Source organism: Tatumella sp. JGM94, from assembly GCF_018257595.1.
Taxonomy (GTDB): domain Bacteria; phylum Pseudomonadota; class Gammaproteobacteria; order Enterobacterales; family Enterobacteriaceae; genus Tatumella; species Tatumella punctata.
Genome location: NZ_JAERJN010000018.1, coordinates 1 through 57,671 on the forward strand (window position 1 = coordinate 1; position 57,671 = coordinate 57,671).

Annotated in this window: 55 protein-coding genes and 1 pseudogene; 9 read left to right on the plus strand and 47 right to left on the minus strand. The window is 51.3% G+C overall.

Going from position 1 to position 57,671, the window contains the following annotated elements:
- Positions 1-262: 262 nt before the first annotated feature.
- Both JK216_RS13045 and JK216_RS13050 read right to left on the minus strand, forming a co-directional pair.
- The gene (locus JK216_RS13045) at positions 263-1,384 is read right to left on the minus strand and encodes an MFS transporter (RefSeq protein ID WP_212711942.1); all 1,122 of its coding nucleotides are present in this window, start codon (positions 1,382-1,384) and stop codon (positions 263-265) included.
- A gap of 42 nt (positions 1,385-1,426) precedes the next feature.
- Entirely contained in the window at positions 1,427-2,407 is a 981-nt protein-coding gene (locus JK216_RS13050) for an aldo/keto reductase (RefSeq protein WP_212711943.1), read from the minus strand.
- Between the two features lie 95 nt (positions 2,408-2,502).
- Between JK216_RS13050 and JK216_RS13055 the strand changes: the two genes are divergently transcribed.
- Positions 2,503-3,384: a LysR family transcriptional regulator gene (locus JK216_RS13055; protein ID WP_212710726.1), complete on the plus strand. Its 882-nt coding sequence runs from the start codon at positions 2,503-2,505 to the stop codon at positions 3,382-3,384.
- Positions 3,385-3,429: 45 nt separating this feature from the next.
- Here JK216_RS13055 and JK216_RS13060 read toward each other — a convergent pair.
- From JK216_RS13060 to guaB, 3 genes and pseudogenes are all read right to left on the minus strand, one after another.
- Positions 3,430-4,000, minus strand: a pseudogene (locus JK216_RS13060) (IS3 family transposase); the annotation flags it as partial.
- Positions 4,001-4,190: 190 nt separating this feature from the next.
- Positions 4,191-5,771, minus strand: a complete 1,581-nt coding sequence (gene guaA, locus JK216_RS13065; protein WP_212708062.1) for a glutamine-hydrolyzing GMP synthase — start codon at positions 5,769-5,771, stop codon at positions 4,191-4,193.
- 66 nt (positions 5,772-5,837) lie between these two features.
- Positions 5,838-7,304, minus strand: a complete 1,467-nt coding sequence (guaB, locus tag JK216_RS13070; protein ID WP_212708063.1) for an IMP dehydrogenase — start codon at positions 7,302-7,304, stop codon at positions 5,838-5,840.
- Between the two features lie 159 nt (positions 7,305-7,463).
- Here guaB and xseA point away from each other — a divergent pair, with 159 nt between their 5' ends.
- Both xseA and JK216_RS13080 read left to right on the plus strand, forming a co-directional pair.
- Entirely contained in the window at positions 7,464-8,861 is a 1,398-nt protein-coding gene (gene xseA, locus JK216_RS13075; RefSeq protein WP_212711944.1) for an exodeoxyribonuclease VII large subunit, read from the plus strand.
- A gap of 76 nt (positions 8,862-8,937) precedes the next feature.
- A complete protein-coding gene (locus tag JK216_RS13080) occupies positions 8,938-9,876 on the plus strand; it encodes an AraC family transcriptional regulator (protein WP_212711945.1) in 939 nt (312 codons plus the stop codon).
- On the opposite strand, the gene JK216_RS13085 is transcribed toward JK216_RS13080, so the two are convergent.
- The 10 genes from JK216_RS13085 to ndk all read right to left on the minus strand — a co-directional run bounded on the left by JK216_RS13085 (position 9,841) and on the right by ndk (position 19,767).
- On the minus strand, positions 9,841-10,056 hold the full coding sequence (locus JK216_RS13085) for a zinc ribbon domain-containing protein (RefSeq protein ID WP_212708066.1): 216 nt from the start codon (positions 10,054-10,056) through the stop codon (positions 9,841-9,843). The two genes, JK216_RS13080 and JK216_RS13085, sit on opposite strands and share 36 nt — an antisense overlap.
- A gap of 51 nt (positions 10,057-10,107) precedes the next feature.
- Positions 10,108-11,595 carry a ribosome biogenesis GTPase Der gene (der, locus tag JK216_RS13090; protein ID WP_212708067.1) on the minus strand — a complete coding sequence of 496 codons (1,488 nt, stop codon included), beginning with the start codon at positions 11,593-11,595 and terminating at the stop codon, positions 10,108-10,110.
- 172 nt (positions 11,596-11,767) lie between these two features.
- Positions 11,768-12,949, minus strand: a complete 1,182-nt coding sequence (gene bamB / locus JK216_RS13095) for an outer membrane protein assembly factor BamB (RefSeq protein WP_212708068.1) — start codon at positions 12,947-12,949, stop codon at positions 11,768-11,770.
- A gap of 19 nt (positions 12,950-12,968) precedes the next feature.
- Positions 12,969-13,586, minus strand: a complete 618-nt coding sequence (locus JK216_RS13100; protein WP_212708069.1) for a YfgM family protein — start codon at positions 13,584-13,586, stop codon at positions 12,969-12,971.
- A 39-nt stretch (positions 13,587-13,625) separates the two neighbouring features.
- Positions 13,626-14,900 (minus strand): histidine--tRNA ligase, encoded by a 1,275-nt coding sequence (gene hisS / locus JK216_RS13105; protein WP_212708070.1) that lies wholly within the window; start codon positions 14,898-14,900, stop codon positions 13,626-13,628.
- Positions 14,901-15,007: 107 nt separating this feature from the next.
- Entirely contained in the window at positions 15,008-16,129 is a 1,122-nt protein-coding gene (gene ispG / locus JK216_RS13110; RefSeq protein WP_212711946.1) for a flavodoxin-dependent (E)-4-hydroxy-3-methylbut-2-enyl-diphosphate synthase, read from the minus strand.
- A gap of 36 nt (positions 16,130-16,165) precedes the next feature.
- Positions 16,166-17,170, minus strand: coding sequence for a cytoskeleton protein RodZ (gene rodZ, locus JK216_RS13115; RefSeq protein ID WP_212711947.1), 1,005 nt, complete (start codon positions 17,168-17,170; stop codon positions 16,166-16,168).
- The gene (pilW, locus tag JK216_RS13120) at positions 17,160-17,894 is read right to left on the minus strand and encodes a type IV pilus biogenesis/stability protein PilW (protein ID WP_249213147.1); all 735 of its coding nucleotides are present in this window, start codon (positions 17,892-17,894) and stop codon (positions 17,160-17,162) included. Before pilW ends, rodZ begins: the two co-directional genes overlap by 11 nt.
- Positions 17,895-17,975: 81 nt before the next feature.
- Complete coding sequence (locus JK216_RS13125) at positions 17,976-19,142, minus strand: bifunctional tRNA (adenosine(37)-C2)-methyltransferase TrmG/ribosomal RNA large subunit methyltransferase RlmN (RefSeq protein ID WP_212708073.1); 1,167 nt, start codon at positions 19,140-19,142, stop codon at positions 17,976-17,978.
- 193 nt (positions 19,143-19,335) lie between these two features.
- Positions 19,336-19,767: a nucleoside-diphosphate kinase gene (ndk, locus tag JK216_RS13130; RefSeq protein WP_038022177.1), complete on the minus strand. Its 432-nt coding sequence runs from the start codon at positions 19,765-19,767 to the stop codon at positions 19,336-19,338.
- A 332-nt stretch (positions 19,768-20,099) separates the two neighbouring features.
- On the opposite strand from ndk, the gene sseA reads away from it, so the two are divergent.
- Positions 20,100-20,945: a 3-mercaptopyruvate sulfurtransferase gene (sseA, locus tag JK216_RS13135; protein WP_212711948.1), complete on the plus strand. Its 846-nt coding sequence runs from the start codon at positions 20,100-20,102 to the stop codon at positions 20,943-20,945.
- A 34-nt stretch (positions 20,946-20,979) separates the two neighbouring features.
- Here the strand turns inward: sseA and sseB are convergent, their stop codons facing one another.
- From sseB to trmJ, 11 genes are all read right to left on the minus strand, one after another.
- The gene (gene sseB / locus JK216_RS13140) at positions 20,980-21,753 is read right to left on the minus strand and encodes an enhanced serine sensitivity protein SseB (protein ID WP_212711949.1); all 774 of its coding nucleotides are present in this window, start codon (positions 21,751-21,753) and stop codon (positions 20,980-20,982) included.
- Positions 21,754-21,813: 60 nt separating this feature from the next.
- Complete coding sequence (gene pepB / locus JK216_RS13145; RefSeq protein WP_212708076.1) at positions 21,814-23,100, minus strand: aminopeptidase PepB; 1,287 nt, start codon at positions 23,098-23,100, stop codon at positions 21,814-21,816.
- Positions 23,101-23,118: 18 nt separating this feature from the next.
- Positions 23,119-23,319, minus strand: a complete 201-nt coding sequence (gene iscX, locus JK216_RS13150; RefSeq protein ID WP_212708077.1) for a Fe-S cluster assembly protein IscX — start codon at positions 23,317-23,319, stop codon at positions 23,119-23,121.
- 61 nt (positions 23,320-23,380) lie between these two features.
- Positions 23,381-23,716, minus strand: a complete 336-nt coding sequence (fdx, locus tag JK216_RS13155; RefSeq protein ID WP_212708078.1) for an ISC system 2Fe-2S type ferredoxin — start codon at positions 23,714-23,716, stop codon at positions 23,381-23,383.
- Between the two features lie 2 nt (positions 23,717-23,718).
- Positions 23,719-25,569 (minus strand): Fe-S protein assembly chaperone HscA, encoded by a 1,851-nt coding sequence (gene hscA, locus JK216_RS13160; RefSeq protein ID WP_212708079.1) that lies wholly within the window; start codon positions 25,567-25,569, stop codon positions 23,719-23,721.
- A gap of 14 nt (positions 25,570-25,583) precedes the next feature.
- Positions 25,584-26,099 (minus strand): co-chaperone HscB, encoded by a 516-nt coding sequence (hscB, locus tag JK216_RS13165; RefSeq protein ID WP_212708080.1) that lies wholly within the window; start codon positions 26,097-26,099, stop codon positions 25,584-25,586.
- Between the two features lie 78 nt (positions 26,100-26,177).
- Positions 26,178-26,501 carry an iron-sulfur cluster assembly protein IscA gene (gene iscA / locus JK216_RS13170; RefSeq protein WP_038022191.1) on the minus strand — a complete coding sequence of 108 codons (324 nt, stop codon included), beginning with the start codon at positions 26,499-26,501 and terminating at the stop codon, positions 26,178-26,180.
- A 12-nt stretch (positions 26,502-26,513) separates the two neighbouring features.
- The gene (gene iscU / locus JK216_RS13175) at positions 26,514-26,900 is read right to left on the minus strand and encodes a Fe-S cluster assembly scaffold IscU (RefSeq protein WP_212708081.1); all 387 of its coding nucleotides are present in this window, start codon (positions 26,898-26,900) and stop codon (positions 26,514-26,516) included.
- A 21-nt stretch (positions 26,901-26,921) separates the two neighbouring features.
- The gene (locus JK216_RS13180) at positions 26,922-28,136 is read right to left on the minus strand and encodes an IscS subfamily cysteine desulfurase (protein WP_212711950.1); all 1,215 of its coding nucleotides are present in this window, start codon (positions 28,134-28,136) and stop codon (positions 26,922-26,924) included.
- A gap of 84 nt (positions 28,137-28,220) precedes the next feature.
- Positions 28,221-28,721, minus strand: a complete 501-nt coding sequence (gene iscR / locus JK216_RS13185) for a Fe-S cluster assembly transcriptional regulator IscR (RefSeq protein ID WP_212708083.1) — start codon at positions 28,719-28,721, stop codon at positions 28,221-28,223.
- 163 nt (positions 28,722-28,884) lie between these two features.
- A complete protein-coding gene (trmJ, locus tag JK216_RS13190; protein WP_212708084.1) occupies positions 28,885-29,613 on the minus strand; it encodes a tRNA (cytosine(32)/uridine(32)-2'-O)-methyltransferase TrmJ in 729 nt (242 codons plus the stop codon).
- Between the two features lie 118 nt (positions 29,614-29,731).
- On the opposite strand from trmJ, the gene suhB reads away from it, so the two are divergent.
- Entirely contained in the window at positions 29,732-30,535 is an 804-nt protein-coding gene (gene suhB, locus JK216_RS13195; protein WP_212711951.1) for an inositol-1-monophosphatase, read from the plus strand.
- A 243-nt stretch (positions 30,536-30,778) separates the two neighbouring features.
- On the opposite strand, the gene glyA is transcribed toward suhB, so the two are convergent.
- Positions 30,779-32,032: a serine hydroxymethyltransferase gene (gene glyA, locus JK216_RS13200; protein WP_212710731.1), complete on the minus strand. Its 1,254-nt coding sequence runs from the start codon at positions 32,030-32,032 to the stop codon at positions 30,779-30,781.
- A gap of 327 nt (positions 32,033-32,359) precedes the next feature.
- Between glyA and hmpA the strand changes: the two genes are divergently transcribed.
- On the plus strand, positions 32,360-33,547 hold the full coding sequence (gene hmpA, locus JK216_RS13205; RefSeq protein ID WP_212711952.1) for an NO-inducible flavohemoprotein: 1,188 nt from the start codon (positions 32,360-32,362) through the stop codon (positions 33,545-33,547).
- A 46-nt stretch (positions 33,548-33,593) separates the two neighbouring features.
- Here the strand turns inward: hmpA and glnB are convergent, their stop codons facing one another.
- The 5 genes from glnB to purL form a co-directional block, all read right to left on the minus strand.
- Positions 33,594-33,932, minus strand: coding sequence for a nitrogen regulatory protein P-II (gene glnB / locus JK216_RS13210; protein WP_212708088.1), 339 nt, complete (start codon positions 33,930-33,932; stop codon positions 33,594-33,596).
- Positions 33,933-34,022: 90 nt separating this feature from the next.
- The gene (glrR, locus tag JK216_RS13215) at positions 34,023-35,357 is read right to left on the minus strand and encodes a two-component system response regulator GlrR (RefSeq protein WP_212708089.1); all 1,335 of its coding nucleotides are present in this window, start codon (positions 35,355-35,357) and stop codon (positions 34,023-34,025) included.
- A gap of 3 nt (positions 35,358-35,360) precedes the next feature.
- Positions 35,361-36,029 (minus strand): hypothetical protein, encoded by a 669-nt coding sequence (locus JK216_RS13220; protein WP_212711953.1) that lies wholly within the window; start codon positions 36,027-36,029, stop codon positions 35,361-35,363.
- On the minus strand, positions 36,026-37,474 hold the full coding sequence (locus JK216_RS13225; protein WP_212708091.1) for a HAMP domain-containing sensor histidine kinase: 1,449 nt from the start codon (positions 37,472-37,474) through the stop codon (positions 36,026-36,028). Before JK216_RS13225 ends, JK216_RS13220 begins: the two co-directional genes overlap by 4 nt.
- 639 nt (positions 37,475-38,113) lie before the next feature.
- Positions 38,114-42,004 carry a phosphoribosylformylglycinamidine synthase gene (gene purL / locus JK216_RS13230; RefSeq protein ID WP_212708092.1) on the minus strand — a complete coding sequence of 1,297 codons (3,891 nt, stop codon included), beginning with the start codon at positions 42,002-42,004 and terminating at the stop codon, positions 38,114-38,116.
- 272 nt (positions 42,005-42,276) lie between these two features.
- Here purL and mltF point away from each other — a divergent pair, with 272 nt between their 5' ends.
- On the plus strand, positions 42,277-43,719 hold the full coding sequence (mltF, locus tag JK216_RS13235; RefSeq protein ID WP_212711954.1) for a membrane-bound lytic murein transglycosylase MltF: 1,443 nt from the start codon (positions 42,277-42,279) through the stop codon (positions 43,717-43,719).
- Here the strand turns inward: mltF and tadA are convergent.
- The 3 genes from tadA to JK216_RS13250 form a co-directional block, all read right to left on the minus strand.
- On the minus strand, positions 43,709-44,218 hold the full coding sequence (tadA, locus tag JK216_RS13240) for a tRNA adenosine(34) deaminase TadA (protein WP_212711964.1): 510 nt from the start codon (positions 44,216-44,218) through the stop codon (positions 43,709-43,711). The two genes, mltF and tadA, sit on opposite strands and share 11 nt — an antisense overlap.
- Before the next feature lie 97 nt (positions 44,219-44,315).
- Positions 44,316-44,957, minus strand: a complete 642-nt coding sequence (yfhb, locus tag JK216_RS13245; RefSeq protein WP_212708094.1) for a phosphatidylglycerophosphatase C — start codon at positions 44,955-44,957, stop codon at positions 44,316-44,318.
- Positions 44,957-45,136, minus strand: a complete 180-nt coding sequence (locus JK216_RS13250) for a hypothetical protein (protein WP_212711955.1) — start codon at positions 45,134-45,136, stop codon at positions 44,957-44,959. Before JK216_RS13250 ends, yfhb begins: the two co-directional genes overlap by 1 nt.
- A gap of 93 nt (positions 45,137-45,229) precedes the next feature.
- On the opposite strand from JK216_RS13250, the gene JK216_RS13255 reads away from it, so the two are divergent.
- Entirely contained in the window at positions 45,230-45,484 is a 255-nt protein-coding gene (locus tag JK216_RS13255) for a YfhL family 4Fe-4S dicluster ferredoxin (protein ID WP_212711965.1), read from the plus strand.
- A gap of 10 nt (positions 45,485-45,494) precedes the next feature.
- On the opposite strand, the gene acpS is transcribed toward JK216_RS13255, so the two are convergent.
- The 12 genes from acpS to JK216_RS13315 form a co-directional block, all read right to left on the minus strand.
- Positions 45,495-45,875: a holo-ACP synthase gene (gene acpS, locus JK216_RS13260; RefSeq protein WP_212708096.1), complete on the minus strand. Its 381-nt coding sequence runs from the start codon at positions 45,873-45,875 to the stop codon at positions 45,495-45,497.
- A complete protein-coding gene (gene pdxJ / locus JK216_RS13265; protein ID WP_212711956.1) occupies positions 45,875-46,606 on the minus strand; it encodes a pyridoxine 5'-phosphate synthase in 732 nt (243 codons plus the stop codon). The genes acpS and pdxJ overlap by 1 nt, the downstream gene beginning before the upstream one ends.
- A gap of 51 nt (positions 46,607-46,657) precedes the next feature.
- On the minus strand, positions 46,658-47,389 hold the full coding sequence (gene recO / locus JK216_RS13270; protein ID WP_212711957.1) for a DNA repair protein RecO: 732 nt from the start codon (positions 47,387-47,389) through the stop codon (positions 46,658-46,660).
- Between the two features lie 3 nt (positions 47,390-47,392).
- Complete coding sequence (era, locus tag JK216_RS13275) at positions 47,393-48,298, minus strand: GTPase Era (RefSeq protein WP_212708099.1); 906 nt, start codon at positions 48,296-48,298, stop codon at positions 47,393-47,395.
- Positions 48,295-48,975 carry a ribonuclease III gene (rnc, locus tag JK216_RS13280; protein WP_212708100.1) on the minus strand — a complete coding sequence of 227 codons (681 nt, stop codon included), beginning with the start codon at positions 48,973-48,975 and terminating at the stop codon, positions 48,295-48,297. The genes era and rnc overlap by 4 nt, the downstream gene beginning before the upstream one ends.
- Positions 48,976-49,110: 135 nt before the next feature.
- Positions 49,111-50,082, minus strand: a complete 972-nt coding sequence (gene lepB / locus JK216_RS13285) for a signal peptidase I (RefSeq protein WP_212708101.1) — start codon at positions 50,080-50,082, stop codon at positions 49,111-49,113.
- A 9-nt stretch (positions 50,083-50,091) separates the two neighbouring features.
- The gene (gene lepA / locus JK216_RS13290; RefSeq protein ID WP_212708102.1) at positions 50,092-51,891 is read right to left on the minus strand and encodes a translation elongation factor 4; all 1,800 of its coding nucleotides are present in this window, start codon (positions 51,889-51,891) and stop codon (positions 50,092-50,094) included.
- Between the two features lie 212 nt (positions 51,892-52,103).
- Entirely contained in the window at positions 52,104-52,574 is a 471-nt protein-coding gene (gene rseC, locus JK216_RS13295; protein ID WP_212708103.1) for a SoxR-reducing system protein RseC, read from the minus strand.
- 2 nt (positions 52,575-52,576) lie between these two features.
- A complete protein-coding gene (gene rseB / locus JK216_RS13300) occupies positions 52,577-53,527 on the minus strand; it encodes a sigma-E factor regulatory protein RseB (protein ID WP_212710734.1) in 951 nt (316 codons plus the stop codon).
- Between the two features lie 5 nt (positions 53,528-53,532).
- On the minus strand, positions 53,533-54,183 hold the full coding sequence (rseA, locus tag JK216_RS13305; protein WP_212708105.1) for an anti-sigma-E factor RseA: 651 nt from the start codon (positions 54,181-54,183) through the stop codon (positions 53,533-53,535).
- Between the two features lie 29 nt (positions 54,184-54,212).
- Positions 54,213-54,788: an RNA polymerase sigma factor RpoE gene (gene rpoE, locus JK216_RS13310; RefSeq protein ID WP_212708106.1), complete on the minus strand. Its 576-nt coding sequence runs from the start codon at positions 54,786-54,788 to the stop codon at positions 54,213-54,215.
- A gap of 444 nt (positions 54,789-55,232) precedes the next feature.
- Positions 55,233-55,997: a methyltransferase gene (locus JK216_RS13315; protein WP_212708107.1), complete on the minus strand. Its 765-nt coding sequence runs from the start codon at positions 55,995-55,997 to the stop codon at positions 55,233-55,235.
- Positions 55,998-56,195: 198 nt separating this feature from the next.
- Here JK216_RS13315 and srmB point away from each other — a divergent pair, with 198 nt between their 5' ends.
- On the plus strand, positions 56,196-57,533 hold the full coding sequence (srmB, locus tag JK216_RS13320) for an ATP-dependent RNA helicase SrmB (RefSeq protein WP_212711958.1): 1,338 nt from the start codon (positions 56,196-56,198) through the stop codon (positions 57,531-57,533).
- Positions 57,534-57,671 lie beyond the last annotated feature (138 nt).

Sequence of the window (57,671 nt, forward strand, 5' to 3'; positions counted from 1 at the left end):
GAAGATGCACAGTGCCAGACGCTTACACGGGGAACCGCTATTCAGAGGTGAAAGGTAATGCCCCGGGCACGGATTGTTAAGGCCCGCGCCCCCGGGCCTTAACCCGTCCGCCGCAGTGCGGCTGCTGAGACTCCGCCACTGATGGCGGAAGGAAGATGCTCAGAGCCGGACGTTTACACGGGGAACCGTCATTCAGAGGTAAAAGGTAATGCCCCGGCACGGATGATTAAGGGCCGCGCCCTGTGATATTTGTTATCCCTGACTAAGGCTTTTTCAGCCGTAAGACCATCAGCATCCCCGTCAGCAACAGGGCTGCAGAGAAAAACGCTGTTCCCTGTACACCTCTGAAGGCCAGTAGCTGCCCGCCAGCCAGTGCTCCGGCACTCTGCAGTACCCATGTCTGTAAGCCGACAAAGATTATGGCAACAGCAGCGCCCCACAGTACCAGCAACAGTGTGACACTAGCCACAGGCAATGGCACAATGAATTTTATCCCCAGCAGTATCAGTGCTGAGGCACAGACCAGTAAACCGCCAGCAATTAGTGTTTTTAGATGACGGTCAATCAGCTTCCCGGCAATAACATTTCCTGTCAGTCCGGCAAGCCCTGAAGCCAGCAGTAACGCTGAAACGGAAGAGTCCGGCACTCCCTGAATACCGGTCAGTAAAAGCTGAATATAGGTGAATGCGGCAAAATGGGCGCTGATAATTACCGCTGTCGCCACGTATAATGCAGGGAGTTGCGGATTTCTAAACAGTCCGCGCCATAGATTGAGTTGCACTGCGGGTGGTGACGATAACGGAGGCAGTGTCCAGACCAGGGCGAAAGCCGTGATCAGTGATAACAGAGAAATAGCGCTGAAAGCATAGCGCCAGCCCTCTGAACTCGCCATTACACTGACCAGCGGCACGCCAAGTACACTGGCGGCTGACACTCCGCCAAAAATCACCGATGTTGCCAGCCCGAGCTGTTCGGTAGTCACCAGTTGGCCGACGATGCTACCTATGACCGCCCAGAACGCGCCGTGTGCAATGGCTCCGGCTATGCGCGCAGAAATAAATTCTCCCATTGTCTGAGAATGTGCTACCAGAAATGAGGACACGGCCAGTATCAGCATCAGGAGAACCAGTAACGGTTTACGGGGAAACCGGGCTGGCATCCAGGCTGAAAACAGAGCTGCCAGCGCCCCCGTCCAGCCATAGGCTGTTACTGCCAGCCCGGCCCCGGCCTCACTCTGATGCAGTCCGGTGGCTAACATTCCCAGCATCCCTACCGGTGCCAGTTCGCTTGTAACAATAGTAAAAGCGCTGATCCCCAAAGCAATAACTGCCAGCCAGCCACGTACCGCTCGCGGGCCGGCAGATAAAACTATTTCATTATTCATAAATTACCTTCAAAAACCTCAGAGAAACGAATCGGTTGCATTTCAGGCATTGATTCCTTTCATCCCTTCTGCGGTATAACGCTCTCCGGCGATCGGAATAGCCTCAAGCGCGGTCGTCAGTCCGGTTAATTCGGCAACCGTCAGTTGTATATCAAGCGCAGTGATGTTTTCACTCAGATGTTGCGGATTACAGGTACCCGGAATAGGTACAATGTTCTCCCCCTGATGCAGTAACCAGGCCAGAGCTATCTGTGAGGGGGTGCATTGTTTGCTTTCCGCAAGCGAGCTGATCAGCGCTACCAGAGAGTGATTCTTCGCCAGGTTCCCGGGCTGGAAACGGGGTAACTGACTGCGAAAATCCTTATCGGGCACCGGCTGATGCTGAAATCTGCCGGTCAGAAAGCCGCGGCCGAGTGGTGAATACGCGACAAAACCAATACCGAGAGCTTTACACAACGGCAATACACTGTGTTCAGCCTCACGGCTCCACAGTGAATATTCGGTCTGTACAGCAGCGACCGGGTGCACGGCATGAGCTCGCCTCAGGGTTTCAGCGCTGACTTCGCATAAGCCAATCTGTCCAATCTTTCCTTCTGCCACCAGTGTCGCCAGCCCCTGCATAGTTTCCTCAATCGGTGTACGGGGATCGATGCGATGCACGTAGTAAAGATCAATGTGATCGACACCGAGACGTTTAAGGGATGCTTCACAACTCTGTCGCGCATACTGCGGGCTATTACACAACCTGCGCCGGTATTCTCCGGGCTGACGAACAATGCCAAATTTAGTCGCCAGTCGGATATCAGGCTTACGGGTACGAATAAACTCACCAATTAGCATTTCGTTATGCCATGGCCCATAAGTATCTGATGTATCCAGAAAGTTAATCCCCTCAGAAACCGCATAATCCAATACCCGCATCGACGCCTGATCATTCCGTGGCCCATAAAATTCACTCATCCCCATGCAGCCGAGTCCCATGGCCGTGACCGTCAGTCCTGAATTTAAATGTCGTAATTTCATTGTGCTCTCCTTATCGGGAGTGCAGTATCATCCTTCCTGAAATGATAAAACAGAGCAGAAACTGGATAGCTGGTTTCCATTAACGGAAAAAGACAATGACTACTTCTTTTCACTGGGACGATATCCGGATCTTTCTGGCCGTCGCCCGGGCTGGCACTCTGAGTGCGGCCGCTGAAACAATGAATATCGGGATTGCCACTATTTCGCGTCGCCTTGAACGACTTGAGAGGTCACTCTCTGTGCCACTTTTCAGCCGTCACCAGAGCGGATATCGCTTAACAGATGACGGGGAAGCGCTGCTTGAACGTGCAGAAGCTCTGGAATATGCGGGCATGGCGCTTGCTGAGCATGCAAAGTTGCAGGAAAATGTTGCCGGAATGGTCAGACTGGCAACTTCAGATAATCTTGCCAGCCATTTCGTGATGCCATCACTGGCAGATTTACTCGGGCGCTACCCCGGCCTGCGGCTGGAAGTGCTCAGTGGTGTACAGTCAGTCAATCTTCACCGGCGGGATGCTGATTTAGCAATCCGTATGGTGAAGCCGGAAGCCGGTCACCTTACATTGAAACGGCTCGGAACAGTGGGTTTCGGTGTTTACGCGGCTGACAGTTACCTGACAGGTGCGGCTAATACGCCGCCGGATGAGACACACTATATTTCATGGGGAGACTCTCACCAGCATCTGCCCGCGGCACAATGGGTAACGCGTAAACTACGCGGTAAACCCTGCCGTGTGGCAGCAAATACCCTGACCTCTCAGGTCTCAGCCGTCAGCGCAGGCCTGGGTTTCGGAGTACTGCCGCATTTTATGGCACGGCAGCACAATTTGCGTTGTGTTGACCCGGATATCGGTGTTGATCAGGTCTTGTGGCTGGTGATGCATTCAGATCTTGCCGGTTCCCGGCGGGTAAGAGTGGTAGCTGATCATCTGATTGCACTGTTTGATGAAGTAAAACATCAGTTACTGTTACCCTGACGTAATTTTACTCACTGCTCTGCCAGAAGTGACAGCAAGGCCCCGACTGAACTCCCGGCTGGCTTTTGCCCTCAGTCCCTGACGATGCTGGCTGACGGCGATGGTTTTCACGTTATATTCCGGCTGTTCGGCTGCAAGACGCGGCGCACCATATTGTTGTTTTGCCGCACTGAACGCCCTGCGAACAGCATTATCGCAGTTAAGGCGGAACGGCTGACGCAGGCTGACCTGGTAACGGCGTTTGAACCAGGCATACCCGCCGCTGCAGGCGATACCTGGACCCGGCACATAGCCTTGATGCTGAACTCAGACTGATATTTTTCAATAAAAGACAGCCTTCATTTCAGGCGCTTCGCGAAGTCTGTCGCGGTCTTTTGGAGAATAGCCAGTTCCTCATCCCGTTCTGTCCGTTGCCGCTTTAACCGGGCATTTTTTGCGGCCAGTTCATTTTCACCTTCTGAAGAAGTGATTTGTTGCTGTTACTTACTGCGCCGGGTACAGAACTGCGATTCGTAAAGACTGAGCTGGCGGGCAGCAGCCACGCCGGGCTGCATCGAGGAATTCAGGTGTGTGTTTGTTTACGGGGCTTCTTGCTGGTTGATGTCGCTTTTGCCATGAGTCACCTCTGGCTGAAAGTTTACTCACTTAATCGTATGCCCACTATTGCGTGTAAGGTCAGACAACGACCTTGAAACTTACCGATCACTTCCCGTTACTAATCGCTGCCAGACACAAAAAAGCCCGCAGTGACGCGGGCTTAGAGGTACTTTACTGCTTTTACGTGCAGGCTGTTGCCAGACGCGAAATCATTCCCACTCAATGGTGGCCGGTGGTTTACCGCTGATATCGTATACGACACGCGAAATACCATCGACTTCATTGATGATGCGGTTAGATACACGGCCGAGGAAATCATACGGCAGGTGTGCCCAGTGAGCTGTCATAAAGTCGATAGTTTCGACAGCACGCAGAGATACCACCCAGTCGTACTTACGGCCATCACCCATCACACCGACCGAACGTACCGGCAGGAATACAGTAAAGGCCTGGCTGACTTTGTTATACAGATCAGCTTTGTGCAGTTCTTCAATAAAGATAGCATCGGCACGGCGCAGCAGATCACAGTACTCTTTTTTCACTTCACCCAGTACACGGACACCCAGACCAGGTCCCGGGAACGGATGACGGTACAGCATATCGTACGGCAGACCCAGTTCGAGACCGATTTTGCGCACTTCATCTTTAAACAGCTCTTTCAGTGGCTCAACCAGACCCATCTTCATTTCTTTCGGCAAGCCGCCCACATTGTGGTGTGACTTAATCACATGCGCTTTACCGGTAGCAGAGGCCGCTGATTCAATAACATCCGGGTAGATAGTCCCCTGAGCCAGCCATTTCACGTTATTCAGTTTCAGCGCTTCTTCGTCGAAAACTTCAACAAATACGCGGCCGATAGTTTTACGTTTCGCTTCAGGCTCATCAATACCTGCCAGTGCATCCAGGAAACGGTTTTCGGCATTGACATGTACAATGTTCAGCCCGAACTGGTCACCGAACATTTCCATCACCTGCTCAGCTTCGTTCAGACGTAACAGACCATTATCGACAAATACACAGGTCAGACGTGAGCCGATAGCACGGTGCAGTAACAGGGCAGTCACAGAAGAATCAACACCGCCTGACAGACCAAGGATCACATGGTCATCCCCTACCTGTTCACTGAGTCGGGCCACAGCATCATCGATGATTTTAGCCGGCGTCCACAGGGCTTCGCACTGACAAATATCCAGGACAAAGCGTTTCAGCAGTTCCTGGCCCTGACGGGTATGGGTAACTTCCGGGTGAAACTGTACGCCATAAAAACGTTTTTCTTCATTCGCCATAATGGCAAACGGACAGGTTTCGGTACTGGCTACCGTGACAAAGTCATCAGGGATCGCAGTCACTTTATCGCCGTGACTCATCCAGACATCCAGCAGCGGCGCACCCGCCTGGTTCAGGCTATCCTGAATCCCCTTCACCAGCGCACTGTCTGAGGTAATTTCAACCTGAGCAAAACCAAATTCACGCTCAGACGAGCCCTGAACCTGCCCCCCCAACTGCATTGCCATGGTTTGCATACCATAACAAACACCCAGAACCGGAACACCGGCAGTAAATACATACTCAGGAGCACGCGGGCTGTTTTGTTCGGTGGTACTTTCCGGCCCCCCGGAAAGGATAATGCCGTTAGGGTTAAACTGGCGGATTTGTTCTTCGGTGACATCCCAGGCCCACAGCTCACAGTATACGCCCAGCTCACGCACACGACGTGCCACCAGCTGAGTGTACTGAGATCCGAAATCAAGGATCAGGATACGATGTTTATGAATATTTTCCGTCGTCATTACAGTGTTCCAGGCAAAAATTACAGAGCGCCCGGCGATCAGCCAGGCGCGGGAAACAGAAAGAAATTAAGATCCGGTACGGTAGTTCGGTGCTTCTTTGGTAATAGTCACATCATGTACGTGACTTTCAGAAATCCCGGCACCACTGATACGTACAAATTCAGCCCTGGTACGCAGTTCATCAATTGTCTGACAACCGGTCAGGCCCATACATGACCGCAGGCCACCCATCTGCTGATGAATGATCGCTTTCAGATGGCCTTTATAAGCCACACGGCCTTCAATGCCTTCAGGAACCAGTTTATCCGCCGCATTATCCGACTGGAAGTAACGATCAGAAGAACCTTTAGACATCGCACCCAGTGAACCCATACCACGGTAAGACTTGAACGAACGGCCCTGATACAGTTCAATTTCTCCCGGAGACTCGTCGGTCCCTGCCAGCATTGAACCGACCATCACACAGGATGCACCGGCAGCAATCGCTTTGGCGATATCACCAGAGAAACGGATCCCGCCGTCAGCAATCACAGGAATACCGGTACCTTCCAGTGCATCCACCGCATCCGATACCGCACTGATCTGCGGAACACCGACGCCGGTCACAATACGGGTAGTACAGATAGAGCCAGGACCAATACCGACTTTAACCGCGCTGACACCGGCATCGGCCAGAGCTTTAGCCCCTGCTGCCGTAGCCACGTTACCGCCAATGATTTCCAGGTCAGGGTATTTTTCGCGGGTATTACGAATACGCTGTAATACACCTTCAGAATGGCCGTGGGAAGAGTCAATCAGCAGCACATCAACACCGGCAGCTACCAGCGCATCAACGCGTTCTTCATTACCGGCACCGGCACCCACCGCAGCACCGACCCGCAGGCGGCCATGACTGTCTTTACAGGCATTAGGCTTACGTTCGGCTTTCTGGAAGTCTTTCACCGTGATCATGCCCTGCAGATGGAACGCATCATCAACCACCAGCGCTTTTTCGATACGCTTTTCGTGCATCTTTTGCAGAACCACTTCACGGGAGTCGTTTTCTTTAACAGTAACCAGACGCTCTTTCGGAGTCATAACCGCAGAAACCGGCTGATTCAGATCGGTCACAAAACGCACATCACGACCGGTAATGATGCCGACCAGTTGCTTATCGACATTGACGACTGGATAACCGGCAAAACCATTCGCTTCAGTCAGACGTTTAACTTCAAGCAGCGTGGTGGAAGGCAGTACAGTTTGCGGATCAACGACCACGCCACTTTCATACTTCTTCACCTTACGAACTTCTTCAGCCTGACGTTCAATGGTCATATTCTTATGAATAAAGCCCAGACCACCTTCCTGTGCCAGCGCAATCGCCAGACGGGCTTCGGTCACGGTATCCATAGCAGCGGAAACCATCGGGATATTCAGACGGATATTTTTTGTCAGTCGGGTACCAAGTTCTGCGGTGTTCGGCAGGACGGTAGAGTGTGCAGGAACGAGTAAAACATCGTCAAACGTGAGGGCTTCTTTAATGATTCTTAGCATAGCAATATCTCGGCCTGGGAGTGATAAAATATTGCAGCGGAATTATACAGGGGCAGGACGCTTGCCTCCAGCTTTTTTTATAAAAAAGTCTTGATACTTATTCACGTCACTGTAGTATCGGTTGATTAACCCGCTGATTTATTATTTGATCTTCATCACATGTTGCACGACGAAAACGCCACAATTTTCTCTGTCAGCCGCCTGAATACAACGGTCCGCAAATTGCTGGAGCATGAAATGGGGCGTATCTGGCTGACAGCCGAGATATCCAACTTTACCCGGCCATCGTCAGGGCACTGGTACTTTACCCTGAAAGATGACAATGCTCAGGTGCGCAGTGCCATGTTCCGCAGCAGTAATCAGCGGGTCTCATTTCGTCCGCAGAACGGACAACAGGTCCTGGTTCGCGCCTCGGTTACCCTGTATGACCCGCGTGGTGATTATCAGCTGATTGTCGAGAGTATGCAGCCAGCGGGTGAAGGTCTGCTGCAACAACAGTTCACCGAGCTGAAAAGCCGTCTGCAGGCGGAGGGCTTGTTTGCCGCGGAGTATAAACAGCCACTGCCCTCACCGGCCCGTCAGGTCGGGGTAATTACGTCGGCGACCGGTGCCGCTCTGCACGATATCCTGCAGGTACTGCGCCGCAGGGATCCCTCATTACCGGTGATTATTTACCCCACTGCTGTTCAGGGTAATGAGGCGGTACCGGCCATAGTCCGGGCGATTGAACTGGCAAACCAGCGTAATGAGTGCGACATATTAATTGTCGGACGCGGTGGCGGTTCCCTTGAAGATTTATGGTGTTTTAATGACGAGCGGGTTGCCAGAGCCATATTCGCCAGCAGATTACCGGTCGTCAGCGCCGTAGGCCACGAAACCGATATCACTATCTGTGATTTTGTCGCTGATCTGCGGGCACCGACGCCGTCAGCCGCCGCAGAGCTGATTAGCCGTAATCAGACAGAACTGCTTCGCCAGTTGCTGTCAGCACAACAGCAGATGGAAATGGCGATGGATTACTACCTGGCCCGTCGTCAGCGTAGTTTCAGTCAGTTACAGCACCGCCTTCATCAGCAACATCCGCAATTACGTCTGACAAGACAACAAAACCTGTTACTGCAACAGCAGCGTCAGCTGCAGGCGGCGTTACAGCAGCAGTTACAGAAACACAACCTGCGCTTTGAACAGTTGTCACAGCGTTTACAACGCCACCAGCCACAGCCACTGCTTTATCAGGCGGCACAGGACCTGAGTCTGGTTCACTACCGGCTGAGGCAAGCGATGGAAAAACAGCTTAATGGCAGCCGGCAGAGATTTGGCACGCTGGCGGTACAGCTGGAAAGTACCAGCCCGCTGGCAACCCTTGCACGGGGGTTCAGTGTTACTACCAGCAGTAACGGTGATGTCATCAAAAATACCCGCCAGTTACAACGCGGTGATACCCTTCGCACCCGTCTGAACGATGGCTGGGTGGAAAGTGAGGTCACCGCAACAATGCCGGTCAGCCCGGCAAAAAAAACGCGTAAGCCTTCCTCCGGTCCGGCCAGTCAGTCATAACTGCGGTTAACTCAGCAAGATCGGTCAGGACAATCCCCTGGCCCCGCGACATACTCCACCGACAGGAGAAAATGCCATGCTGACAGACAAACAACGTTATACCACTGACTACCATAAACGCCTGACCCGGGTGCTGGAATATATCGACAGTCATCTTTGCGAGCCGCTGCTGCTGGAAAACCTCAGCAAAGTGGCCTGTTCTTCGCCTTTCCATTTTCACCGCCAGTTTACAGCCTATGCGGGGATCCCTCCCGGACGCTATATTCAGTTACTGCGCCTGCGTTATGCGTCATACCGGCTGGCATTTAATCCTTACCAGAAAATCACTGATATCGCGCTGGATACGGGGTTTACACATGCTGAATCATTCAGCCGTGCCTTTAAACAGGTGTTCGGAATGACCCCCGGAGAATTTCGTCACCGGCCCGGCTGGCTGCGGTGGTATCAGTGTATGCCCCGCCCCCCGATGATGAGGAGAGAAAACATGTTACAGGTGACGATTGTTAGCGTTGCGGATATACAGACAGCCATGCTGACCCACTGCGGAACACCGGAAGCAATTAACGAAACAGCGACACGGTTTGTTGCCTGGCGGAAAGCGTCCGGTTTATCGCCGGTAAGCCGCAGCCGGACATTTGGTATTGCCCCGGATGATCCGACATGCTGCGACCCGCAGAGATTCCGTTTTAAGATTTGCGGCGAGGTGACGGCCCCCATCCCCGAAGATAATAGTTATGGTGTCCTGAACAGTACCATCCCGGGCGGCCGCTGTGCGGTAGTCCGGCACCGGGGATCCCACGACCAGCTGACCGGGATTGCGCAGTCACTCTATCGCGACTGGCTGCCTGGCAGCGGGGAGACCTTGCGTGATTTCCCGTTATATTTTCACTACCATAATTTTGTACACCAGGTTTCAGAGCATCAGTTGATCACGGATATTTACCTGCCACTCAGTGCTGAGCAGCCACCCGGCCCCGCCTTACGCCTCAGCCAGCCAGAGCACCCGGCTGGATGACAGCAGGCCATGCTGCTGGCAAAAGAAGTCGACCGCGCCGCAGGCTTTCAGTACCTGCAGCGGTGTACGGCATTCAGGACAGTAAGCAACCTTGCGGAAGTCAATACCACAGCGTGGGCAGTGCAGAGCTTCCCCCTGTGTGGTGAGCTCTGACTGACAGTGACAACATAACAAAGCCATATGCATTCTCCTGATCAAAAAAGAGGGCATAACAGCCCTCTTTCCCGATAATTAACGCTTATTCTTTTTCAGATGTGACATCAGACGCTGACGTTTACGCTGCTGGGTCGGCGTCAGTAAATTACGCTTACCTGCATACGGGTTATCCCCTTCCTTAAACTGAATACGGATCGGTGTGCCCATAACATTCAGTGAACGGCGGAAATAGTTCATCAGATAACGTTTATAAGAATCCGGCAGGTCTTTTACCTGATTCCCGTGGATCACCACAATCGGCGGGTTATACCCACCGGCATGAGCATATTTCAGTTTTACACGTCGTCCGCGAACCAGTGGCGGCTGGTGATCGTCTGCAGCCATATTCATCACACGGGTCAGCAGTGAAGTATTTACCCTGCGGGTCGAACTGTCGTAGGCTTCGGTAATTGACTCAAACAGATTACCTACACCACTGCCATGCAGGGCAGAAATAAAGTGAACACGGGCAAAATCAATAAACCCTAACCGGTAGTCGAGGGCTTCTTTAACTTCCTCTTTGATTTCCTGAGAAAGACCATCCCATTTATTGACGACAATAACCAGCGAACGCCCACTGTTAAGGATAAAGCCCAGCAGAGAAAGATCCTGATCTGAAATACCTTCATGAGCATCAATCACCAGCAGGACAACGTTAGCATCTTCAATTGCCTGTAATGTTTTGATGACCGAGAATTTTTCTACCGTATCCGTCACTTTACCGCGTTTACGAACCCCGGCAGTATCAATCAATATATATTCACGATCATCACGTTCCATCGGAATATAAATACTGTCGCGGGTGGTACCCGGCATATCATAAACCACCACCCGATCTTCGCCGAGAATACGGTTAGTCAGGGTTGATTTACCGACGTTCGGACGGCCGACAATTGCCAGTTTGATCGGCAGGGTCGTCGGATCAAAGTCGTCTTCTTCATCTTCCGGAATGGTGTCATTCTCTTCGGCTTCCAGGGCGGCCCAGTATGCCGCATTTTCCTGCTCTTCCGTCAGAGTTTCAATTTCCGGGGTTTCCATCCACGGCTCAAGTACCGCTTCCAGCAGGTTATGCACACCACGACCATGGGTTGCAGCAATCGGATGAATATCGCCCATTCCCAGTGAGTAGAAATCAAGTACGGCATTCTCCGGGTCCATGCCGTCAGTTTTGTTCGCCACCAGGAAGGTAGGTTTTTGACGGGTACGTAAATGCCGGGCAATCTGTTCATCGGCAGGCATCACCCCGGCGCGGGCATCGACCAGGAACAGGACGATATCAGCCTCTTCGATGGCCATCAGTGACTGGGCAGCCATCCGGTTTTCAACGCCTTCTTCCATGCCATCGATACCTCCGGTATCAATAACAATATATTCCTGGCCCTCAACTTCTGCGCGTCCGTACTTACGATCACGTGTCAGACCAGGGAAATCCGCTACAAGCGCATCGCGGGTACGCGTTAACCGGTTAAAAAGAGTGGATTTTCCTACGTTGGGGCGTCCAACAAGCGCGACCACAGGTACCATAATAAAGCCTCATTACAAAAAATTTCGACCGAATCCGGAGATTATAACGATTCCTGATGCAGAGTTCAGACTATTCAGCAGAAAATCTTCAGGTCGAAGAAAAACGAAACGGCCCCTGTATCACAGGAGCCGTCATTAGCAGGTATTTCTATACCGTATTTTTAACCGTTACTCAGCGCTTAAACGCGTAAACCTCACCTTTTTTCGCCTGAATAATCAGCTTATCTCCGGCAACAATAGGGTTGGTCTGGAAACCGGAACTGTCTGCTTTCTGCTGAGCAACAAAGCGGCCATCAGCAGTATTGATCCAGTGCAGATAGCCCTCTGCATCACCGACGACCAGATAACCGTCATACAGTACCGGTGCAGTCAGATTACGGTGCAGTAATTCACTTTGACGCCAGATAGCAACACCACCATCAGTCGCGACGGCATCGACACGATCGTTCTGGTCAACCAGATAAATACGGCCATTATCGACAATAATATTTTTTACGCCACCGGTTTCACGTTTCCACAGTACTTGCCCTGAACGCAAGTCCAGCGCGGATAAGTTACCGTTATACGCCAGCGCGTAAACAACGCCGTTAACAATAACCGGCGTTACATCCACATCACTCAGGCGATCAATTTCGGTTGCACCGCCTGGCTGAGAAATACGCTGCTGCCAAATCATCTGGCCCTGGTTCATAATGACCGCACTGACACGGCCGTTATCACCACCGACAATCGCGCCACCAAAAGCAACCGCTGGCGCGGATTCACCGCGTAACGACAGTGCCGGCACATCCAGATTGACCATCCATTTACTGGCGCCGGTATTCTGGTCAAGGGCCTGCAGGATGCCATTGCTGGTATGGATTAATACCAGCCCGTCGCTGACCACCGGGTGCGACAGAGCTTCACCGGCAACCGGCACTTTCCATGCAACTGAACCGTCACTGCTATTCAGGGCAAAAACTTCACCGTGTTCACTGCCGATGTATAGCAGACCACCCTGAACGGTAATCCCCCCGGACAGCATTGCCGAAATATTCGAAGAGAAGAATCCGGTACGGGTGGAAAGGTCAACCTTCCATTTCTGCTTACCGGTATCGGCATCCAGTGCTTCAACAATACCAAAACGATCGGCAGCATAGACTGTATTGTCCTGCCATGCAGGGTGAAGGTTGGAATAGAAATCACCCACCCCGTCTCCTACCGATTTATCCCACACCTGAACCGGCGTGAACTGATTTTCCACTTTAGGCAGTGGCGACATTTTCACCACATCTTCTTCGCCACTGAATAGCGAACAACCGCTGAGCAAAGTGACCGAAAACAGTCCCGGCAGCAGGTATTTACGTAATTCCATGCGCTCTCTCTTTACCGTCTTAGCTTAAATTATTTAATTTCATCTGCATCATTTGTTTCAGTGCAGGTGAAGCATCAGAATCAATACCTTTGCTCCAGGCTGCCCGGGCCCCGGCTTTATCGCCTTTGCTCAGCAAAGCCTCACCGCGGATATCCGCAGACAGAGCCGTCCAGCTATCCCCTTTAATACTGTCGAGGGTTTTTAGCGCATCATCAGCCTGATTCTGCTGCAACTGCAAACGTGCCAGACGTAAGCGCATTACCGCCTGAAGATTCGCATCATCGCTGTCTTTAATGCCCTGCTGTAACTGCACAGCCGCTTTATCAGGATGACCTGTGTCTGCATAAATCTTCGCCAGGTCCATAGCGGCTAATGCGCCGTAAGAACCCTGAGTCTGATTAACAAAAGCCGCAACGGCTTCCAGTGTTTCCGGTTTATCAGCGTTCATTGCCTCAGACAGTTGCTGGTAACGGGCTGAACTCTCCAGGGCATTACTTTCCTGATGGCTCATCCAATAACGCCAGCCACCCAGGGCTGCGATACCAATTACTAATCCTGCTGCCAGTGCCTTACCATTACTGGTAAAGAAATGTCTGAGAGCATTAGTCTGTTCCTGTTCTGTGCTGTAAACTTCCACGCCATCCTACTCCTGTCAAAGCTTAATAATATCTGCCGGTTACTGTAATACGTTCAGTAATACGCCAGATACGTCATCCCGGTTAACGGTTTGCTGGTCGCCGGAGCTCAGGTCTTTGATCACAACCTGGTTGTTTTTCACTTCCTCTTCACCCAGCACCAGGGCCACCCGGGCTCCCCACTTATCGGCACGGGCAAATTGTTTTTTGAAGTTACCGCCACCAAAATTGGTCATAACTTTCATTTCCGCGCTGGCATCACGCAGATCTTCGGCCAGCTGCATCGCTGCTGACTGCACACCGGCACCTGAAGCGATAACATAGACATCGACTTTACGGGTCGGTTCAAAATCCGGGTTAACTGCCTGAACTAAAAGTACCAGACGTTCCAGTCCCATCGCAAAACCAACGGCCGGCGTTGCTCTGCCACCCAGTTGTTCTACCAGACCATCATAACGTCCACCGGCACATACAGTCCCTTGTGAACCCAGGCTGTTGGTCACCCATTCAAATACAGTGCGGTTATAGTAGTCCAGCCCGCGGACCAGACGCTGATTGACCGTGTAACTGATACCGGCATCATCCAGTAAGGCACACAGACCATCAAAGTGTTCACGTGATTCCGGGTCCAGGTAGTCACCTAACTGAGGTGCATCGTTCAGCAGTTGCTGAATATCCTGGTTTTTACTGTCCAGCACCCGCAGCGGATTGCTGTACATACGGCGTTTACAGTCATCATCCAGAGCCTCTTTATGCTGCTCAAGAAAAGCGACCAGTGCATCACGGTAGTTTGCACGGGCTTCCAGCGAGCCAATAGAGTTCAGTTCCAGACGGACATGTTCAGCGATACCCAGAGCTTTCCACCAGCGGGCTGTCATCATAATCAGCTCAGCATCAATGTCCGGACCCTTCAGGCCGAAAACTTCCGCACCAATCTGATGAAACTGACGGTAGCGCCCTTTCTGCGGACGCTCATAACGGAACATCGGCCCGATGTACCATAACCGCTGTTCCTGGTTATATAACAGACCATGCTCAATACCCGCACGTACACAACCGGCAGTGCCCTCAGGACGCAGCGTCAGACTATCGCCATTACGGTCATCAAAGGTATACATCTCTTTCTCAACGACATCGGTAACTTCACCGATCGCACGTTTGAACAGAGGTGTTTGTTCAACAATCGGCAGACGGATTTCGCTGAAACCATAACCCGCCAGTACCTGCTTAAGGACCTGCTCAATTCGTTGCCAAAGTGCGGTATCTGCTGGCAGATAATCATTCATTCCGCGGATAGCCTGGATATTCTTCGCCACGTCAAAATCTCTTAAAACAAAAAACCTGTCCGGCATCATACCTTATCGGGCTGATACCGCACAGGAGCAATCATCAAACGATACATTCCCTGAGGAATGCATCACCTTTATTTCTCAACCTGGCGGACAGTAATCCGGTGATTTTCGTCAAGCATTGAAGCTTTAGCCCGGATACGCGCTTCAAGTTGTTCAATCATATCGCTGTTATCCAGCCGGTCACGTTGCCGGACACCGTCTTCATAAAACCCGCTTTTTTTGCTGCCGCCGGTAACGCCAAGTGTCGATACAGTGGCTTCACCCGGTCCGTTAACCACGCAGCCAATGATAGAAACATCCATCGGGGTGATAATATCTTCAAGACGTTGTTCCAGTGCATTCACGGTACCGATCACATCAAACTCCTGACGTGAACAGGTCGGGCAGGCAATGAAGTTGATCCCGCGGGCACGGATACGTAATGATTTCAGGATATCAAAGCCGACTTTAATCTCTTCGACCGGATCGGCAGCCAGGGAAATACGCAGTGTGTCACCAATACCTTCAGATAACAGTAACCCCAGACCAATCGCAGATTTAACCGACCCGGCACGTGCGCCACCGGCCTCAGTGATCCCGAGGTGCAGAGGCTGATCAATCTGTTTTGCCAGCAGACGATAAGACTCGACAGCGAGAAACACATCCGAGGCTTTCACACTGACTTTAAACTGATCGAAATTAAGCCGGTCCAGATGATCAACATGGCGCATAGCCGACTCCAGCAATGCCTGAGGCGTCGGCTCGCCATATTTTTCCTGCAGATCTTTTTCCAGTGAGCCGGCATTTACCCCGATACGAATCGGAATATTATGGTCACGGGCACAGTCAACTACCTGACGGATACGTTCATTATTGCCGATATTCCCCGGGTTGATACGTAAACAGTCAACACCATACTCGGCCACTTTCAGGGCAATACGGTAGTCAAAGTGAATATCTGCCACCAGCGGCACACTGACACGTTGTTTAATCAGACGGAAAGCTTCAGCAGCATCCATGGTTGGCACAGACACACGAACAATATCAGCACCTACCCGCTCCAGAGCTTTAATCTGAGCAACGGTAGCTTCGACATCAGTCGTACGGGTATTGGTCATCGACTGGACGGCAATAGGCGCTCCGTCGCCGACTGGCACCTTACCAACATAAATCCGCGTGGATTTACGACGGTTTATTGGAGCCTGGTTATGCATATTTTTTCTCCACAAGTCCTCTGCAATGGCGCGCTATTATGCACCAACTGTCAGGCGGGCGACCTGGTTATTACGAATAAAACGATTTAAATCAACAGGCTGACCACGGAACTGTACAGAAACAGCTGAGGGTGCGCCAATTTTTAAGCGATACGGCGTTTTGCCTTTCAGGTTCAGGCTGCTTCCCTTACGTTGTAAACCACTAAACAGTTTACGGCCGGTTACATCAGTCACTTCCAGCCAGCAGTCTCCGTTAAAGTTCATTACCAGTGCATCTGAACTGGCGGCTGTGGTATCTGCAGCTGCTGTCGCAGGGGCCGAAGCGGTAGTATCCGGCGCCTGAGGAGCCTGAGCAACGGCAGGCGGACTGGCCGGTAAAGAGGTCTGTGACGGAGAAACCGCGACCGGCTGAGCTGGCGTCTGTGGTGGTGCCGGTGTCTCAGCAGCAGGTGCCGGGGTATTTTCAGGCGCAGCAGGTGCTGTGTTCTCTGTATCCAGAGGCACCGGGGTTGAGCCTGTCGCTGAACTGTCGTCGGCCGACAGAGGGATAGATTGTTCATTACCGCCGCCGGATGATACTTCTGACGCGGAATCCGTCATCGCCGCCATATCCGCCTGAGAGGCTTTGTGGTTCTGCCACCACCAGGCAACAGTAAGGCCCACCACGACAAGGATAACCAGCACGGTAAATGTTGTCAGCATGCCATCGCGTTTCTTGCGCCGGCTGCTGCTGCCAAGGGAGATATTGTGCATAGGGGTAATTTTTGCCGAACGCACCGGTGCCTGTTTAGAGAGCATCGGCAAAATATCATCTTCAGGGACATTCACCAGCCGGGCATAAGAGCGTATATAACCGCGTAAGAAAGTCGCGGCTAAATCAGTCGGTGAGTTGTCCTCCTCGATATCACGTACCGTGGACACTTTCAGGCAAAGACGTTCCGCAACATTTTGTTGCGTCAGCCCTTTGGATTCACGGGCTAAACGCAGACGTTCACCTGTGGACGGGACTGCAGATTTTTCTTGGGTGGCTTCAGTATTCATTAGCTAAATAACGCTGGTACTGTATCGAAAGTGGATAAACCCGCGCTAACTGGTCACCGTAACGCTTCACGTCACTGGTGGCATTTTGTCGCGCGGCGTAAAGAATCTTTAACCATAAACTCTCTGCACTGGCAGAGCGTTGCTGGTGATAAATCTCTAACAACAACCGTGTATCCGCAAATTTCTGTTGTTCCAGCCGTCGGCCGGCTTCTTCAAGCAATTTACCGGCTGCAGAATTTTCAGCAACAACCGCCTGCGACAAACTATCAGCCGCCTGGCGGGTATCCCCCGCATCCAGAAAACACCTTCCTGAAAACAGTAGTGCCTGAATCCGGCTGCCGGTTTCATCAGCCTGCATTGCCGCTAAGAAACGGGACTGTGCTTTATCATACTGCCTTAAAGAACACAGAAACGCACCGTAATTATTAAGCACATAGCCATTTTCCGGTGCAATTTCCTCTGCCCGGGTGTACCAGACAGCCGCCTCGTCATTATCGCCCTGAGCCTGATAAAGCCGGGCCAGTCCCAGCACAGGCCGGTAATCTTCTGCCGCTGCCAGTCTGGCTCGTTGCAGGTTCCGTTCGGCGGCAGAATACTCCCCTGCCACCAGATATTGCAGGCCTAACTGTAACCGCACCGGTGAAACTGACGGCGGACGGCTGCAACCGCTAACAACTACCGAAACTGCCAGCAATGCAGTGGTCATCCATGATTTTGTTAACATCCTCTGTCTCCATGCTCATCCTGACGAAGCTATAAGCCATACAGATGACAGAGGATCAATTAAACTAAGAACCGTATAAGCTTAGACTGCCTTCACAGAGATTTCTTCACCGGCTGCTTTTTTGCGTAAAGTCCGCTTTGTACGGTCAATAACATCCCCGGCTAACTGCCCACAGGCAGCATCAATATCGTCACCGCGGGTTTTACGCACAATAGTGGTGAAACCATAATCCATCAGTACTTTCGAAAAACGGTCAACACGGCTATTAGAGCTGCGGCCATAAGGCGCACCCGGGAAGGGGTTCCATGGGATCAGGTTGATCTTACAAGGGGTGTTTTTCAGCACTTCTGCCAGTTGATGAGCGTGATCGGTGCTGTCATTAACATGATCCAGCAAGACATACTCAATAGTTACACGGCCCTGATTGGCGTTAGACTTTTCCATATAGCGTTTGACCGACTGCAGGAAAGTCTCGATATTATATTTTTTGTTAATTGGCACAATTTCATCACGCAATGCATCATTCGGCGCATGCAGGGAAATAGCCAGTGCCACATCAATCATATCACCCAGCTTATCCAGTGCCGGAACCACCCCCGATGTCGACAGGGTTACGCGACGTTTAGATAATCCGAAACCAAAGTCGTCCAGCATGATTTCCATCGCCGGGACAACATTATTCAGGTTCAGTAACGGCTCACCCATGCCCATCATTACCACATTGGTAATCGGACGCTGGCCGGTTACTTTGGCCGCACCAATAATTTTCGCTGCCCGCCACACCTGACCAATAATTTCCGACACGCGCAGGTTACGGTTAAAACCCTGTTGTGCGGTAGAACAGAATTTACATTCCAGTGCACATCCGACCTGTGAGGAAACACAAAGTGTCGCGCGGTCATTTTCAGGAATATAAACCGTTTCTACCAGCTGGTCACCGACGCGGATTGCCCACTTAATGGTACCATCAGACGAGCGCATTTCTTCAGCCACTTCCGGCGCACGAATTTCGGCGACCTGGCTCAGTTTCTGCCTCAGGACTTTGTTGATATCTGTCATCTGCTCAAAGTCATCACTGCAATAGTGATAAATCCATTTCATTACCTGATCGGCACGAAATGGCTTTTCCCCGAGTTCAAGAAAGAATTCACGCATTTGCTGGCGGTTTAAATCCAGCAGGTTGATTTTAGCTTTGGGTGTCGCAGTGACAGGGGTTACGGATACAGGAGTTGCTGCAGGTTCGGACATAATAATCTCTGGCCTCGTTGTTACACGTTATGGCTCGGTTATGGATAGACAGTTTAATAAAGAAACACCCCTGCAGAAATATTCTGCAGGGGTGCTTATTGTACATTATCTGTTGCGGGATGCCATTCAGGGTTGCCCCGTTCACTGACTATTTTGTCACTGTGTGTTTACAGTCATTTCCCGCAGGGACAGATTAACGGGTACGCGGGCAAACTTCACCTTCAGCGAAGAAGTAAGCAATTTCACGTGCTGCAGATTCCTGAGAATCAGAACCGTGAGTTGCGTTCTCGGTGAAGCTGTCAGCGTAATCTGCGCGTAAAGTACCCGCCAGAGCGTTATCCGGGTTAGTTGCACCCATCAGGTCACGGTGACGCTGTACTGCGTTTTCACCTTCCAGTACAGAGACAACAACCGGACCAGAGGTCATGAATTCTACCAGACCGTCAAAGAAAGGACGGCCTTTGTGTTCTGCGTAAAAACCTTCAGCCTGCTCTTTGGTCAGGTGCAGCATTTTTGCAGCAACAATTTTGAAGCCAGCGCTTTCAAAACGGTTATAGATAGCACCAATCACGTTTTTAGCGACAGCGTTTGGCTTGATAATAGAAAACGTACGTTCGATTGTCATTTTGACCTCAGTCTGAACTTTCACAGTATGTCGCACAGAATAATTATTGCGGCCTGAAAACAGAATACGAAATAACCGTTCCGGCGAAGAAACGGCGCAAATTATAGGGGGCTATGCCGCTATTGCCTACGGTAAATCGTGTTTTTTTTAAAAAAATCATCGCCTGATCAGCAGATTGGTGGATAGATGAACAAAATACCTGTCTTTCACCGGCCGGATAAATCCCTGCCCGCGTAAAAGTATGACAGTTGTTGTCTTTTTCCTGCGCCGGAACTTGAGCTGACAGATAAAATCACCGACACTCAGAACACCCTAATTCCACAGGAGAGGCTATGAATCCGGCAATTTTTGTAACTACCGCATGGCTGGCTGAGCATCAGCATGATCAGCATCTGCAAATACTGGATGCCAGAATGCTGCCACCGGGCCAGGAACTGACGCGAGATATTGACCGTGAATACCAGGCCGGACATATCCCCGGAGCACCCTTCTTTAATATTGAAGCATTGTCCGACCACAATAGCCCCTTCCCGCATATGATGCCACGGCCGGAGGCCTTTGCGGTTGCTATGCGTGAACTGGGGGTGGACAGTGATAAACACCTGGTGGTATATGACGATGGCAGCCTGTTTTCAGCGCCGCGTGCATGGTGGATGCTGCGCCACTTTGGGGTCTCTCAGGTCTCGATCCTCGCCGGCGGATTGCAGGCATGGAAAGAGGCCGGGCTACCGACAGAGACCGGGATCCCTCAACTGGCCGAAGGTGTTTTTGATGCCAGGCCACAGCAGGGGCAAATCAGCCGGCTGAATGATGTATTACTGGCCAGCCACGAAGGTAGTGCTCAAATCATTGATGCACGAGCCGCCCCTCGTTTTAACGGCGAGGTGGATGAGCCCCGGCTGGGTCTGAAACGAGGCCATATCCCGGGCAGCCTGAATATTCCCTGGAATAGTCTGGTACAGAACGGACAGTTACTCAATGACGAACAACTGCGCAAGGTGTTCGAGGCCGCGGGTGTGGATATCCGCCGACCGGTGATCGCCAGCTGTGGTTCAGGTGTTACCGCCGTGGTACTGATTGCTGCCTTAACCCGTCTTGGTCAGCAACAGGTCAGCCTCTACGACGGTGCCTGGGGAGAATGGGGCAGCAGAGACGACCTGCCCGGGGTGCAATTGTAATAACCTGTATTTTCCGGGGCACCCGTCCCCGGATTTATAAAATGCGCTGCCCGCCGTTTAACGCCAGTCCGCGCAGAAAACTGCCATGGGGCCGCTGATAGAACGGTATTATATGGGCGCTGAAGAAGTGACTGATACCTTCAGATGACTCCCGGACCTCACAGAAATCGATCACCCCATCATCAGGAAGCGTATCCATAGCCACGTGCCCGGCCGCCTGAATAATATCATCCAGATCGTCGCTGGCTTCGATACCGATCAATAAATTCCCGGGTTGCTCCGGTGTTTCTTTACACCATGCAATAAAGGCCCTGCGAACCGGTTTATATGTACTGAACAGTTTTTTCAGCGAGTCTGTCAACTGTTGCGGAGGCTGCTCAACGGCCGACAGTAATAACGTCTGCCCCTGTTCGCGGACACTGAGCTCAGTTAACGCGTTACCAGCCCCCGATAACAGCGCATCTATTTCTGCTACCGTAAATTCTTTCCCGCTGTCACGCCCCGGATTCAGAAACAGGATTTCGCCACGGGTCATTTCAAACAGTGCCCGGGTACTGAGGCTGAAACCTGCTTTTTTCGCCCCGCCCGCTTCGGTAAAGGCGGCTTCTGAGGTGAAGAACGGTATCACAGGCTGTCCGTCCTCTTTTTCCCAGTATTCAAGATCACAGATCGTACTCTGTTCTGTGCTTCCCGCATTGTTACTGCCGATAACCCAGACATCAGACTGCATCAGCCGCTGAAAAAATTCAGGACGATGGGCCGGTTCTGTTGCCGCTTTAGTTAACAATTCTTCAAGAGATATCTGCATTTTATCTGCCCGAAAATAAGGGCAGACCGGAGTCTGCCCTGCTGAAGAAAACTATCAGGTTTATTTAAGTAACAGGTTAGCCAGTGTCCGGACTCCCAGTCCGGTCGCCCCGGCCGACCACTGATCGACCGCACCTTTCCGGTAAGTCGCCGAACAGTCAATATGCAACCAGCCCTGCTGGTAGTCTTCCACAAAATAAGACAGGAAAGCGGCTGCGCTGCTGGCCCCTGCCGCATGGGAAGGACTGGCAATATTGTTCAGGTCGGCAAAGTTTGACGGCAGATGCTGGCGATGGAACTCTGCCAGCGGTAAACGCCAGAATAACTCACCTTCTGCAGCAGCACTGTCCAGCAGTTGGCTGGCCAGCGATTCATCAAAACTGAACAAGGCATGGTAATCATTACCCAGCGCTGTTTTTGCGGCCCCGGTCAGGGTTGCGGCGTCAATCAGCAGCCGGGGTTTTTGCTGGCTGGCATCGATCAGGCCATCAGCTAAGACCAGTCGCCCTTCAGCATCAGTATTCATCACTTCAACTGATTTACCGTTGCGATAACGGATAATATCCCCGAGGCGCAATGCCCCGCCACTGACCATATTATCAGCACAGCACAGGATCAGCTTCACGCGTTTATTCAGGCCGCGGCTGATTGCCAGCGCCAGCGCGCCAGTCAGAGTAGCAGCACCGCCCATATCGGATTTCATCGAATCCATAAAAGTGCTGCCTTTCAGGCTGTAGCCGCCGGTATCAAAAGTAATCCCTTTCCCGACCAGACAGATATCAACCGGCGTTGCATCATCTGCCGAAGGGTTAAAGTCCAGGGTTAATAATACCGGTGAGCGGGTCGAACCCCTGCCGACAATATGCAGTCCGTTATACCCCTGATCACGCAGGGCTTCACCTTTAGTGATACGGTAAGTGACCGCATCACCGCCGGTTTCACTGAGCAGATCAATCGCGGCGCTGGCTAAATCTTCCGGCCCGAGTTCTTCGGCCGGCAGGTTGATGACATCCCGCACCCAGTCGACAATTTTCAGCCGCTGCTGAAGTTCGGTTTTATCACTGTCATTCAGTTGTGGCCACTGCACCTGGCGATGACCTTTTGGTGAACGAAAACCTTGCCAGAAAGCCCAGCAACGTTCCAGATCCCAGTCATCCCCCGCCAGTGCGACGGAACGTATTCCCTGACCATCGATTTTATGGGCAGCACGCTGAATAACCTGCAGCTCATCCCCGGCACTCAGGTGGATAGTCATCCCCTGGTCAGTGCTGGAAATAATGGCTTTTTCGCCCCAGCGGGCATCTGCAGCTTGCTGGCTGAGTCTGATCTGCATCATTGGTGTGGTCATAAAATCGCTCCTTACGGGTTATTCGTACTCGTCCATCCAGACTAACAGAATTGCTTCGAGGATTTTTTCATTTGAAGCCTCAGGGTTATCATCAAAATCTTCTAATTCACAAACCCACTGATGTAAATCAGTGAAGCGGACGGTTTTCGGATCCGTCTCCGGAAATTGATCATACAGTGCTTCACCGATAAATCGGCTGTCGGTCCATTTGATTGACATAATGACTCCTCTGGCACAAAACGGGCCGGAAAATTTCCGACCCGGGATGTTAACGTTTTAATTAATGCTCACGCGCATGGTTCAGGGTGTAACGCGGGAATTCCACGACCAGGTCTTCGTCGGCAATCCGCGCCTGACAACTCAGACGGCTGTCCGGTTCAAGCCCCCAGGCTTTGTCCAGCATATCATCTTCGTCATCAGTGCTCTCGGGCAGTGAATCAAATCCTTCACGCACCACACAGTGGCAGGTAGTACAGGCACAGGACTTCTCACAGGCGTGCTCAACTTCGATACCATTACGTAATGCAACATCCAGGATAGTCTCACCGGGCGCTGCATCATAGACGCCGCCCTCCGGCAGCAAATCTTTATGGGGCAAAATTACAATCTTAGGCATTCTTAAACCTCATCCACAGAGTGTCCGGTCAGCGCCCGGCGAATTGAATTATCCATCCGGCGTGCGGCAAACTCCTGAGTCACTTGATCCAATAATTTTATTCCGCCAGCAATCTGCGCTTCATCATCACCTTCCAGTGCGTGGCGCAGGTTGTCCTGAGCCTGACGAATTTTCTGCAGTTCATCAGCGGAAAGTAATGTGCTGTCTTCGGCTAACGCACCCTCCAGGCTTTCCAGTACCCGCAGACCATCAACTTTCTGTTCCGCCAGTTTTCGTGCCGCCACATCGTCGCGGGCATAGGTCATTGAGTCGGTGATCATGGTCGCAATTTCATTTTCAGTCAGACCATAGGACGGTTTCACCTGAATAGACGCTTCAACAGCCGTAGACTTTTCCATCGCAGTAACACTTAACAGGCCATCTGCATCCACCTGAAAAGTGACACGAATATGGGCTCCGCCAGCCGGCAGTGGCGGCAGACCACGCAAAGCAAAACGCGCCAGTGAACGGCAATCACTCACCAGTTCACGTTCGCCCTGTACCACATGAATACTCATTGCGGTCTGGGCATCTTTAAACGTGGTAAATTCCTGAGCACGGGCCACAGGGATAGTGGTGTTACGCGGGATCACTTTTTCGGTCAGTCCGCCCATGGTTTCAAGACCCAGTGACAGAGGGATGACATCAAGCAGTAACATATCACTGTCAGGTTTATTCCCCACCAGGATATCCGCCTGAATTGCCGCCCCGAGGGCAACGACTTTGTCCGGATCAATCGAGGTCAGCGGCTGACGGGCAAAAAACTCGCCCACTTTGTCGCGCACTGCCGGTGTACGGGTGGAGCCCCCGACCATCACAACTTCCTGTACCTCATCAACCGCGATTCCGGCATCTTTTAAAGTGCGGCGGCAGGCGATTAACGTCCGCTTAACCAGCGGTGCAATCAGGGCGGTAAACTGTTCACGGCTGATATTGCCCTGCCAGTCACCGACGCTGATAGTCGCCTGTGGTTTGTCACTGAGGGTGATTTTTGCTGCCGTGGCGGCATCCAGAATTTGTCGTTGTAAGCGCCGGTCACTCAGGTCGGTAATCCCCGCCTGTTGACAGATCCAGTCTGCCAGCAACTGGTCGAAGTCATCGCCCCCCAGTGCAGAGTCGCCGCCGGTCGCCAGCACTTCAAACACACCACGACTGAGACGCAGTACCGAAATATCAAAGGTCCCCCCGCCTAAATCATACACCGCAATCACACCTTCCTGTCCGGAATCCAGACCATAGGCGACAGCAGCGGCAGTGGGTTCGTTGAGCAACCGTAATACATTGAGTCCGGCCAGCCGCGCGGCATCTTTGGTTCCCTGGCGCTGGGCATCATCAAAGTAAGCCGGGACTGTGATCACTACGCCATCCAGTTCTCCGCCCAGAGACTCTCGGGCTCTGGCGGCAAGTTCTGCCAGAATATCACCGGAAACCTGAATCGGGTTCACCCGGCCATCGGGCGTCGTCATCATTGGCAGACCATTCTCGCTGGCACTGAACAGATAAGGAAGATGCGGATAACGCTGCTGAATATCAGCCAGCGATCGGCCAATCAGTCGTTTCACCGAACTAAAGGTATAACGGGGATCACTGGCAGCCAGGCGACGGGCTTCCCAGCCAATCATTAACTGGCCAGGCTGGTAATTCACCACCGAAGGCAGTAAATGACGCCCTTGTGTATCCGGCAGAGTTTCAGCCTGACCGCTACGGACAGTAGCGACCAGGGAGTGGGTGGTTCCGAGGTCAATCCCGGCAGCCAGCTTGCGCTGATGAGGAGCAGCACTTAACCCCGGTTCACTGATTTGTAATAACGCCATAACGAGCTTCCCGTTTAAAAATCCAGCAGTTTCTCTTCCAGCTTTTCTGCTTCAACACGCAGTTTAGCGAGAAATCTTAGCTTACGCACCGTATCTGCGGCTTCAGGCCATTGCTGCTGAATAAATAGCTGGCGCATTTGCTGACTACGCTGCTGTTCCATTTCATCCAGCCGGCGAAAACAGTCTGCCAGTGCATCACTGTTTTTCTGCTGTTCGATAGTTTCAAGCTCTTCACGTAATTCCAACTGTTCCATCAGAAAAGCCGTGTCACGCAGGGTATGCTGCTCATTGTTGATATCAAAACCATGCAGAGATAATAAGTATTCTGCCCGGGAGAGCGGCTGACGCAGGGCCTGGTAGCCCTGATTGATGGTTGCAGCGTGTTGTAACGCCTTCAGACGCTCTGCTTCCGGAGAGGTCGCAAACTTGTCAGGATGATACTGACGTTGCAGTGTCTGGAAATGTTCAGCCAGCCGTGCAGTGTCAATATCAAAGGATTCTGGCAAATCAAACAGGGTAAAATAATTCATAACCGGCCCGAACCTGAGATAAAAATAAAAAAAACGCCCCAGCAGGCTGGGGCAGATGTTCAGTGTATGACACAGAGATTATACGTTGAAACTCTCGCCGCAACCGCACTCATCTTTTACATTTGGATTGTTGAATTTAAACCCTTCATTCAGGCCTTCTTTCACAAAATCCAGTTCTGTACCATCCAGATAAACGAGGCTTTTGCCATCGACAACGACTCTGACGCCCTTCTGCTCAAACACCGTATCTTCCGGCTGTGGTTCGTCCACAAACTCGAGGACATAAGCCATACCCGAACAGCCTGACGTTCTTACGCCTAACCGCAGGCCATAGCCTGAGCCACGGTTTGCCAGAAAACTACTGACACGCGCAGCAGCTGAATCGCTCAGGGAAATCGACATCTCTGCCCTCGCTTACTTGTCTGTTTTTTTGCTCTTATAGTCAGCAATTGCTGCTTTAATCGCATCTTCAGCCAGGATAGAACAGTGAATTTTTACCGGCGGTAATTCCAGTTCTTCCGCAATCTGCATATTTGAAATGCCCTGGGCTTCGTCCAGTGATTTACCTTTCACCCATTCGGTGATCAGTGAACTGGAGGCAATTGCAGAACCACAACCGTAAGTTTTGAAACGGGCATCTTCAATAATCCCCGTGTCACTGACTTTAATTTGCAGTTTCATCACGTCGCCGCAGGCAGGTGCACCCACCATACCACTACCAATACTCGGGTCAGCATTGTCAAAAGAGCCCACATTACGTGGGTTTTCGTAGTGATCTATTACTTTTTCGCTGTAAGCCATTTTATATTCTCCTGAAGACTGTTAGTGATGCGACCATTCGATGCTGTTCAAATCCACGCCTGCTTTAAACATTTCCCACAGGGGAGAAAGGTCACGCAGCCGGCCGATAGAATTGCGCACCAGATTAATGGTGTAGTCGATCTCTTCTTCAGTGGTAAAACGTCCTAAAGAGAAACGAATAGAGCTGTGGGCCAGTTCATCGTTCATACCCAGAGCACGCAGTACATAAGATGGCTCAAGGCTCGCAGACGTACAGGCTGAACCGGAAGAGACGGCCAGATCTTTAAGCGCCATAATCAGCGACTCACCTTCAACATAGTTAAAGCTGATGTTGACGATATTCGGTGCGCCATTTTCGAGGTCACCATTCAGATAAACCTCTTCCATGTCTTTGACACCGTTCCACAGACGGTCACGCAGCACACGTAAACGTGCCATTTCGCTGTCCATCTCTTCTTTAGCAATCCGGTAAGCTTCACCCATGCCGACAATCTGGTGCACTGGCAGGGTACCTGAACGCATACCGCGCTCATGGCCACCGCCGTGCATCTGAGCGTCCAGACGAACACGAGGCTTACGGCGAACATAGAGTGCACCAATCCCCTTTGGTCCGTACAGTTTATGGGCAGAGAAAGACATTAAATCGACTTTCAGTTTGCTCAGATCGACAGGCAGTTTGCCCACACTCTGGGTCGCATCAACATGGTAAATAATACCGCGTTCACGGCAAATTTCACCGATGGTGGCAATATCCTGAACCACACCGATTTCATTATTTACATGCATAATGGACACCAGAATAGTGTCTTCACGGATAGCCTCTTTCAGCACGTCAAGATCAATAATACCGTTGGTCTGTGGTGCCAGATAGGTCACTTCGAAACCTTCTCTTTCCAGCTGACGACAGGTATCCAGTACCGCTTTATGTTCAGTTTTACAGGTAATGATGTGCTTACCTTTTTTCTGATAAAACTGTGCTGCACCTTTAATCGCCAGGTTGTCAGCTTCGGTCGCCCCGGAGGTGAATACGATTTCACGCGGATCAGCACCAACCAGATCAGCAATCTGGTTACGGGCAATATCCACTGCCTCTTCCGACTGCCAGCCAAAACGGTGAGAACGTGAAGCAGGGTTACCGAACACCCCGTCCAGCGTCAGATACTGCATCATTTTCTCAGCAACGCGCGGATCTGCAGGCGTAGTCGCAGAGTAATCCAGATAAATTGGTAATTTCATTGCTCTTAAACTCCGTACATCACTTCAATGCTAATAATTTATAGTATGGCGGTGGTATTACGCAGGCAAATAACGCCATAATCTCTAGTTGTAAGCACGCTGTTTGACGTCTATGGCAGACGGCATCCGCGGGTCAAGAAAACGTCGGTTATCATTATTTTGACGATCCGCAACCTCAAGAATATCCTGGTTATTGACCAGTTCAGCTAGAGTAATATTATTCAGAAACTCACTGATTCTGTCACTTAAATCACGCCACAATACGTGAGTGAGACAGCGCTCTCCCCCCTGGCAACCTTCTTTTCCCTGACAGCGGGTAGCATCGACAGACTCATCAACAGCAGTGATAACGGTACCCACGGCTATCTGGCTGGCATCTTTACCAAGCAAGTATCCGCCACCCGGCCCGCGTACGCTGGCGACCAGGCCATTTTTACGCAGGCGCGAAAAAAGCTGCTCAAGGTAGGAAAGTGAAATACCCTGACGTTCAGAAATATCGGCCAAAGGCACCGGGCCTTCATTTGAATGCAGTGCCACATCCAGCATGGCAGTGACGGCATAACGTCCCTTGGATGTCAGTCTCATCGTTACACGACCTCGATCAGTATCCGGTTACCGGAGTGTTAATAAAAGTTAATAACGATAAGTCTGACATTCCCGACCAAAATGGTCAACTATTTAACCGGGTATTTTACTCAGGTATTTAACCTGCTGTGCTGTTCAGTCCTTCTTCAGCCACAGCGAGTCATCAGTGCGATTTTTTCTCAAAGGACGCGAGCATACCGCGCAAAATATTCAGTTCATCACGCTCAGGACGCGCCCTGGTAAACAGACGGCGCAGCTTACTCATCACCTGCCCCGGCTGGTCTTTACGAACAAAACCACTGTCCTGCATCATCTTTTCCAGGTGTCCGTAGAAACGTTCCAGGTCATCAACCAGCGGATAAGGTGACTCTGCATATTGTGCCACACCGGTATCTGCAGACTGCGACTGCAGCCATGCCATGCGCACTTCGTAAGCAATCAGCTGAACAGCCATCGCAAGGTTCAGGGAGCTGTACTCAGGATTTGCCGGAATGGCCACATGGTAGTGACACTTCTGCAGTTCGTCGTTAGTCAGCCCTACCCGCTCACGCCCGAATACCAGAGCTACCGGTGCCTGCTGACCTTCTTCGACGCTTTTAACACCACACTCTCTGGCATCCAGCATCGGCCAGGGCAAAGAACGGGATCGCGCACTGGTACCAACCACCAGGCTACACCCGGAAATGGCCTCATCCAGCGAGTCGACAATACAGGCATTACCAATTAAATCACTGGCACCCGCCGCCAGGGAAATTGCCTGAGAATCCGGTTTAATTAATGGGTTCACCAGATAAAGATTCGACAGCCCCATGGTTTTCATAGCCCGGGCAACGGAGCCCATATTCCCGGTGTGTGAAGTTTCCACCAGGACAATACGAATATTCTGCAACATAATTGAAGGCCGCTCTTAAAATGATGCAGGGATACTAACATAAAAAGAGACATTATCTGAACACGCTGCTATACTTCCCGGCGTTTTTTCGTTCTTTAACATCCAGTGGGAATAACTGATGCATCCGATGCTCAATATCGCCGTGCGCGCTGCGCGCAAGGCCGGCAATTTAATTGCTAAAAATTACGAAACTCCAGACGCTGTTGAGACGAGTCAGAAAGGCAGCAATGACTTTGTTACCAATATCGACCGCGAAGCAGAACGCCTGATTATTGAGGTAATTCGTAAATCTTACCCTAAGCACTCAATCGTCACTGAAGAAAGTGGTGAACTGGCAGGTGAAGATAAGGATGTTCAATGGGTTATTGATCCACTGGATGGCACCACCAACTTTATTAAACGTTTCCCGCACTTTTCTGTTTCTATTGCCGTGCGTATCAAAGGACGTACCGAAGTCGCCGTGGTCTATGACCCGATGCGTAACGAACTGTTTACTGCTGCACGCGGACAGGGTGCCCAGTTAAACGGTTACCGCCTGCGTGGCAGCACTGCCCGCGATTTAGCCGGTACTATCCTCGCTACCGGCTTCCCGTTCAAAGCCAAACAACATTCAGTACCTTTTATGAATGTTGTCACGAAACTGTTCACCCAGTGTGCAGATTTCAGACGTACCGGCTCAGCCGCCCTGGATTTAGCTTACGTTGCCGCTGGACGTACCGATGGTTACTTTGAGATTGGCCTGAAACCATGGGATTTCGCCGCCGGTGAATTACTGGTGCGTGAAGCGGGTGGTCTGGTCACTGACTTTACCGGCGGTCATGGCTACCTGAGCTCAGGTAATATCGTTGCCGGTAACCCGCGCGTAGTACGCGCCGTGCTTGCCTCAATGCGCGACGAATTAAGCGAAGCGCTGAAACGCTAATCATTGCTTTCCGGCAGGCGGTCTGATGACTGTCTGCCCTTCCCCCTCCTGATGTCGCCTTTTCTCCCCCGCTACGCCGCTCTTGCTTTGTGTCGTTATCTCTTTACTGTTCCGCAAATGTCTGCGGCCAGATAAAAAATGCACCCCGACAGCAGATTATCCGCCTTTGAGGTGCAATTAACGTTATCTGATGGCCACCCTGGCCCGCGAGGACCAGAGTACCGGATCACGAGTTATTCATTCTCAGGCGTAAACCGGGAACCGTGCGCAGATTTCGAGGACTTTGCCTTTAACACGTTCGATAGTCGCTTCGTCGTTAATGTTATCCAGCACATCAGCAATCCAGCCTGCCAGTTCACGGACTTCGGCTTCTTTAAAACCACGACGGGTTACTGCTGGCGTACCGATACGGATACCGGAAGTGACAAACGGGCTCTTCGGATCGTTAGGCACGCTGTTTTTGTTTACCGTAATATTGGCGCGTCCCAGTGCGGCATCCGCTTCTTTACCGGTCAGATTTTTGTCTACCAGGTCCAGCAGGAACAGGTGGTTATGCGTCCCCCCGGAAACAATGTTAAACCCGCGGTCCAGCAGAACTTCAACCATTGCTTTAGCGTTAACCGCAACCTGCTGCTGATACGCTTTAAACTCCGGCTCCATCGCTTCTTTCAGCGCAATCGCTTTACCGGCAATCACGTGCATCAGAGGACCGCCCTGGCCGCCAGGGAAAACCGCCGAATTCAGTTTTTTATAAAAATCTTCGTCACCACCTTTCGCCAGGATCAGTCCGCCACGCGGGCCCGCCAGAGTTTTGTGGGTCGTGGTGGTCACGATGTGGGCATAAGGAACGGGGGTCGGATAGACACCGGCTGCGACTAATCCGGCAACGTGAGCCATATCAACGAACAACCATGCGCCGACGCTGTCTGCGATTTCACGCATTTTTTCCCAGTCACACACACCGGAATACGCAGAGAAGCCGCCGATAATCATTTTTGGCTGGTGTTGTTTTGCCAGTTCAGCCAGTTCGTCATAGTCAATTTTGCCGCTTTCATCAATGCCGTAAGGCACCACGTTATACAGTTTACCGGACAGGTTAACCGGAGAACCGTGAGTCAGGTGACCACCGTGTGCCAGGTTCATCCCGAGGATAGTATCGCCCGGTTGCAGTAATGCGGTATACACTGCAAAGTTAGCCTGAGATCCGGAGTGCGGCTGAACGTTGGCATAATCTGCGCCAAACAGTTCTTTGGCGCGATCGATCGCTAACTGTTCAACAATATCCACATATTCACACCCGCCGTAGTAACGCTTACCAGGGTATCCTTCTGCGTATTTGTTGGTCAGCTGTGAACCCTGAGCCTGCATTACGCGTGGGCTGGTATAGTTTTCTGAAGCAATCAGTTCAATGTGCTCTTCCTGACGCACTTTTTCCTGCTCCATCGCCTCCCACAGTGGGGCATCATAATCGGCTATGTTCATCTCTCGCTTTAACATCCGCATCTCCTGACTAAGCTAACTTAAAAACGGCAATTTAACACCCATCGGCGGGTAACGGCCAACAGTGTAAACTCTTTTCCCGGAGTACGGTAGCCGGAAAACGTTCTTTTTGCGCAAACGATTGGCATTCAGTATTTTCGCGGGTCAACCTGTGAGCAGTCGCACTTTTTTTAGCCAGAAAATATGACCGTTCGCCATAAATTTTCCGGCCAGTTCCACACCGCAGGAAACCCTTGCTAACAATAAGTTTATTTACAATCCATACTGCCGGCCATAACATGCATATAAAATACATGTTTAATGATGAACAATGAGGACGCCCGCATGCTTGATTCAGAAACTCTCGCCCTGGTCAGATCGACTCTTCCTGCTATCGCCAATGCCGGCCCGGCAGTAGCAAAACATTTCTACCAGCGCATGCTGAGCCACAACCCGGAACTAAAAAATGTTTTTAATATGAGTAACCAGGTCAGTGGTCGTCAGCCGGAAGCTCTGTTTGCCGCACTCTGTGCCTATGGCAGCCACCTGGATAACCCTGCTGCACTGCTTCCTGCCGTCGAAAAAATTGCCCAGAAACATGCCAGTTTATCCATCAGTCCGGACCAGTACGCCATTGTCGGAGAGCATCTGCTGGGGACTATCCGTGAATTGCTCAACCCGGGTGATGAAGTTCTTGCCGCATGGGCAAAGGCTTACGGCGCACTGGCAGACATTTTTATTGGACGTGAGGCGCAAATTTATCAGGAACATGAACATAAACCCGGCGGCTGGCGGGGAACCCGTCGTTTTGTTATCAGTGATATCACACAACAAAGTGAGGTTATTAAAAGTATTGTATTGACTCCGCAAGACGGTAAGCCGGTCGCCGATTATGTCGCAGGCCAGTATCTGGCTGTCTATCTCCAGCCGGAAGGTTTTCCATACCGGCAGATCAGACAGTATTCTCTGACGCGTACTGCGAATGGTAACGATTACCGGATTGCTGTACGTCATCAGCCGGGCGGGAAAGTTTCCGGCTGGTTACATGAACATGCAAAATGTGGCGATTTGCTGGAAATTGCAGTGCCGGGCGGTGATTTTGTGCTCGACAGTTCACTGGCCCCCGCCCCCCTGACACTGATTTCGGCGGGGGTCGGTCTGACCCCGCTACTGGCAATGCTGCACAGCCTGGCTGAACAAAGCTATCCGGCGGAAGTAAACTGGTGGCACGCTGCCGAAAATCCTGCCAGTCATGCTTTCAGGGATGAAGTCAGTGCGCTGGGAGAAAAACTGGAACACTTCCGCCAGCTGACCTGGTATAACCACCCGGCGGCAGGAGATAATGACCCGGCACACTTCTCCGGACTGATGGATCTGAGCCAGGCGGGCGAACAGCAAGTAAGCCAGCACCGCCATTACTACCTGTGCGGACCAGCCGGCTTTATGCAGTCCGTATTTAACCAGCTGACGGCAGCAGGTGTCAGTGCCGACCATATCCACTACGAAATGTTCGGTCCCCACCAGTCTCTGTAACGGTACTGGTCTGCAGAGGCCATCAATGATGGCCTCTGCAGGCCTGTCAGATAGCCTCTTCGTCTTCTTCTCCGGTACGGATACGGATCACACGGGCAACATCAAATACAAAAATTTTGCCATCACCGATTTTCCCGGTCTGAGCAGTACGCATAATCGTCTCGACACAGGTATCGACAATATCGTCAGCAACCACTACTTCGATTTTGACTTTAGGCAGGAAGTCGACCATATATTCTGCGCCACGGTACAGTTCCGTGTGCCCCTTCTGACGGCCAAATCCTTTTACTTCAGTCACTGTCATCCCGGTGATCCCGACTTCAGCCAGAGACTCACGCACATCATCCAGTTTGAAGGGTTTAATAATCGCATCAATTTTTTTCATAACAGAACCTTTTCTTTCGCCTGTGGCTACCGGGTATTCGGGTACCGGCGATCTTATCCGGTATCGGGGGTAGAAATAACTGGCAGCAAATTACCCTTTAAAATCGCCCGCGTCCAGTTCATGACGCGCCAGAAGTTTATAGAATTCAGTACGATTTCGTCCGGCAAGCCGTGCCGCATGGGTCACATTACCGCCAGTCATTTGTAATAACTTACGTAAATAATTCAGTTCAAACTGATTTCTCGCCTCAGCAAAAGTCAGCAGCGCTGTATTTTCGCCGGCCAGTGCCTGTTCCACCAGCCGGTCAGTGATCACCGCTGCGGAACTCAGCGCCACACATTGTTCGATAACATTAACCAGCTGACGCACGTTGCCGGGCCAGCTGGCCGTAATCAGTCGTTTCATCGCCCCGGCAGAAAAACTGCGGATATGCGGTTTATTCCGGTCTGCAGCCTGCCTCAGCAATGCATTCGCCAGTAAAGGTATATCTTCAGCGCGGTCATTCAGTGACGGTAACCGCAGAGTAACCACGTTCAGACGGTAATAGAGATCTTCCCGGAACGTTTTTTCCTCCATCGCTTTCGGCAAATCACGGTGGGTTGCTGAGATAATCCGTACATCAATCGCCACATCCTGATTACTGCCCAGCGGCCGGACCCTGCGTTCCTGTAATACCCGCAGCAGTTTGACCTGTAATGCCGCAGGCATATCACCTATTTCATCCAGGAACAGGGTCCCGCCTTCTGCCGCCCGGAACAACCCTTCTCTGGCACTCAGAGCACCGGTAAATGCGCCTCTGGCATGTCCAAACAGTTCTGATTCAAGTAACTGTTCCGGTAATGCTCCACAGTTAATGGCAATAAAGGGGCGGTCTGAGCGCGGACTGGCCTGATGAATGGCTTTGGCGAGAACCTCTTTCCCGGTACCGCTCTGCCCCTGAATCAGGATACTGACATCGGCACTGGCCACCATTTGTGCCTGTTCCAGCAAGCGCATCATCAGCGGGCTGCGGGTCACGATACTGTCACTCAGCTGATGTCCGGTGACCGTGCCCCGCTGGGCGATAGCCTGGTCAATAGCCTGATACAGGGCATCACGATTAACCGGTTTGGTAAGAAAGCTGCATACTCCCTGCTGGGTCGCGGCGACAGCGTCAGGAATGGATCCGTGGGCCGTAAGAATAATCACCGGTAATCCGGGGAATTGTTTCTGAATTTCCCCGAACAGGGTCAGACCATCCATATGATCCATTCGCAGGTCACTGATGACCAAATCAACCGGCTCTCTGGCCAGATGACGTAACGCATCAGTGCCGTTTTCACAGGTGGCCACCCGAAAACCTTCACTGCGTAACCGCATTCCCAGCAATGTCAGGATCCCCGGGTCATCATCTACCAGTAATAATCGTGCTGCCTGTTTTGTCATGAGTTAATTATCTTCCTTTTGCGGATCGCCGGGGTTAACAGACACTGGACGGAGATCAGCGTTGTCACGGATCACCGTCCTTTTACGGGCAGATAGCTGATGTTCTATATCCGTGAGCTTTTGTAATTGCAGGCGTTTGTCAGACAGTTGCCGCTGCAGTTGTTGCTGCTGCTGGCGCAACCGGGCTATCCGGGCATCACTGTGCTGACGAAGTTGTTTATATTTTTCTGTTATCAGCGATGCGGTGAGCTGGCTTTGCTGATTGTCCTGCCATAACTGCAATAACGAACCGACGCGCCGGTCTGCCTGTGGCTGCCATTGTTTCATCCGCTGTAATAACTGCTGACGTTTCTGATCAGTCAGATCCGTCCCGGAAAACAGAATGCTTTGACGAAATACCTGCTGCCAGCTATCAGCGTCGATCAATACCGCCTGACGATAATTATCCTCACCCCCTTGCTGCTGTACGCAGTTCATCAGTTTCAGCCAGTAATCCGGCCAGGCTGCCTGAGGGGGCACCAGCGGTTGTGTTATTTGCCGGCAAGCGGAAACACTCGTACCCTGCTGGTCCGGGGACAAAGTGCCGGCTGATCTTGTCTGCTGGCTGCATGCACTCAGTAACGGGAGAACAACTGCGGCAAATATACGCGGACAAAAAATGCGTTTTATCACTGACTGCCTCCATGAATGATCGGCAATTGACGAGGGATCGATAATTCAATCCGGAAACGCACTTCAGCATCACCATTACTGACCAGTATCAGCTCCCCCTGCATACGCCGGATACAATCTCTGGCAATACTCAGCCCCAGCCCGCTGCCTTTTACCGGCCCGCGCCGCTGCCGGGCGCCCTGATAGAAAGGTTCGAAGATCATTTTCTGCTCATGTGCCGGTATCGGTGTTCCGCTATTAGACACATCTATCAGGATCCTGTCTCCGTCACGGCAACTGGAAAAAAGAATCTGCCCGCCAGGCCTCCCATAGTTTATGGCATTAGAATAGAGGTTATCCAGAGTGCGGGCCAGAAGTTGCCGATCGGCCAGACAAGATTGCTCCTGTAAAATCACCTGCGTATCAATATCACGGGCACTGGCTGGCAGGGCATGGGCAGTCACCACTTCATTAATAATATGTTGCAGATCAACGGGCGACATTAAACACCCGGCGTCCGCGGTGTGTCGGTTATAATCCAGTAATTGCTCAATTAGCGTCTGCAGGTGCAGGCTGCTCTGATCAAGGATAGCGACAATTTCCTGTTGATCCCTGTTCAGCGGGCCACTGATCTCCTCCGCCAGTAACGCGCTCCCTTCCCGTAAACTTGCCAGCGGCGTTTTCAGCTCATGGGAAAGATGACGTAAAAATTCATGACGCTGAGCCTCAAGCCAGGATAAACGTTCACTCAGCCAGACGATCCGCTGTCCGAGAGAGCGGATTTCGTCAGGCCCGCGAAAATCGGTCATTCCGTCTATTTCCCCGCCCTCTCCCAGCCGGTGGATCATTTTTTTCAGGTTTTTTATCGGCCCGATGATCATCCGGGTGAATAACCATATAAACCCGAGGCTGATCAAAAACAGTAACAATGCCTGCCAGCCAAAAAATGCGCCACGATCCGCAATTTCACGTTGCAGCTCTAAACCACGGGTAAAGACATTCTGCCGGGTTTCTTCAACCAGCTGACTGTTAGCAATAGAAAATGCAATCAGGTTATCTGACACGCTTTGCGGCGGATTGCCCTGCTCACAGTGAAGTGGCGTCAGGGCCGGTAATAATTGCTGAATTTTTTGTGTGGATTTAAGCCGTGGTAAACGCCGGAAGTGAGTCTGCAGCATTTGCCGGTAACGTATATATTGCTGCTGATACAGAGACTCAAGTGTCGGATCATTTAACACACAAAACTGCCGGTAATTACGTTCCAGTTCCAGGGCTGAGCGGGCCATCATTTCACTCAGACGGACATCCGTAAAGGTATTACGGTTGGTTTCTGCGGCCTGTTCACTGAGACTGGAAAAGCTTTCCCAGGCCTGCCATGCCAGCACAAGTAACGGTAACAATACCAACACAAAAGCCAGCAAAACTAACTGTCTGAGAGAACGGGGGACAAAAGACCAGCGCTTCACGGTGACCGCCATCGGGAAAATAAAGATGATGCTAGCCGGATTAAGCTCAGGAAGGAAGCAGACTGCGGGAAAAATCCACGCGGTAATGACAGGAATAAATGAAAAGCACCGGGAATCACTGTCCGGTGTAGTCTCCGGACCAGTGTCAGAAAGGTATAACGCCGGCCATACCGGCGTTAAGAAAAAGGCGGTGCCTTACTCAACGTTACGCCCGTAGCATGATAACGCAGTAAAACTGACGATTATCAAAAGTCGGACGGCAGGCACCTTGGGGCATCATTCAAAGTTTATGAGCGCTTGACCGCTTACGCAGGGCATCATAAAGAGCAGAATGAGCTGTACTGACTATAATGCAATAGCTGTGCCACATATTACAAGTGTTTTTATATCAGTAAGTTAATGGCATTACGGCCACGATATCATCTCAGGACAGGTCGGAATTGTCTCTGATCAGAGACATTTAAAGCAGGTTGATAAATAATATATATTTATCAAATAATTAAGTGTCACAATTCAGCGACAGTTTGCGAGGGGAAATGTCACCATAATGATACAGTCCCCCTCTGTGGCCAGCAGGAGGCAGATAAAAAAAGCACTCCGCAGAGTGCTTTTTGTACCACATTCACCGCAGGCTGATGATTAGCCCAGCTGTTTACGTGCATTACGGAAAATACGCATCCACGGGCTGTCTTCGCCCCACTGCTGCGGGTGCCAGGAGTTACTCACCGTACGGAACACCCGTTCCGGGTGAGGCATCATAATAGTGACGCGACCGGAGGTATTGGTTACCGCAGTCATCCCTTTCGGTGAACCATTCGGGTTAGCCGGATAATTTTCGGTGACATTGCCGTAGTTATCGACAAAACGCAGCGCAACCAGCCGCTGTGCTTCCAAATCATCCAGCTGTTGTTGATCACGCAGTTCGGCAAAACCTTCGCCATGAGATACGGCGATTGGCATACGCGAACCCGCCATTCCCGACAGTAATAATGACGGGCTGTCAGCCACTTCAACCATACTAAAACGTCCTTCAAACCGTTCAGACTGGTTACGCACAAAGCGTGGCCACAGGTCACTGCCGGGGATCAACTCACGCAAGTTAGACATCATCTGACAGCCGTTACATACCCCCAGAGCCAGTGTCTGGTCACGATGGAAAAACTGCTCGAAGTTCTCACGAACCCGCGGGTTAAACAGAATGGACTTCGCCCAGCCCTCACCCGCACCCAGCACATCACCATAAGAGAAACCGCCACAGGCGGCCAGTACATGGAAGTCATCCAGCCCGCGACGTCCGGCAAGTAAATCACTCATATGGACATCGACAGTATCAAAACCAGCGCGATGGAACGCCGCAGCCATTTCCACATGGGAGTTAACCCCCTGCTCACGTAAGACCGCCAGTTTAGGCCGGGCACCGGTAGCAATCATCGGGGCTGCAATATCTTCGGCCGGATCGAAACTCAGCGATACATTCAGGCCGGGATCCTTATCGTCCAGTTTAGTCTGGTGTTCCTGATCCGCGCAGTCCGGATTATCACGCAGCCGCTGCATCTGCCAGGTCGTTTCTGCCCACCAGCGACGCAGGACAGAACGTTTCTCCTGATAGACGACCTGCTGTGATGCACGTACCACAAAGTCGTCTCCGCACTGTGCACTGCCTAATACATGCAGGCAGTCACTCAGCCCATGCTGTGCAAATACTGCGTTCACCGCCGCAAGGTCAGCCGTATTGATCTGGATAACCGCACCCAGTTCCTCGGTAAACAGCGACGCCAGTGTATCCCGGCCAAGGGCGGTAATATCAACATCCACACCACAATGTCCGGTAAAGGCCATTTCTGCCAGCGTGACCAGTAAACCACCGTCAGAACGGTCATGGTAAGCCAGTAATTTCTGTTCACTCACCAGTTGCTGGATAGCAGCAAAGAAACCCGCCAGTTGCTGTGCATCACGGACATCCGCCGGGGTATCACCCAGCTGGCTGTAAACCTGAGCCAGTGCGGTCGCTCCCAGGGTATTGGCCCCTGCACCTAAGTCCACCAGTAATAGCAGATTATCTGACTGTGACTGCAACTCAGGGGTGACCGTATGGCGAACATCTTCAACCCTGGCAAACGCGGTAATTACCAGAGACAGAGGAGACGTCATTTCCCGCGGCTGATCGTTCTGCTGCCAACGGGTTTTCATCGACATTGAATCTTTACCGACCGGGATAGTCAGCCCCAGAGCCGGACACAGCTCTTCACCCACCGCTTTTACCGCCGCATATAAACCGGCATCTTCTCCCGGATGACCGGCAGCAGACATCCAGTTGGCCGACAGTTTAACGCGGGTCAGTTCACCAATGTCTGTCGCCGCCAGGTTAGTCAGTGCTTCCCCTACCGCCATGCGTGCCGATGCAGCAAAATCCAGCAACGCTACCGGCGCACGTTCACCAATCGCAAAAGCTTCACCATGATAACTGTCCAGGCTGGCTGTGGTGACGGCACAGTTTGCTACCGGGATCTGCCAGGGTCCGACCATCTGGTCACGTGCCACCATGCCGGTGACGGAACGGTCACCGATAGTGATAAGGAAGGTTTTTTCGGCAACACCTGGCAAGTGCATTACACGTTTTACCGCCTCAGCCAGAGAGATACCGTCGCGGCTAAGCGCCACCCCCTCGGCCTGCAGAGTCGTGACGTCGCGGGTCATTTTCGGGGTTTTGCCCAGCAGTACATCCAGCGGCATATCAATCGGCTGGTTAGCAAAATGTTCGTCTGTCAGAGTCAGATGCAGCTCTTCGGTTGCCTCACCAATAACTGCATAAGGTGCCCGTTCGCGTTTACACAGCTGTTCAAATAACGCAATTTTTTCCGGCGCAACCGCCAGGACATAACGTTCCTGGGACTCGTTACACCAGACTTCCAGCGGACTCATCCCCGGTTCATCACTCAGAATATCGCGCAGGTTAAAGCGTCCGCCACGGCCACCGTCGCTGACCAGCTCCGGCATTGCATTCGATAATCCGCCTGCACCGACATCATGAATAAACAGAATCGGGTTCTGTTCACCCAGTTGCCAGCAGCGGTCAATCACTTCCTGACAACGGCGTTCCATCTCAGGGTTATCTCGCTGCACAGAAGCAAAATCCAGATCAGCATCGGACTGACCTGACGCCATCGATGATGCTGCACCACCGCCCAGACCAATATTCATTGCCGGGCCGCCCAGAACTATCAGTTTAGCCCCGACGGTAATGTCACCTTTCTGCACGTGATCAGCGCGGATATTACCGATTCCGCCCGCCAGCATCACCGGCTTATGATAACCACGCAGCTCTTCACCATTGTGGCTGTTTACCTGCGCTTCGTAGGTACGAAAATATCCATTCAGTGCCGGACGGCCGAATTCATTATTAAATGCCGCCCCGCCCAGCGGGCCTTCCGTCATAATATCCAGCGCGCTGACAATCCGCTCCGGTTTACCGAAATCCTGTTCCCACGGCTGCTCAAAACCGGGGATCCTCAGGTTAGACACGGAGAAGCCGGTCAGACCCGCTTTAGGTTTAGCGCCGCGGCCGGTCGCACCTTCATCACGTATTTCCCCGCCCGACCCTGTCGCCGCTCCCGGCCACGGAGAGATCGCTGTCGGGTGGTTATGGGTTTCCACTTTCATCAGGATATGGGCTTCTTCCTGATGGTAATCATAGCGGCCCTGCTGATCATCCGCATAAAAACGACCCACGGTTGAACCTTCCATCACTGCCGCATTGTCTTTATAGGCAGAGAGCACATGCTCAGGATTTTTTTCGAAGGTATTTTTAATCATTTTAAACAGCGACTTTGGCTGTTTTTCACCGTCAATAATCCAGTCGGCGTTAAAGATTTTGTGACGGCAGTGCTCAGAGTTAGCCTGAGCAAACATATACAGCTCAATATCGTTCGGGTTACGTCCCAGCGCGGTAAAGGCTGCCAGCAGATAGTCAATTTCGTCTTCTGCCAGTGCCAGCCCGAGGGAGAGGTTTGCTTCCTGCAGCGCTTCACGCCCGTGTCCCAGAATATCCACCGCCTTTACCGGTTGTGGCTGATGATGAGCGAACAGTTGTTCAGCCTGAGACAGATCCGTGAATACGGTTTCCATCATCCGGTCATGGAGTAATACCCCCAGCCGGGCCCACTGAGCTTCTGTCAGGTTTTCTGCCTGAATATAGAAAGCCAGCCCGCGTTCCAGCCGCAACACTTTAGATAGTTCACAGTTATGTGCAATATCAGTCGCTTTCGAAGACCATGGCGATATGGTACCCGGCCGCGGGGTAACCAGTAATAAACGTCCGGCAGGTTCATGTTCTGCCAGCGAGGGACCGTATTTAAGAAGACGTTGGAGACGATTTTGCTCGTCCTGAGTCAGGGGTGAACTGACATCAGCAAAATGCACGTATTCGGCATAAATGTCACTCACCGGCAGATGAGCGTCGTGAAAGCTGGTCAACAGTTTGTTAATACGAAATGCCGACAGAGCGGGCGAACCACGCAAAATTTCCATCATTAAAGATCTCTCGTCTTCGAAACGCCGGGCGACGCTTCATTGGGCGCAACAGGGGGAAAACGGGGCGTATTATAAAGAATAAGGCCCCGTTACGAAACCGTTTGCGCGGATTTTATCTGGATAATTCACCGCCCAAAAAACAAACATTTCTTGCTATAAAAGTTGCTCTTTGCCTTTTTGTTGCTCAAAATGCTCTCCGCGTCGGGGTACTATTCCTGTGTTTAACATCCTGCCAAAAGGCTGAACCCGGCGCTGATTAATGAGATAATACTTTGAAATACTTAAAGTTTAATTATCTTTTGATCGGTCTTGTCACTCTATTACTGGCAATAGCTTTATGGCCTGCGATACCCTGGCATTCAGGTTCACAAGACACTCTGTCGCAAATAAAATCGCGCGGAGTATTACGTATCAGCACCATAAATTCGTCACTGACCTGGCAAAAGATAAATAAAGATCCTACGGGAATGGATTACGAACTGGCCAAACGCTTTGCAGACTATCTGGGCGTGAAGCTGGAGGTCACTGTACGCCCGAATATTGAAAGCCTGTTTGATGATCTGAACAATCACCAGGCGGATTTACTGGCTGCGGGTCTGGCCTGGGACAGCCACCGCCAGCAAAACTACCGTAGCGGACCGGCCTACTATACGACCACGCAACAACTGGTCTACCGCGTCGACCGGCCACGGCCTAAAAATCTGGGTGATCTGCGAGGTACACTGGCCGTGCCTTCAGAGTCAGCGTTTATTCCGACCCTTAAAGCGGCAAAAGCAGATCAATACCCGCAACTTGACTGGAGCATAGAGAAGAAACTCAGTCCTCAGGCAGTGCTGGAACAGGTAGCCTCAGGCAAACTGGACTATACCATCGGTGATTCGGCGACCATCGGTATGATGCAACGTATTCACCCGAAACTGGCTGTCGCGTTTGATGTCACCAGTGAGACTCCCGTGAACTGGTATATGGCAAAATCTGCTGATGATAGCCTGAATGCTGCCCTGCTTGATTTTTATAACCGTTTAAATGAAGAAGGTACTCTGGCGCGGCTGGATGAAAAATATTTTGGCCATACGGGAAGCTTTGACTATGTTGATACCCGGACATTTTTACGGGCGATTGACAGTACCCTGCCTTCCCTGCAGCCACTGTTCAAAAAATATGCCAGCCAGATAGACTGGCGTTTGCTGGCAGCGATTGCTTATCAGGAGTCACACTGGGATCCGCGGGCCACATCACCGACCGGCGTCCGGGGGATGATGATGCTCACCCGTAATACGGCCGACAGTCTGGAGGTCAGTGACCGGCTGGATGCTGCCGAAAGTATTCGCGGTGGCAGCCAGTATCTGCAAAATCTGATGGATAAAATGCCGGAAACTATCCCTTCAGATGAGCGTATCTGGTTCGCCCTGACTGCCTATAATATCGGTTATGCCCATATGATGGATGCCCGAAAACTCACCATGAAGCAGGGGGGCAATCCCGATAGCTGGGCCGATGTCAAAACCCGGTTACCGCTGCTGGCTCAGAAACGTTATTACAGCCAGACAACTTACGGCTTTGCCCGCGGCAATGAAGCCTATAATTACGTGGAAAATATCCGTAAATACAATATCAGCCTGGTCGGATACCTGCAGGAAATGCAGCAGAAACCGCCGGTTATGCCGGAATCCGATCCTATAACACCGGCTGAACCACAAATTGCTATGAACTAAGTGACTGATTTTCCCGCTGCGCCTGGCGCAGCGCTTTTTTTTGTGCACGACGCAGGCGGAAAAAATCACTTAACTGGCTGGCACATTCGTCAGCCAGTACCCCTCCGGTAACCTCTATCCGGTGATTCATCCCCGGGTGACCGGGCACATCCAGTAAAGACCCCGCAGCCCCGGTTTTCCCATCACTGGCACCGAATACCAGCCTGGAGATACGGCTGTGTACCATCGCCCCGGCACACATTACGCAGGGCTCAAGGGTGACATACAGCGTTGTGTCGAGTAAGCGATAATTGTTCAGTGCCCGCCCGCCATTACGCAGCGCCATGATTTCAGCATGTGCTGTCGGATCATGTGATGCCACAGGATGGTTCCAGCCTTCGGCAATCAGCGCCCCCTGAGACACCAGGACCGCACCGACCGGAACTTCATTATTATCCTGAGCCCGCTTTGCCAGCGATAATGCGTAACGCATCCAGTACTCATCATTTTTTTCGGTCAACACTTTATCCCCGGTTAATATTTTCGCGGCGCATTATACCGGGATCACTGATGAATGCGTAGCAGCGGTCGCGGTCCTCCGGCCGGAGTATTGTCGTTCACCCTTCGCCGAGCGGTTCAATCTCTCCGCGGGCGGTGACACGCCAGCGATGACTGCAGCAGGCCATTAACGGATTATCCTGACGACTGTCACTGTAACCGCTGTAAAGCCGCAGCGGGCTGCCCAGTTGCCGTTCCAGCTGCCTGACTTTTTCTTTACCAATACAGCGCAGAGTCAGTACCCGCCCTCCGAGACTGCGTCGCATCTGTGAACCGATAATATTTACCGCGGGTAAAAAAGAGGACTGATGATACACACTTTCCACCAGCGTCACCGGCGACCCGGTAATTAACCAGACACTGGTATCCGTTGCCTGAAGATAGTGATTAAGCCGCCGGTGCACATCCGGAAACGGGATCACCCGTGGCCGGAACCAGCGACAAAACGCCTGTTGCTGCCGCTGTAAAAATGCTTCACTGTGCCCGACAGTCACCGACCAGAGTAACAGGCTGACAGGCCAGCGTGAGGCCCGGCCACAGACCAGTAACCCGCCGGCAATAAGCGGTATCAGCAACAATAGCGGCAACAGATTTAACGGTTGCCGGACAAGGCAATAGCGCAGATAACTGCCGAATAAATCCTGTTTATGGAGCGTGCCATCAAGATCGAAAAACACCACCCGTTGTTGTGCTTTTTTCATTATTTATGACTCTTCAGAGCTCTGCCGATACTCACCGTATCCTGACTGTAGCAGATATCACCACAATGCCGGATATACCGGGTACCACTCATAGGCTGCGGATTGATCCCCGCCTTGCGAAGAACATCACCGCAGGCATTATTGGGCTTTAACCGCTTCTGTGGTAAAGTGCGCGCCATTAACCCGCCTTTTAGTGTGGGATAACGCTGTCGCCGGAGCTAACCACAGAAACCCCGGTTGTGATGAAAAATGGTATAAGGCAGATAACCGAAGTGGCATTACTGATAACTACGCGCTGTATAAATTGTGATATGTGCGAACCCGAATGCCCTAACCAGGCGATTTCAATGGGGGATACCATCTATCAGATTGATGCCGATCGCTGCACCGAATGTGTGGGTCATTACGACGCACCGACCTGCCAGAGTGTCTGCCCGATCAATAATACTATTATCACCGATCCGCAGCAGACAGAAACCACCGAAGCATTATGGGAAAAGTTTGTGACCCTGTGGCACTCTGCCTGAGTCAGCGGAATCAGTTTTCCAGGATTACCGTCGCGCAGGCATAACGACGTTCATCCGCCAGGGTAACATGCACATGGCGAACGCCCAGATTTTCTGCCAGTGCACTGGCCTGACCAAAAAAACGCAGACAGGGTTTACCCAGCGCATCATTGAACACTTCAAACTGGTTGAAAGCCAGCCCGCCGCGGATTCCGGTGCCAAACGCTTTGGCAACGGCTTCTTTTACTGCAAACCGTTTCGCCAGAAAACGCACCGGCTGATGGTGTTGCTGATATTGCTGCCATTCGAAATCAGTCAGTACCCGGCGAGCCAGCCGGTCACCGGACCGGCCAATCACCTGCTCAATGCGTTCAATCTCAACAATATCAGTACCCAGCCCGAGAATAGCCATTAACGACGCGATTCTCTGAGCAGGGTTTTCATTTCACCTACTGCCCCGGCCAGGCCGGTGATCACTGCCTTGCCGATAACAGAATGGCCGATATTCAACTCATAGATCTCTGGTATCGCCGCAACCGGTAAGACATTATGGTAAGTCAGTCCGTGACCGGCATTGACTTTCAGACCGCGGGAGACGGCATATTGCGCGGCTTCACGAATACGTTCAAGTTCAGCATCCTGAGCCGGCCCCTGCGCAGCTTCCGCATAAGCCCCCGTATGAATCTCGATAAACGGTGCCCCGGCAGTAACCGCTGCGTCAATCTGCCGGCGATCTGCATCAATAAACAGGGACACCAGAATACCGGCCTCACTGAGGCGCTTGACGGCGGCATTGAGTTTTTGCTGCTGCCCTGCCACATCCAGCCCGCCTTCGGTGGTCACTTCACGGCGGTTTTCCGGCACCAGACAACAAAAATGCGGACGTGTCTCACAGGCAATGTTTAACATCTCTTCGGTGACAGCCATTTCCAGATTCATCCGTGTCTGGATAGTTTCACGCAGCAAACGAATATCACGGTCAGTAATATGGCGGCGGTCTTCGCGTAAATGAACTGTGATCCCATCAGCGCCGGCCTGCTCAGCAATAAAGGCGGCCTGCACCGGATCCGGATAGCATGTGCCTCTGGCATTACGTAAGGTGGCGATATGGTCAATATTGACCCCTAATAATAATTCCTTCATGACAATCCTCAGTCTGAATAATGGCACCCGGCGGGTTCAGGAGCTCCCTGATCACTGTTTGTCTGGCGCTACTGTCCCGGCGGGCAACGTAAATTGCCGGAATAATTCCTGGCTCTTTAATGGTTTACCACCAAGATAAGGCTTTAAGGCTATACGTGTAAAACGTTTTGCTGCTTTCAGGGTATCGCCGTCCGGAAAATCACGCGCATAAAGTGCCAGCAAATGCCGGCCGGTGAAACTGCGCTGGGTCACTACCAGGCTGGCGATAAAACCTTTTTCGTCCCGGTAACTGTAAGTCATTGTTTCACTGACAGGTTCGCCACTGCCGGCGCAATGTAAAAAGTCGACCCCGTAACCAAGATGCCCCAGCACCGCCAGTTCGAAACGACGTAATACGGGCTCAGCCGATCCGGTGGCCGCAGCCAGCCCCTGAATACAGTGCAGATAGTCGAAAAACAGTTCGGAGAAGGGAATTTCCTGTCCCAGCATACGGGAAAGCAATTCATTGACGTATAAACCGCAGTACAGATACGTACCACTGAGCGGCAGTGCCAGCGAAATGGCTTCGGCACTGCGGAGGGTTCTGATATCACCTTTACCGGACCAGCGAACCAGTAACGGCGTAAAAGGCTGTAAGGTACCTTTCAGTTGCGAACGTTTGGAACGGGCGCCTTTTGCCAGCACCCGGACCCGGCCTTCGCTTTCGCTGAACAGATCCAGTAACAGGCTGGTTTCGCTGTACGGGCGACTATGCAGTACAAATGCGCGTTGCCAGCCTTCCATTGGTTAAAGGTCGTCAGTATAACCCAGGCTGCGTAACGCACGTTCATCGTCCGCCCAGCCGGATTTCACTTTAACCCACAGTTCCAGATGCACTTTAACTTCAAACATCTGTTCCATATCTCTGCGGGCTTCAATGCCGATAGTTTTAATTCTGGAACCTTTATTACCGATCACCATTTTTTTCTGGCCTTCCCGCTCGACCAGAATCAGACCATGGATATCGTAACCGCCGCGTTCGTTATTCACAAACTGCTCGATTTCGACCGTTACTGAGTAAGGCAGTTCAGCCCCCAGAAAACGCATCAGTTTTTCACGGATGATCTCTGAGGCCATAAAGCGCTGAGAACGGTCGGTCACATAGTCTTCAGGAAAATGGTGATCTGCTTCCGGCAGGCGTTTGTGCACGATAGCGGCAATCGCATCGACATTATTCCCGTCTTCAGCACACATGGGGACCACATCCAGGAAATCCATTTTCTGGCTCAGCATCTGAATATGCGGCAGTAAAATAGATTTATCCTGCAGGTTATCAATCTTGTTGATCGCCAGGACTACCGGTACTTTGCCTGCTTTCAGTTTACCCAGCACCATTTCGTCATCATCTGTCCAGCGGGTTCCTTCCACGACAAAGATAATCAGTTCCACATCCCCGATAGAACTACTGGCTGCACGGTTCATCAGGCGGTTAATCGCCCTTTTTTCTTCCATATGCAGGCCGGGGGTATCAACATAAATAGCCTGATAATTGTCCCGGGTATCAATACCCATGATACGGTGTCGCGTGGTTTGTGGCTTACGCGAGGTAATAGAAATTTTCTGACCCAGTAACTGGTTCAGTAAGGTAGATTTACCGACATTTGGCCGGCCTACAATTGCGATAAAACCGCAATGGGGTGCTTGTTCGCTCATTCAATTCCTAACTTAGTCAGCGCCTGTTCTGCGGCTGCCTGTTCTGCTTTGCGGCGGCTGGAACCAACACCAACCACCGCATCATCCATCCCGCTCACCTGACAATGAATAGTAAATTCCTGGTCATGTGCTTCACCGCGTACCTGTACTACCAGATAGGAAGGTAACGGTAAATGACGGCCCTGTAGAAATTCCTGCAGGCGCGTTTTCGGGTCTTTTTGTTTATCACCCGGACTGATTGATTCCAGGCGACTCTGATACCATTTGAGGATCAGTTGTTCTATTTGCTGTATATCGCTGTCGAGAAAAATCCCGCCAATCAACGCTTCAACAGTATCGGCCAGAATTGACTCGCGGCGGAAACCGCCACTTTTCAGTTCTCCCGGACCAAGGCGCAGACACTCGCCCAGTTCAAACTCGCGGGCCATCTCCGCCAGAGTATTACCGCGCACCAGGGTAGCACGCATCCGGCTCATGTCCCCTTCATCCACGCGCGGGAAGCGGTGATATAAAGCATTAGCAATCACATAGCTGAGTATTGAATCTCCGAGAAATTCCAGCCGCTCATTGTGTTTGCTGCTTGCACTGCGATGCGTTAATGCCTGCTGCAGTAAATCTGCTTGTGAAAAAGTATAGCCCAGTTTCCTCTGGAGCTTAGTCATCAGGATGGGGTTCATGCGTTTCCAGCTCTTATCTTACGTCTGTTGCTCTGCACACGAAACAGGGCTGATACAGCACTCTCTGTTTAGTGTGCAGTGGCCTGCCGGCCAGGTTTGAGAAACAAGGCCCGCAAATGCGGGCCCACATTAGTATTAATGGATGCCACCAATACGGCTCAGGCGTACACCTGTCGGCCACTGGCCTTCCTGTTTTTTGAAGCTCATCCAGATGGCAACGGCTTTACCCACCAGGTTCTTCTCAGGAACAAATCCCCAGTAACGGCTGTCAGCACTGTTGTCGCGGTTGTCGCCCATCATAAAGTACTCACCGGCAGGTACAACCCATGTTGCCGGGGGCTGACCTGGCTGCTGGTAATAGGAACTGACCGGACTCTGTGCTTCATTAACCAGTAAAATATTATGGGTGACATCACCAAGGGTTTCTTTGCGGATCCCAAGGCGCAGTCCGCCCTGCATACTTTGATCCAGCGGTAGCTGATAGAATCCGTTACCGACTTCATTACCGTCAAAACCACTGAAGGTCTGCACAAAGTTACTCGGTTCCATATCACTGTAGGTCACAGGGACCGGATTACCACAATGGCCAAAACCACAGCCCGGAGTGATGGAGAGGGTTTTACTGTAAGGGTCAAATACCACCTTATCACCAGGTAAACCAATCACACGCTTAATATAGTCGACACTGGGATCTTTCGGATATTTAAACACCACCACGTCACCACGTTTCGGGTGGCCGGTCGGGATCAGCGTTGTCTGGGTAATCGGATCTTTCAGTCCGTAGGCAAACTTTTCGACCAGAATAAAATCACCGATCAGTAAGGTCGGCATCATGGATGCCGACGGAATCTGAAATGGCTCAAAAATAAATGAGCGCACAATGAAAACCACAAATAATACCGGGAATACCGATACAGAGGTTTCAATCCAGCCCGGTTTACGGTCAACAGCGCTCAGGGCTGTTTTATCCAGCGTATTACCCGCCTGTTCCTGAGCCTGTTGCTGCTTCCTGCGGCGGGCCGGCGCCCACACAAATTTATCAATGCACCAGATGATTCCGGTGATTAAGGTCGCTAACGCCAGAATCAACGCGAACATATTTGCCATGCCAGGTCCTTATTTATTGTCCTTGCCCACATGAAGAATGGCTAAAAACGCTTCCTGTGGTAACTCTACGTTGCCCACCTGCTTCATACGTTTTTTACCGTCTTTCTGTTTCTGCAACAGCTTTTTCTTACGGCTTACGTCACCGCCATAACACTTGGCGAGTACGTTTTTACGTAATTGTTTCACTGTCGAACGGGCAATAATGTGGTTACCAATCGCAGCCTGAATCGCAATATCAAACTGCTGACGCGGGATCAGATCTTTCATCTTTTCCACCAGTTCACGTCCGCGATATTGCGAATTATCACGATGGGTAATCAGTGCTAACGCATCAACACGTTCTGAGTTAATCAGAACATCGACACGTACCATGTCAGAGGCCTGGAATCGTTTAAAATTATAATCCAGAGATGCATAACCCCGCGACGTCGACTTCAGCCGGTCAAAGAAATCCAGAACAACTTCAGCCATCGGGATTTCATAGGTTAATGCAATCTGGTTTCCATGATAAACCATATTGGTTTGCACGCCGCGTTTCTCAATACAAAGTGTAATGACGTTACCCAGATACTCCTGCGGTACCAGCATATGACACTCAGCAATAGGTTCGCGTAATTCTTCAATATTATTCAGAGGTGGCAGCTTGGAAGGGCTGTCCACATAAACAGTTTCACCGTCTGTGGTCTGTACCTGGTAAACCACGGTCGGGGCGGTAGTGATCAGGTCGAGATCATACTCACGCTCCAGACGTTCCTGGATAATTTCCATATGCAGCAGACCGAGGAAACCACAACGGAATCCAAAGCCCAGTGCCGTAGAGCTCTCCGGCTCATAGAACAGCGATGCATCATTCAGGCTGAGTTTACCCAGCGCATCACGGAATGATTCATAATCATCAGAACTGACAGGGAACAGACCCGCATATACCTGTGGCTTCACTTTTTTAAAGCCCGGTAACGCTTTATCCGCCGGATTGCGGGCGCTGGTCAGGGTATCACCTACCGGTGCACCTAAAATGTCTTTAATCGCACACACCAGCCAGCCAACTTCGCCACACCCCAGGGAGTCGCGGTCAACCCGCTTCGGTGTAAAGATACCTAACCGATCAGCGTTATAGACCTGTCCGGTACTCATTACCTTAATTTTCTCACCTTTGCGCAGGGTGCCGTTTTTAATCCGCACCAGTGACACTACGCCCAGGTAGTTATCAAACCATGAGTCGATAATCAGTGCCTGCAACGGGCCTTCAGGATCACCTTCCGGGGCCGGGATATCACGGACCAGACGTTCCAGCACATCTGGCACACCGATACCGGTTTTTGCCGAGCAGCGCACTGCATCTGTTGCATCAATCCCAACAATATCTTCAATTTCCTGAGCCACACGGTCAGGATCGGCTGCCGGCAGGTCAATTTTATTCAGTACCGGAACGACTTCGAGGTCCATTTCCATGGCCGTATAGCAGTTGGCCAGGGTCTGGGCTTCAACCCCCTGCCCTGCATCCACCACCAGCAATGCCCCTTCACAGGCCGCCAGTGACCGGGAAACTTCATAAGAAAAGTCGACGTGTCCCGGAGTATCGATGAAATTCAGCTGATAGGTCTGACCATCCGTCGCTTTATAATCCAGCGTCACACTCTGTGCTTTAATGGTAATACCGCGTTCACGTTCCAGTTCCATTGAATCCAGAACCTGAGCAGCCATTTCACGATCGGTCAGCCCGCCGCAGGTCTGAATCAGGCGATCGGAAAGCGTAGATTTGCCGTGATCGATGTGCGCTATAATGGAAAAGTTTCTTATATGCTTCATTTATATGAATATCTTCGCGTAAAAACGTCTGTTGAATACCCGGGCACAGAGATGATAAGTAACATCACTCGTTACTCGTATTGAGTCAGCCTCATTAATGAGGAGGCATATTACACTGTTAAGGGCCGCTACGAAAGCCGGTAACCCGGTGTAATTGCTACAGAGAAAGGTAAATTCAGGTGTGAAAAAGGCCGGACATTGTCCGGCCAGGGTTACTCACTCTTTACGTTTTCAAAACGTAATGTATCAGGTGGCAAAGCAATACTGAGGATCACTGGCTGAAAAGCTTCTTTATCACCGATCAGCGCCGAGATGCCTTTAGACAAAATAAAACCACCCACGCCGCCAAGCAATGCGCCACTGGCCGAGGCGAGATCCGAATGAAAGAGCATCTGAAACAATCCGGCAAGCATAAACAGCCCCAGTAGCGGAGTCATATAGACTAACAGCGCAGAGCCCAGCAGACTGCTTTCGCGGATGCCTAACTCAATACGCTGGCCCGGCTGTAGTGGCTGTTTACTGGCAATCTGCATAACTTCGGCATCTGCAGGCCCAAGTTTATTCAGTAAATGGCTGCCACAGCCTTTGCGGGCCGTACAGCTATTACAGGAGGTTTTAGCCTCAGTATGCAGTGTCGCTATCCCGTTTTCCCAGCTAGCAACCGTTGCCCATTCTCTCATCATAGTCAGTTACCTGTATCAACACTATCCGCAATACGTTTCGCGGTTGCCGGAGGAAGTTCGCCAACAACACTTATTTCTTTATTATTACGTATTTCCACCTGAATGGTACGTCGTCCAGTGCGCAATGTCTGATTCAGGCTGTATTTATCTGCATCAGTCACATTAATGGTAAAGGTAAATAAACCATCAGAGTAAAGCCGGGTTTCGAAAGCTTTCCCGATATTCGGGATTTGACGGCGGGTCTGAGAAATCATTTGCATACCGGCGGGCAGCCATGCGGGCTTCCAGGAAAAATTAACCTTCTCCCCTGCCGGCAAAGAGATAACCGGCGGCAGACTGGTGTCTTTCAGCGCCTGCATCATGCGGCTGATACCGTTATCCACCGCAAAACTGATCACCTGGAACTGCTCGATAGTCTCACCGTCCTGGTCCAGCAGGTCAACGCGTAATGGCAGGGAGGTATCAACATCCAGCCAGATGACATAGCTGTAGCGGGAACCATCATGAGAGACAACCCGCACTACATCACACATCTGATCGGCCACCCGCGAACGGCCAACCGGAATAAAATCATAGAAATCGTGTAACCGGCTAAAATCGGCATACAGTACCGAAGGCAGACCATCAATGATGTGCTCTCCGGGTAAGGTAAAGGGCTCTAAACCAGATTCAAAATAGCTGATATTGTTACCGCGCTGGATAATTTCACGCCGCGGGCCATCCATTTGCAGCATCTGGGCATAAGTCTGTCCGGAAACCAGCGCATGACGATAACGCAGTGATTCAATCCCCTGCCGGGAAACATTGATATAGGCGAGTTCGTAATTAAGACTGGCGCTGGCTTGTTCCATCTTTTCCAGCAATGCCTCAGACGCAGACTCCTGCGCTGAGGTGGCAAATGAAAAAAGTAAGCTACCAGCCAGAGTAGCTATCAGACGAAACGTTTTTTTCATTACTGCTACTGAATACCCAGAGACTGATTACCCGGCACATTGATCTGTGCCTGTTCAGGAGCACCCGACTCGAACTGGTCATTATTCAGACGGCGTTGCAGTTCATAGTCCTGCAGCATCGCATTAACTCTGCGGCGCTGGTCCTGAACCTGCTGCGAAGCATTGCCCGCATCAAAGATATCTGAAGGGACACCCAGACTTACCGGAGACGCTTTACCCATCATCGGCAGGGTATTAAATGCCGGGGTATCTGAGGTGTCAGCCGCATTGCTGGTGCCTGTCGGCGAATTACCATAGTGCTGCACCCCGACAATAACCGCCAGAGAAACACAGGCTGCCACACCCACCTGAGCCAGTTGTGCCATCCACGGGTGATTTTTGCCGAAAAACGGCATTTTACGCCAGCGTGAAGGAACCGGCTGGGCTTCCGGAATCAGCGAGGTCACATTACGGGCCGGTTCCTGCGCAATAGCTTCTGCAACACGGGCCGAGATATCAAAATGAACCACTGTTCCGACATCGCCACGCATCGTATCACGGATAAGATGATAATCAGCCCAGTGCTGCTGCAACTCTGCATCTTTAGCCAGCGAAGCAATCAATGACTGATCTAATATTTCACCATCCATTAAAGCGGAAAGTTGTTCTTTCTGCATGCCTTTTACCTTTCAAGTAGCCGCTGTCACTAGCGCTGGATCAGCGGTTGAACTTTGTTATCAATAGCCTCGCGGGCCCGGAAAATCCGTGAACGTACAGTTCCTACCGGACAGTCCATAATCTCAGCAATCTCTTCGTAGCTCAGGCCATCAAGCTCCCGGAGAGTAATTGCCATCCGCAAGTCCTCAGGTAATGTTTCTATCGTTCTAAAGACAATTTGTTTCAATTCGTCTGACAACATTAAATTCTCAGGGTTCGAAATTTCTTTTAATGCCCCTGCACTTTCGAAATTTTCTGCATCTGCCGCATCCACATCACTGGATGGTGGCCGGCGTCCCTGAGCTACCAGGTAGTTTTTCGCTGTGTTGACAGCAATACGGTATAACCAGGTATAGAAAGCACTATCGCCACGGAATGACTCAAGGGCACGATAGGCTTTGATAAATGACTCCTGCACAACGTCCGGAACATCCCCTGACGGTACATAACGCGACACAAGGCTCGCCACTTTATGCTGGTATCGGATCACCAGTAAGTTAAATGACTTTTGATCTCCTTTCTGGACGCGCTCAACAAGAACCTGATCTGTTAACTGCTCGCTCATCCGAGGTAATATCCCCACAAAATATGTTCTACATCCAATAAACCACCAGCAACATCTCACAAAATCGGAGCAAGCGGTGACTTAGAGCAGATACTTTAAAGAAAGTTCATCATTCCCTGGGTTTTCCGGATAACAGAGCCAGTAAGCTGCATTATCATCTGTCATCCGGGCCTTGTGTTACTGATAAACTAAGTCCTTCACAGCCCATTATAAGTGAGCAAAGGTAATATTACTGGCAGGTTACCTGATCACACTCAGCTTTTCATCTCTAATTCAGAGCCCGGCCCGGTAAAACAAACCACACTGCGAACCGTTGGTCCGGCAGCACTTATTTTACCTGACGTTCATTGTCCGAAACACGGCAGAAAATGACCGGCCCCGCCGCCGGAAAGGCTCATTACACCATTCCCGGTGATGGCGGTATTAACCATAAGCGCTGACCCGCTATGCTGATGATGGCTGACTGCGGGCCGATAAATAAAAATCCCCTGTCAGTTGCCGGTAACCGGCAGAATACTCCGCTGAAGGATCACGGATAATCAATTGCTGCTCCGTACAGCCGCCGTTTTGTAAGGACAAAAAAGCCAGAATCCGGTGCGGTTGTCGGTCGGCGTATTCACAAATATGTACCCGGGTACGTAATCGCCAGCCTTCATGTTGCGCCAGTTTAATAAATGCCTGCCCTTCACTGGCCGGCAAAATGACACAAAATATGCCCTGTGGCGTAATATGCTGCTGTGCACTTTGCAGCAGCGCCAGGTGAGTCAGGGTGGTAGTGTAGCGGGCGGTCTGTCGTGTTGAAGAACGGCAACTGACACCGGGACTAAAAAATGGCGGGTTACTGACAATCACTGCGTAAGGTTGCGTTATCTGTGGTTCCCACGTCAGGATATCCGCATGATGCACGCAAATTGCTTCCGGCCACGGTGATTCGGCAATATTCTGTCTGGACTGAGTCACCGCCGATGGCTCAATCTCAACCGCATCGATTTGTGGCCTGATACCTTGCGCAGCAATACGTTGCGCCAGCATCAGGGAGATCAGGCCACTGCCACTGCCAATATCCAGAACCCGGCCATCATCAGGCAGCGGTGTACTGGCACCTAAAATAATACCGTCGGTGCTGACTTTCATGCCACACTGATCATGGGCGACGAAAAATTGTCGGAAGGTAAAACCATTTTTTCTGAAACTGGGCGCAACCGGCATTTATCCTGTCCTGCATTATGTTGTGACACTGAATAAGACCGCTAAGTGTACCTCCCTGCCATAAATATTGCCGTGAAAATCATGGTCTGTGGCCGGCCTGAAGGGGATAAACATCATTTAGCGGTCATCAGAAAGCAGACAACAGATGAAGAATGCGCCCGAAGTGTCTATAATCAGCGCCCCAAACAGAGGTAGACCATGACTGTAACCACATTTTCCGAACTTGAACTTGATGAAAGCCTGCTTAATGCACTGCAGGATAAAAATTACACACGTCCCACTGCTATACAGGCAGAGGCAATTCCACCCGCACTGGATGGACGTGATGTCCTGGGTTCAGCACCGACAGGTACCGGAAAAACAGCGGCCTATTTACTGCCCGCATTACAACATCTGCTCGACTTTCCCCGTAAAAAGTCAGGTCCTCCGCGTATCCTGATCCTGACACCGACACGTGAACTGGCAATGCAGGTTGCTGAACAGGCCCGTGAACTGGCGAAATATACCCACCTGGATATTTCCACCATTACCGGCGGTGTGGCGTATATGAACCATGCTGAAGTATTCAGTACTAATCAGGACATTGTTGTCGCGACCACCGGCAGGCTGCTGCAATATATTAAAGAAGAGAACTTCGATTGCCGCGCAGTAGAAACACTGATCCTGGATGAAGCCGATCGCATGCTGGATATGGGCTTCGCCCAGGACATTGAAACCATCGCCGGGGAAACGCGCTGGCGTAAGCAGACATTATTGTTCTCGGCTACCCTGGAAGGGGAGCATATCGAAGATTTTGCTGAGCGGATACTGAATGAACCGGTTACCGTTGAATCCGATCCCAGCCGCCGTGAACGTAAAAAAATTCAGCAATGGTATTACCGTGCTGATGACCTGGAACATAAAACCAGACTACTGATCCACCTGCTGAAAAAACCAGAAGCCAGCCGGGCGATTGTGTTTGTGCGTAAGCGCGAGCGCCTGCACGAAGTGGCTGAGTGGTTGCGTCAGGCTGATATCCGTTGCAGCTATCTTGAAGGTGAGATGGTACAGGCTAAGCGTAATGAAGCCATCAAACGACTGACCGAAGGCCGGGTGAACGTGCTGGTCGCCACCGATGTTGCTGCACGTGGTATTGATATTGATGATGTCACTTTGGTGATTAACTTCGATCTGCCGCGCACTGCTGATATCTATCTGCACCGGATTGGCCGCACCGGCCGGGCCGGAAAGAAAGGTACCGCTTTGTCACTGGTTGAAGCTCATGATAACGAACTGCTGATTAAAATTGGTCGTTATCTGAATGAGCCGTTAAAAATCAGAACCATTGATGAACTGCGGCCAAAAACCCGTGCACCTTCAGCCACTGGTCCGAAAAAGCCGTCAAAAAGACAGCTGGAAAAACGTAAAGAGAAAAAGAGAGCTGAGGCGGATAAACCGCGGGTAAAACAGCGTCACCGCGATACTAAAAATATCGGTAAGCGCCGCAAATCATCAGTCACCGCAGCCTCTCAGAAGCCGGAACAGTCTCCGGATTAAAAATCCATCACCACCGTATAAAAGTCGCCCCTGCGGGGCGATTTTTATCACTGTAAACAGTCGTTTTTTACCCTGTTACCCGAAGAAAAAATTCTGACAATCAAAAATCAGATAAATATTTTTATTTATAAAAAATAT

Bases quoted from the DNA above. Each gene is read 5' to 3' on its own strand.
- JK216_RS13045 (WP_212711942.1), bottom strand. From the start codon at position 1,384: ATGAATAATGAAATAGTTTTATCTGCCGGCCCGCGAGCGGTACGTGGC.
- JK216_RS13050 (WP_212711943.1), bottom strand. From the start codon at position 2,407: ATGAAATTACGACATTTAAATTCAGGACTGACGGTCACGGCCATGGGA.
- JK216_RS13055 (WP_212710726.1), top strand. From the start codon at position 2,503: ATGACTACTTCTTTTCACTGGGACGATATCCGGATCTTTCTGGCCGTC.
- guaA (WP_212708062.1), bottom strand. From the start codon at position 5,771: ATGACGACGGAAAATATTCATAAACATCGTATCCTGATCCTTGATTTC.
- guaB (WP_212708063.1), bottom strand. From the start codon at position 7,304: ATGCTAAGAATCATTAAAGAAGCCCTCACGTTTGACGATGTTTTACTC.
- xseA (WP_212711944.1), top strand. From the start codon at position 7,464: ATGTTGCACGACGAAAACGCCACAATTTTCTCTGTCAGCCGCCTGAAT.
- JK216_RS13080 (WP_212711945.1), top strand. From the start codon at position 8,938: ATGCTGACAGACAAACAACGTTATACCACTGACTACCATAAACGCCTG.
- JK216_RS13085 (WP_212708066.1), bottom strand. From the start codon at position 10,056: ATGGCTTTGTTATGTTGTCACTGTCAGTCAGAGCTCACCACACAGGGG.
- der (WP_212708067.1), bottom strand. From the start codon at position 11,595: ATGGTACCTGTGGTCGCGCTTGTTGGACGCCCCAACGTAGGAAAATCC.
- bamB (WP_212708068.1), bottom strand. From the start codon at position 12,949: ATGGAATTACGTAAATACCTGCTGCCGGGACTGTTTTCGGTCACTTTG.
- ispG (WP_212711946.1), bottom strand. From the start codon at position 16,129: ATGCATAACCAGGCTCCAATAAACCGTCGTAAATCCACGCGGATTTAT.
- rodZ (WP_212711947.1), bottom strand. From the start codon at position 17,170: ATGAATACTGAAGCCACCCAAGAAAAATCTGCAGTCCCGTCCACAGGT.
- pilW (WP_249213147.1), bottom strand. From the start codon at position 17,894: ATGTTAACAAAATCATGGATGACCACTGCATTGCTGGCAGTTTCGGTA.
- JK216_RS13125 (WP_212708073.1), bottom strand. From the start codon at position 19,142: ATGTCCGAACCTGCAGCAACTCCTGTATCCGTAACCCCTGTCACTGCG.
- ndk (WP_038022177.1), bottom strand. From the start codon at position 19,767: ATGACAATCGAACGTACGTTTTCTATTATCAAGCCAAACGCTGTCGCT.
- sseA (WP_212711948.1), top strand. From the start codon at position 20,100: ATGAATCCGGCAATTTTTGTAACTACCGCATGGCTGGCTGAGCATCAG.
- sseB (WP_212711949.1), bottom strand. From the start codon at position 21,753: ATGCAGATATCTCTTGAAGAATTGTTAACTAAAGCGGCAACAGAACCG.
- pepB (WP_212708076.1), bottom strand. From the start codon at position 23,100: ATGACCACACCAATGATGCAGATCAGACTCAGCCAGCAAGCTGCAGAT.
- iscX (WP_212708077.1), bottom strand. From the start codon at position 23,319: ATGTCAATCAAATGGACCGACAGCCGATTTATCGGTGAAGCACTGTAT.
- fdx (WP_212708078.1), bottom strand. From the start codon at position 23,716: ATGCCTAAGATTGTAATTTTGCCCCATAAAGATTTGCTGCCGGAGGGC.
- hscA (WP_212708079.1), bottom strand. From the start codon at position 25,569: ATGGCGTTATTACAAATCAGTGAACCGGGGTTAAGTGCTGCTCCTCAT.
- hscB (WP_212708080.1), bottom strand. From the start codon at position 26,099: ATGAATTATTTTACCCTGTTTGATTTGCCAGAATCCTTTGATATTGAC.
- iscA (WP_038022191.1), bottom strand. From the start codon at position 26,501: ATGTCGATTTCCCTGAGCGATTCAGCTGCTGCGCGTGTCAGTAGTTTT.
- iscU (WP_212708081.1), bottom strand. From the start codon at position 26,900: ATGGCTTACAGCGAAAAAGTAATAGATCACTACGAAAACCCACGTAAT.
- JK216_RS13180 (WP_212711950.1), bottom strand. From the start codon at position 28,136: ATGAAATTACCAATTTATCTGGATTACTCTGCGACTACGCCTGCAGAT.
- iscR (WP_212708083.1), bottom strand. From the start codon at position 28,721: ATGAGACTGACATCCAAGGGACGTTATGCCGTCACTGCCATGCTGGAT.
- trmJ (WP_212708084.1), bottom strand. From the start codon at position 29,613: ATGTTGCAGAATATTCGTATTGTCCTGGTGGAAACTTCACACACCGGG.
- suhB (WP_212711951.1), top strand. From the start codon at position 29,732: ATGCATCCGATGCTCAATATCGCCGTGCGCGCTGCGCGCAAGGCCGGC.
- glyA (WP_212710731.1), bottom strand. From the start codon at position 32,032: ATGTTAAAGCGAGAGATGAACATAGCCGATTATGATGCCCCACTGTGG.
- hmpA (WP_212711952.1), top strand. From the start codon at position 32,360: ATGCTTGATTCAGAAACTCTCGCCCTGGTCAGATCGACTCTTCCTGCT.
- glnB (WP_212708088.1), bottom strand. From the start codon at position 33,932: ATGAAAAAAATTGATGCGATTATTAAACCCTTCAAACTGGATGATGTG.
- glrR (WP_212708089.1), bottom strand. From the start codon at position 35,357: ATGACAAAACAGGCAGCACGATTATTACTGGTAGATGATGACCCGGGG.
- purL (WP_212708092.1), bottom strand. From the start codon at position 42,004: ATGATGGAAATTTTGCGTGGTTCGCCCGCTCTGTCGGCATTTCGTATT.
- yfhb (WP_212708094.1), bottom strand. From the start codon at position 44,957: ATGAAAAAAGCACAACAACGGGTGGTGTTTTTCGATCTTGATGGCACG.
- JK216_RS13250 (WP_212711955.1), bottom strand. From the start codon at position 45,136: ATGGCGCGCACTTTACCACAGAAGCGGTTAAAGCCCAATAATGCCTGC.
- acpS (WP_212708096.1), bottom strand. From the start codon at position 45,875: ATGGCTATTCTCGGGCTGGGTACTGATATTGTTGAGATTGAACGCATT.
- pdxJ (WP_212711956.1), bottom strand. From the start codon at position 46,606: ATGAAGGAATTATTATTAGGGGTCAATATTGACCATATCGCCACCTTA.
- recO (WP_212711957.1), bottom strand. From the start codon at position 47,389: ATGGAAGGCTGGCAACGCGCATTTGTACTGCATAGTCGCCCGTACAGC.
- era (WP_212708099.1), bottom strand. From the start codon at position 48,298: ATGAGCGAACAAGCACCCCATTGCGGTTTTATCGCAATTGTAGGCCGG.
- rnc (WP_212708100.1), bottom strand. From the start codon at position 48,975: ATGAACCCCATCCTGATGACTAAGCTCCAGAGGAAACTGGGCTATACT.
- lepB (WP_212708101.1), bottom strand. From the start codon at position 50,082: ATGGCAAATATGTTCGCGTTGATTCTGGCGTTAGCGACCTTAATCACC.
- lepA (WP_212708102.1), bottom strand. From the start codon at position 51,891: ATGAAGCATATAAGAAACTTTTCCATTATAGCGCACATCGATCACGGC.
- rseC (WP_212708103.1), bottom strand. From the start codon at position 52,574: ATGATGAGAGAATGGGCAACGGTTGCTAGCTGGGAAAACGGGATAGCG.
- rseB (WP_212710734.1), bottom strand. From the start codon at position 53,527: ATGAAAAAAACGTTTCGTCTGATAGCTACTCTGGCTGGTAGCTTACTT.
- rseA (WP_212708105.1), bottom strand. From the start codon at position 54,183: ATGCAGAAAGAACAACTTTCCGCTTTAATGGATGGTGAAATATTAGAT.
- rpoE (WP_212708106.1), bottom strand. From the start codon at position 54,788: ATGAGCGAGCAGTTAACAGATCAGGTTCTTGTTGAGCGCGTCCAGAAA.
- JK216_RS13315 (WP_212708107.1), bottom strand. From the start codon at position 55,997: ATGCCGGTTGCGCCCAGTTTCAGAAAAAATGGTTTTACCTTCCGACAA.
- srmB (WP_212711958.1), top strand. From the start codon at position 56,196: ATGACTGTAACCACATTTTCCGAACTTGAACTTGATGAAAGCCTGCTT.